This window comes from Bacillus mycoides (genome assembly GCF_001757995.1).
GTDB lineage: Bacteria > Bacillota > Bacilli > Bacillales > Bacillaceae_G > Bacillus_A > Bacillus_A mycoides_B.
Genome location: NZ_LXLV01000065.1, coordinates 1 through 57,671 on the forward strand (window position 1 = coordinate 1; position 57,671 = coordinate 57,671).

The 57,671-nt window shown below is 37.4% G+C and carries 59 protein-coding genes and 2 other annotated features (1 of these 61 running past the window's edge); of the genes, 8 read left to right on the forward strand and 51 right to left on the reverse strand.

The features are described 5' to 3' along the window. The first annotated feature begins 4 nt into the window (after window positions 1–4). The gene (locus tag BWGOE10_RS34085) at window positions 5–88 is read left to right on the forward strand and encodes a hypothetical protein (RefSeq protein ID WP_367890491.1); all 84 of its coding nucleotides are present in this window, start codon (window positions 5–7) and stop codon (window positions 86–88) included. Window positions 89–393: 305 nt separating this feature from the next. Here BWGOE10_RS34085 and BWGOE10_RS21855 read toward each other — a convergent pair whose 3' ends face one another. The 14 genes from BWGOE10_RS21855 to BWGOE10_RS21920 form a co-directional block, all read right to left on the reverse strand. Next, window positions 394–603 carry a glycine zipper domain-containing protein gene (locus tag BWGOE10_RS21855; RefSeq protein WP_000764044.1) on the reverse strand — a complete coding sequence of 70 codons (210 nt, stop codon included), beginning with the start codon at window positions 601–603 and terminating at the stop codon, window positions 394–396. 247 nt (window positions 604–850) lie between these two features. Further along, complete coding sequence (locus BWGOE10_RS21860) at window positions 851–1,228, reverse strand: MaoC/PaaZ C-terminal domain-containing protein (protein ID WP_070144935.1); 378 nt, start codon at window positions 1,226–1,228, stop codon at window positions 851–853. Window positions 1,229–1,339: 111 nt separating this feature from the next. Next, on the reverse strand, window positions 1,340–1,798 hold the full coding sequence (locus BWGOE10_RS21865) for a GNAT family N-acetyltransferase (RefSeq protein WP_070144936.1): 459 nt from the start codon (window positions 1,796–1,798) through the stop codon (window positions 1,340–1,342). Between the two features lie 57 nt (window positions 1,799–1,855). Further along, window positions 1,856–2,383 (reverse strand): GNAT family N-acetyltransferase, encoded by a 528-nt coding sequence (locus tag BWGOE10_RS21870; protein WP_070144937.1) that lies wholly within the window; start codon window positions 2,381–2,383, stop codon window positions 1,856–1,858. 293 nt (window positions 2,384–2,676) lie between these two features. Further along, window positions 2,677–3,072 carry an ankyrin repeat domain-containing protein gene (locus BWGOE10_RS21875; RefSeq protein WP_070144938.1) on the reverse strand — a complete coding sequence of 132 codons (396 nt, stop codon included), beginning with the start codon at window positions 3,070–3,072 and terminating at the stop codon, window positions 2,677–2,679. Next, window positions 3,039–3,857 carry an ABC transporter ATP-binding protein gene (locus tag BWGOE10_RS21880; protein WP_070144939.1) on the reverse strand — a complete coding sequence of 273 codons (819 nt, stop codon included), beginning with the start codon at window positions 3,855–3,857 and terminating at the stop codon, window positions 3,039–3,041. The genes BWGOE10_RS21875 and BWGOE10_RS21880 overlap by 34 nt, the downstream gene beginning before the upstream one ends. Continuing rightward, a complete protein-coding gene (locus BWGOE10_RS21885) occupies window positions 3,844–4,872 on the reverse strand; it encodes a FecCD family ABC transporter permease (protein WP_070144940.1) in 1,029 nt (342 codons plus the stop codon). Before BWGOE10_RS21885 ends, BWGOE10_RS21880 begins: the two co-directional genes overlap by 14 nt. Window positions 4,873–4,877: 5 nt before the next feature. Next, on the reverse strand, window positions 4,878–5,825 hold the full coding sequence (locus BWGOE10_RS21890) for an ABC transporter substrate-binding protein (protein WP_070144941.1): 948 nt from the start codon (window positions 5,823–5,825) through the stop codon (window positions 4,878–4,880). 147 nt (window positions 5,826–5,972) lie between these two features. After that, window positions 5,973–6,209 (reverse strand): YrhC family protein, encoded by a 237-nt coding sequence (locus tag BWGOE10_RS21895; RefSeq protein ID WP_070144942.1) that lies wholly within the window; start codon window positions 6,207–6,209, stop codon window positions 5,973–5,975. A gap of 126 nt (window positions 6,210–6,335) precedes the next feature. Then, window positions 6,336–8,939, reverse strand: coding sequence for a bifunctional acetaldehyde-CoA/alcohol dehydrogenase (gene adhE, locus BWGOE10_RS21900; RefSeq protein ID WP_070144943.1), 2,604 nt, complete (start codon window positions 8,937–8,939; stop codon window positions 6,336–6,338). A 255-nt stretch (window positions 8,940–9,194) separates the two neighbouring features. Then, complete coding sequence (locus BWGOE10_RS21905) at window positions 9,195–10,328, reverse strand: bifunctional cystathionine gamma-lyase/homocysteine desulfhydrase (RefSeq protein WP_070144944.1); 1,134 nt, start codon at window positions 10,326–10,328, stop codon at window positions 9,195–9,197. A gap of 3 nt (window positions 10,329–10,331) precedes the next feature. After that, window positions 10,332–11,255 (reverse strand): O-acetylserine dependent cystathionine beta-synthase, encoded by a 924-nt coding sequence (locus tag BWGOE10_RS21910; RefSeq protein WP_070144945.1) that lies wholly within the window; start codon window positions 11,253–11,255, stop codon window positions 10,332–10,334. A gap of 82 nt (window positions 11,256–11,337) precedes the next feature. Continuing rightward, window positions 11,338–12,033 (reverse strand): 5'-methylthioadenosine/S-adenosylhomocysteine nucleosidase, encoded by a 696-nt coding sequence (mtnN, locus tag BWGOE10_RS21915; protein WP_070144946.1) that lies wholly within the window; start codon window positions 12,031–12,033, stop codon window positions 11,338–11,340. 14 nt (window positions 12,034–12,047) lie between these two features. Further along, window positions 12,048–12,686: a class I SAM-dependent methyltransferase gene (locus tag BWGOE10_RS21920; RefSeq protein WP_070144947.1), complete on the reverse strand. Its 639-nt coding sequence runs from the start codon at window positions 12,684–12,686 to the stop codon at window positions 12,048–12,050. A 136-nt stretch (window positions 12,687–12,822) separates the two neighbouring features. On the opposite strand from BWGOE10_RS21920, the gene BWGOE10_RS21925 reads away from it, so the two are divergent. Beyond that, window positions 12,823–13,038, forward strand: coding sequence for a YrzA family protein (locus BWGOE10_RS21925; RefSeq protein ID WP_016106207.1), 216 nt, complete (start codon window positions 12,823–12,825; stop codon window positions 13,036–13,038). 34 nt (window positions 13,039–13,072) lie between these two features. Here the strand turns inward: BWGOE10_RS21925 and BWGOE10_RS21930 are convergent, their stop codons facing one another. The 12 genes from BWGOE10_RS21930 to alaS form a co-directional block, all read right to left on the reverse strand. Then, entirely contained in the window at window positions 13,073–13,720 is a 648-nt protein-coding gene (locus tag BWGOE10_RS21930; protein WP_070144948.1) for a YrrS family protein, read from the reverse strand. Between the two features lie 116 nt (window positions 13,721–13,836). Further along, window positions 13,837–15,588, reverse strand: coding sequence for a peptidoglycan D,D-transpeptidase FtsI family protein (locus tag BWGOE10_RS21935; RefSeq protein WP_070144949.1), 1,752 nt, complete (start codon window positions 15,586–15,588; stop codon window positions 13,837–13,839). 91 nt (window positions 15,589–15,679) lie between these two features. Then, the gene (gene greA / locus BWGOE10_RS21940; RefSeq protein ID WP_131232081.1) at window positions 15,680–16,156 is read right to left on the reverse strand and encodes a transcription elongation factor GreA; all 477 of its coding nucleotides are present in this window, start codon (window positions 16,154–16,156) and stop codon (window positions 15,680–15,682) included. A gap of 277 nt (window positions 16,157–16,433) precedes the next feature. Then, window positions 16,434–17,072: a uridine kinase gene (gene udk, locus BWGOE10_RS21945; protein ID WP_002145642.1), complete on the reverse strand. Its 639-nt coding sequence runs from the start codon at window positions 17,070–17,072 to the stop codon at window positions 16,434–16,436. Between the two features lie 17 nt (window positions 17,073–17,089). Then, window positions 17,090–18,370 carry a peptidase U32 family protein gene (locus BWGOE10_RS21950; protein ID WP_002111968.1) on the reverse strand — a complete coding sequence of 427 codons (1,281 nt, stop codon included), beginning with the start codon at window positions 18,368–18,370 and terminating at the stop codon, window positions 17,090–17,092. Between the two features lie 18 nt (window positions 18,371–18,388). Beyond that, window positions 18,389–19,318 (reverse strand): peptidase U32 family protein, encoded by a 930-nt coding sequence (locus BWGOE10_RS21955; RefSeq protein WP_070144950.1) that lies wholly within the window; start codon window positions 19,316–19,318, stop codon window positions 18,389–18,391. Window positions 19,319–19,324: 6 nt separating this feature from the next. After that, window positions 19,325–19,966, reverse strand: coding sequence for an O-methyltransferase (locus BWGOE10_RS21960; protein WP_002122686.1), 642 nt, complete (start codon window positions 19,964–19,966; stop codon window positions 19,325–19,327). Between the two features lie 215 nt (window positions 19,967–20,181). Then, window positions 20,182–21,252, reverse strand: a complete 1,071-nt coding sequence (gene mltG, locus BWGOE10_RS21965; RefSeq protein WP_070144951.1) for an endolytic transglycosylase MltG — start codon at window positions 21,250–21,252, stop codon at window positions 20,182–20,184. A 242-nt stretch (window positions 21,253–21,494) separates the two neighbouring features. After that, window positions 21,495–21,773, reverse strand: a complete 279-nt coding sequence (locus BWGOE10_RS21970) for a DUF1292 domain-containing protein (RefSeq protein ID WP_002015279.1) — start codon at window positions 21,771–21,773, stop codon at window positions 21,495–21,497. Between the two features lie 12 nt (window positions 21,774–21,785). After that, a complete protein-coding gene (gene ruvX, locus BWGOE10_RS21975; RefSeq protein WP_001221204.1) occupies window positions 21,786–22,199 on the reverse strand; it encodes a Holliday junction resolvase RuvX in 414 nt (137 codons plus the stop codon). 3 nt (window positions 22,200–22,202) lie between these two features. After that, on the reverse strand, window positions 22,203–22,469 hold the full coding sequence (locus tag BWGOE10_RS21980; RefSeq protein ID WP_000348591.1) for an IreB family regulatory phosphoprotein: 267 nt from the start codon (window positions 22,467–22,469) through the stop codon (window positions 22,203–22,205). 78 nt (window positions 22,470–22,547) lie between these two features. Further along, window positions 22,548–25,190, reverse strand: coding sequence for an alanine--tRNA ligase (gene alaS / locus BWGOE10_RS21985; RefSeq protein WP_070144952.1), 2,643 nt, complete (start codon window positions 25,188–25,190; stop codon window positions 22,548–22,550). 40 nt (window positions 25,191–25,230) lie between these two features. Continuing rightward, window positions 25,231–25,449 (reverse strand) — a binding site (T-box leader). 237 nt (window positions 25,450–25,686) lie between these two features. Between alaS and BWGOE10_RS21990 the strand changes: the two genes are divergently transcribed. Beyond that, entirely contained in the window at window positions 25,687–26,031 is a 345-nt protein-coding gene (locus BWGOE10_RS21990) for a PH domain-containing protein (protein ID WP_070144953.1), read from the forward strand. A 44-nt stretch (window positions 26,032–26,075) separates the two neighbouring features. Here the strand turns inward: BWGOE10_RS21990 and BWGOE10_RS21995 are convergent, their stop codons facing one another. Then, on the reverse strand, window positions 26,076–27,143 hold the full coding sequence (locus tag BWGOE10_RS21995; RefSeq protein WP_070144954.1) for an AI-2E family transporter: 1,068 nt from the start codon (window positions 27,141–27,143) through the stop codon (window positions 26,076–26,078). 175 nt (window positions 27,144–27,318) lie between these two features. On the opposite strand from BWGOE10_RS21995, the gene BWGOE10_RS22000 reads away from it, so the two are divergent. Beyond that, entirely contained in the window at window positions 27,319–27,531 is a 213-nt protein-coding gene (locus BWGOE10_RS22000) for a hypothetical protein (protein WP_070144955.1), read from the forward strand. A gap of 47 nt (window positions 27,532–27,578) precedes the next feature. Here the strand turns inward: BWGOE10_RS22000 and BWGOE10_RS22005 are convergent, their stop codons facing one another. The 7 genes from BWGOE10_RS22005 to cymR form a co-directional block, all read right to left on the reverse strand. Then, entirely contained in the window at window positions 27,579–27,707 is a 129-nt protein-coding gene (locus BWGOE10_RS22005) for a YrzQ family protein (RefSeq protein WP_002015286.1), read from the reverse strand. Between the two features lie 18 nt (window positions 27,708–27,725). Then, window positions 27,726–27,914 carry a hypothetical protein gene (locus tag BWGOE10_RS22010; RefSeq protein WP_002015288.1) on the reverse strand — a complete coding sequence of 63 codons (189 nt, stop codon included), beginning with the start codon at window positions 27,912–27,914 and terminating at the stop codon, window positions 27,726–27,728. 127 nt (window positions 27,915–28,041) lie between these two features. After that, entirely contained in the window at window positions 28,042–30,378 is a 2,337-nt protein-coding gene (locus tag BWGOE10_RS22015) for an ATP-dependent RecD-like DNA helicase (RefSeq protein ID WP_070144956.1), read from the reverse strand. Between the two features lie 107 nt (window positions 30,379–30,485). After that, window positions 30,486–31,145 (reverse strand): tetratricopeptide repeat protein, encoded by a 660-nt coding sequence (locus BWGOE10_RS22020; protein WP_070144957.1) that lies wholly within the window; start codon window positions 31,143–31,145, stop codon window positions 30,486–30,488. 110 nt (window positions 31,146–31,255) lie between these two features. Beyond that, a complete protein-coding gene (gene mnmA, locus BWGOE10_RS22025; protein WP_002160392.1) occupies window positions 31,256–32,371 on the reverse strand; it encodes a tRNA 2-thiouridine(34) synthase MnmA in 1,116 nt (371 codons plus the stop codon). Window positions 32,372–32,387: 16 nt separating this feature from the next. Then, a complete protein-coding gene (locus tag BWGOE10_RS22030) occupies window positions 32,388–33,533 on the reverse strand; it encodes a cysteine desulfurase family protein (protein ID WP_070144958.1) in 1,146 nt (381 codons plus the stop codon). 35 nt (window positions 33,534–33,568) lie between these two features. Continuing rightward, entirely contained in the window at window positions 33,569–33,985 is a 417-nt protein-coding gene (cymR, locus tag BWGOE10_RS22035; protein ID WP_000704117.1) for a cysteine metabolism transcriptional regulator CymR, read from the reverse strand. A gap of 290 nt (window positions 33,986–34,275) precedes the next feature. Here cymR and BWGOE10_RS22040 point away from each other — a divergent pair, with 290 nt between their 5' ends. Continuing rightward, a complete protein-coding gene (locus BWGOE10_RS22040) occupies window positions 34,276–35,562 on the forward strand; it encodes a replication-associated recombination protein A (protein ID WP_070144959.1) in 1,287 nt (428 codons plus the stop codon). Between the two features lie 37 nt (window positions 35,563–35,599). Continuing rightward, window positions 35,600–36,241 (forward strand): RsfA family transcriptional regulator, encoded by a 642-nt coding sequence (locus BWGOE10_RS22045; protein WP_070144960.1) that lies wholly within the window; start codon window positions 35,600–35,602, stop codon window positions 36,239–36,241. Window positions 36,242–36,733: 492 nt separating this feature from the next. Here BWGOE10_RS22045 and BWGOE10_RS22050 read toward each other — a convergent pair whose 3' ends face one another. From BWGOE10_RS22050 to BWGOE10_RS22095, 11 genes are all read right to left on the reverse strand, one after another. Continuing rightward, entirely contained in the window at window positions 36,734–37,501 is a 768-nt protein-coding gene (locus tag BWGOE10_RS22050) for a ThiF family adenylyltransferase (RefSeq protein ID WP_000903181.1), read from the reverse strand. A 194-nt stretch (window positions 37,502–37,695) separates the two neighbouring features. After that, window positions 37,696–39,471: an aspartate--tRNA ligase gene (gene aspS / locus BWGOE10_RS22055; RefSeq protein ID WP_070144961.1), complete on the reverse strand. Its 1,776-nt coding sequence runs from the start codon at window positions 39,469–39,471 to the stop codon at window positions 37,696–37,698. A gap of 12 nt (window positions 39,472–39,483) precedes the next feature. Continuing rightward, window positions 39,484–40,755 (reverse strand): histidine--tRNA ligase, encoded by a 1,272-nt coding sequence (hisS, locus tag BWGOE10_RS22060; protein WP_070144962.1) that lies wholly within the window; start codon window positions 40,753–40,755, stop codon window positions 39,484–39,486. A 69-nt stretch (window positions 40,756–40,824) separates the two neighbouring features. Then, window positions 40,825–41,055 (reverse strand) — a binding site (T-box leader). Between the two features lie 54 nt (window positions 41,056–41,109). After that, window positions 41,110–41,286, reverse strand: a complete 177-nt coding sequence (locus BWGOE10_RS32975; protein ID WP_002015300.1) for a hypothetical protein — start codon at window positions 41,284–41,286, stop codon at window positions 41,110–41,112. Window positions 41,287–41,452: 166 nt separating this feature from the next. Then, window positions 41,453–41,893 (reverse strand): D-tyrosyl-tRNA(Tyr) deacylase, encoded by a 441-nt coding sequence (locus BWGOE10_RS22065; RefSeq protein ID WP_070144963.1) that lies wholly within the window; start codon window positions 41,891–41,893, stop codon window positions 41,453–41,455. A gap of 17 nt (window positions 41,894–41,910) precedes the next feature. Beyond that, a complete protein-coding gene (gene relA / locus BWGOE10_RS22070; RefSeq protein ID WP_070144964.1) occupies window positions 41,911–44,094 on the reverse strand; it encodes a GTP diphosphokinase in 2,184 nt (727 codons plus the stop codon). A 211-nt stretch (window positions 44,095–44,305) separates the two neighbouring features. After that, the gene (locus BWGOE10_RS22075) at window positions 44,306–44,818 is read right to left on the reverse strand and encodes an adenine phosphoribosyltransferase (RefSeq protein ID WP_000346222.1); all 513 of its coding nucleotides are present in this window, start codon (window positions 44,816–44,818) and stop codon (window positions 44,306–44,308) included. 65 nt (window positions 44,819–44,883) lie between these two features. Beyond that, window positions 44,884–47,205, reverse strand: a complete 2,322-nt coding sequence (gene recJ, locus BWGOE10_RS22080; RefSeq protein ID WP_070144965.1) for a single-stranded-DNA-specific exonuclease RecJ — start codon at window positions 47,203–47,205, stop codon at window positions 44,884–44,886. 101 nt (window positions 47,206–47,306) lie between these two features. Next, a complete protein-coding gene (locus BWGOE10_RS22085) occupies window positions 47,307–48,200 on the reverse strand; it encodes a cation diffusion facilitator family transporter (protein WP_070144966.1) in 894 nt (297 codons plus the stop codon). Window positions 48,201–48,354: 154 nt separating this feature from the next. Then, a complete protein-coding gene (secDF, locus tag BWGOE10_RS22090; protein ID WP_070144967.1) occupies window positions 48,355–50,619 on the reverse strand; it encodes a protein translocase subunit SecDF in 2,265 nt (754 codons plus the stop codon). A 281-nt stretch (window positions 50,620–50,900) separates the two neighbouring features. Then, window positions 50,901–51,185 (reverse strand): post-transcriptional regulator, encoded by a 285-nt coding sequence (locus tag BWGOE10_RS22095; RefSeq protein ID WP_002112000.1) that lies wholly within the window; start codon window positions 51,183–51,185, stop codon window positions 50,901–50,903. Window positions 51,186–51,371: 186 nt separating this feature from the next. Here BWGOE10_RS22095 and spoVB point away from each other — a divergent pair, with 186 nt between their 5' ends. Continuing rightward, a complete protein-coding gene (gene spoVB, locus BWGOE10_RS22100) occupies window positions 51,372–52,931 on the forward strand; it encodes a stage V sporulation protein B (RefSeq protein ID WP_070144968.1) in 1,560 nt (519 codons plus the stop codon). Window positions 52,932–52,960: 29 nt separating this feature from the next. On the opposite strand, the gene BWGOE10_RS22105 is transcribed toward spoVB, so the two are convergent. Beyond that, a complete protein-coding gene (locus BWGOE10_RS22105; protein ID WP_070144969.1) occupies window positions 52,961–53,617 on the reverse strand; it encodes a DUF421 domain-containing protein in 657 nt (218 codons plus the stop codon). 103 nt (window positions 53,618–53,720) lie between these two features. On the opposite strand from BWGOE10_RS22105, the gene BWGOE10_RS22110 reads away from it, so the two are divergent. Then, complete coding sequence (locus BWGOE10_RS22110) at window positions 53,721–54,104, forward strand: TIGR04086 family membrane protein (protein WP_070144970.1); 384 nt, start codon at window positions 53,721–53,723, stop codon at window positions 54,102–54,104. A 37-nt stretch (window positions 54,105–54,141) separates the two neighbouring features. Here BWGOE10_RS22110 and yajC read toward each other — a convergent pair whose 3' ends face one another. The 5 genes in view from yajC to ruvB are tightly spaced (at most 27 nt apart) and all read right to left on the reverse strand, a layout consistent with a single transcriptional unit that may run on beyond the window. Continuing rightward, on the reverse strand, window positions 54,142–54,402 hold the full coding sequence (gene yajC / locus BWGOE10_RS22115; RefSeq protein ID WP_070144971.1) for a preprotein translocase subunit YajC: 261 nt from the start codon (window positions 54,400–54,402) through the stop codon (window positions 54,142–54,144). A gap of 27 nt (window positions 54,403–54,429) precedes the next feature. Next, on the reverse strand, window positions 54,430–55,569 hold the full coding sequence (gene tgt / locus BWGOE10_RS22120; protein ID WP_000125368.1) for a tRNA guanosine(34) transglycosylase Tgt: 1,140 nt from the start codon (window positions 55,567–55,569) through the stop codon (window positions 54,430–54,432). 12 nt (window positions 55,570–55,581) lie between these two features. Then, the gene (gene queA, locus BWGOE10_RS22125) at window positions 55,582–56,634 is read right to left on the reverse strand and encodes a tRNA preQ1(34) S-adenosylmethionine ribosyltransferase-isomerase QueA (protein WP_070144972.1); all 1,053 of its coding nucleotides are present in this window, start codon (window positions 56,632–56,634) and stop codon (window positions 55,582–55,584) included. A 19-nt stretch (window positions 56,635–56,653) separates the two neighbouring features. Continuing rightward, window positions 56,654–56,854: a DUF2905 domain-containing protein gene (locus BWGOE10_RS22130; protein WP_000138161.1), complete on the reverse strand. Its 201-nt coding sequence runs from the start codon at window positions 56,852–56,854 to the stop codon at window positions 56,654–56,656. Next, window positions 56,851–57,671 carry the 3' portion of a Holliday junction branch migration DNA helicase RuvB gene (gene ruvB, locus BWGOE10_RS22135; protein WP_000344470.1) on the reverse strand. It continues 181 nt past the right edge of the window, so only the last 821 of its 1,002 coding nucleotides appear in the window; the start codon falls outside the window, past its right edge; its stop codon occupies window positions 56,851–56,853. Before ruvB ends, BWGOE10_RS22130 begins: the two co-directional genes overlap by 4 nt.

The window sequence follows — 57,671 nt, forward strand, 5'->3', positions numbered from 1 at the left end:
ATACATCTATCATTATAACTACAAACGATTCCAAAAACGACTCAATCATCGAGCTCCGATCGAATATCGAATTTCGATGGCTGCATAGTCTTTTTTACAGTTGTCTACTTGACGGGGATAAGTCCAACCAGTCTGTCCAAAATCAGGAAGAATTCATCCATCAATTGTTTGGACTTGCACCATAAGATACGATTCCGTTAGGGATATATGCGCTTTATTCTCTTTTATTTTATTTTTGCACCAGAACCGCTTGTTGAACTAACGCACCCGTTATTTTAAGTGAATTGATTCACAATCTTACTGGGAATTTACCTAAAAAAGCTGAATTAGCTTAATAAAAAAAGGACTCCCTTTTTGGGAATCCAATTCATTCAGTGTCACTTTGGTTAAAGTCTAATCTTCTCGGTTCGCAACACTGTCATTAGCCTCATCGGCACCTTCGCCGACTTTGTTACCCATCGCTCCTCCTGCAACAGCTCCTGCAACGGTACCAAGTGGACCAAGAACAGAACCCAAAGCAGCTCCAGCGACAGCACCGACACCAGTTCCTACCGCTTCGCCAGCATCATTATCGACACGGTTACGTTCGTTTTTATCAGCCACTCATCTCACTCCTTATTTAGAATAGGCAAGTGCTTTCCAGCACAATACCTTACATATTTTGCCCTATAAGGACAGATTTATGCGAAGTGTTAGAATCCTGAGAATTTAGCAAACCGGCGCTTTATATGGCGATACCCCTATAATAAAAAGGTAGGAACATTTTGTACATATCAAATATGTTCCTACCTTTGATTTTATTGAGTTTAACATCTATGACCTAAATGTGAAATTTTAACAGGCTTCTTTTTTATTCCCTTATAATTCCATAACTCGTCCCAACTAGTACGGTCTTTTCATGTTGATTGCGATAAACGGACTCAATTGAAACTTTTTTATATCCTTCCATTTGCTCAATATTTGTTAATGTTAATTCACAAGTAATCGTATCACCTGTAAAAACCGGCCTAATAAATTCACTTACTAATTCCCTCGCTATGTAATGTAACTCTTCTCCTACTTTCGTACCAATGCTAGCAGTCAATAGACCATGAACCATTAATCGCCCATTCTCATCATATTCCATATGATGTCTACCTTTATCGCCTGTAATATTTGCAAATTCAAAAACTTCTTCCTCCGTAAACCTTCTTTCGTATTTAAATACATCCCCGACTTTTATATTCATTTTTATCCCCCGTTTAATAAACTGAATTTTCTTTTATTTTATCACAAAATAAGTCTCAGTTCAGTTTATATTATTAAAATAGCGATCCTTTTTCTTCACTGCCTTATATTTTTATCGATGCCCATCCTTTTTTGCCACTTGATACCCGTAGTACGCACATGTTCCATTTCTTGATAACTCTCTTACTTCAAAACCACAACTTCTATAAAAATCAAAATTGTTAGCGGATGTATGCGCAAACCAATCACCATGCGGCAGCTTTTGTAAACAAAGAGCTACAAGTTTCTTACCTAACCCTTTTCCCCTATACTCACACTTCACAACTAAATTTACTATGTTAGCAACCATGATTTGATCAGAAATCACTCTAACCATCGCGACCATTTCTTCTTCATCCCAAATTGTGAAAGCCCATGTGGAATTTTCAAATGCTATCGTAAATTTTTCAATTTGCCAAGAAGGGATATTTTCATTACTCCAACCGGCATCTTCAAATAATGTCTTAATCGCATATGCTGGCACTCCATTCGTTCCTTCACGAATAATAAGTCCATTATGATAAATATACATGTAATCCCCCCTTTATTTTTTATATACCATTCTCCAAAAGATGCAATTCACCTTTTTTCATCCAACCCGCTTAATAGCATAAACGAGAACATCCATCTCATGAAATGAAGTTGTTTTCTCATAACTAAGCCCTGTTTTTCTAGCAACAAATATTGAAGCTGGGTGATTCGGATTAATAAGTGAAATTAATTTATTCATTTGTAATGCTTGAAAACCATAGTCTCGAAATGCTGCCGCAGCCTCTTTCGCATACCCCTTCCCCCAATACTTAGGAAGTAGCCAATAGCCAATCTCAATTTCCTCTTTTCCATCTACCTTCTGCTTGACAAGCCCTGCATGACCAATTCGTATCCCTGTTTCCTTTTCAATCATTACAAATAAACCGAGACCATTTTTATAATTTGGAAGTACCCGCTCCTCCAAACTTTTTTTACATTGCATATATGTTTTTAACGTTCCATTTCCAATATAGCGCATTACCTTCTCATCCCCCCATAAAGAAGCATAAAACGGTAAATCATCCATTGTATATTTGCGAAATTGTAAACGATTTGTATGAAACACTCTTTTATTCACTCCCATCATTTTGAACCTCATTACATAACTATATATTTCAAACTACTTAAGTGTTAAATAATTTTTATCAAGAAAGTTGAAAAAAGAAAGAAAATTCAGTCTTATAAAAATGTATTATATCAAAAAAAAGCAGTAGACAAAAGAGTGTCTACTGCATCCATATCATAACTAGTATAAAGAAAACTACAATTGAGGGGGTGTAGGATTTTCATATATACTAGATACTTATCCCGTTCTAACGGGCGGTAAACCTTCCAATCTTTTGAGTGGAAAGTTTACCGCACATAAGAACTTTGCGGTCGTTAAGAAAGCACTGTTAAGTACTCAAATACACGCTGAGCTTTTTCTCCACCCATTCGTGCATGTTGAAGTAGCGAGATACCATGCGGACCAGGTGCAAATAATGCTTCTGGTTGTACTACTAAAATAACTTGTACGACTTCAAGTTCCCCAAGCATAGCCGCTGCAAAAATATCCATCCGAGCTCCTTTTTCCAGTAAATAAAGAGCAATATCTTTACGACCTACATGTGCAGCTGCTCCTAAAGCACTTTCCCAATCTGAGCCACCCCAATTATAGGCGGCATGAAGTAAGCTTGGCGATTCAGCTAACAGTTCCTGTACTTTTTCTAGATCTCCGTGAGCTGCCATAACAAATTCTCTTACTAATTCAGTGGTAATACGCTCTTCTGTTTGCATCTCGCTTCTCCTTTTTTAGAAATTCGTTTCGGTGTAAAAAATGGCTTGTCGCTTCCTTGAAAAATATCTACTTCTATGCCAAATACACGCTGAAACATTTGATGACATAATACTTCTTCTGGTACCCCGTCATACTGAATCTTTCCTCGCTTTAATACGAGTAAACGATCGCTATATTGAGCCGCTTGATTAATATCATGTAAAACCATTACAATCGTCATACCAAACTCTTCGTTTAATCGTTTAACAAGTTCCATTACTTCTAACTGGTGGACGATATCTAAAAAGGTTGTTGGTTCATCTAATAGTAAGACATTTGTGCGTTGTGCAAGCGTCATTGCAATCCAAGCACGTTGCCTTTCTCCTCCTGATAAGGATTGTAAAAGACGATATTCATATCCTTCAAGATTTGTAACAGACAATGCCCAATCAACAATTTCTTCATCTTCTTTATTTAAGCGACTACTCCATGATTTATGAGGACCTCTTCCGAACTCTATTAGTTCTTTCACTGTTAAATCTAATTGATGATCGTGCATTTGTGGTAACATTGCTAATTGCTTCGCTACATCTGCACTCTTCATCATATGAATATTTTCCCCATCTAAAATGATGTCTCCTTCGCTTTGTTTAAGTAGCCGTGCTATTAAACGAAGCAAAGTAGATTTCCCCGATCCATTCGGACCGATTAAACTAACGATTTCTCCAGCTTTAATATGTATATTCATATTTTGCATTTGAAATCTTTCAGAATGTGCGTAAAACACTTTGTTAACGGAAATCACGTTGTTTTCCTCCTCTATGGATTAAATATAAGAAGAACGGACCACCTAAGAAGGACAATAAAATACCAACAGGCAATTCGATTGGATCGAACCAACTTCGAGCTATCACATCCGCAAAAACAAGTAATATCCCACCACCAAGGCATGATAATGGCAGTAAATATTTATAGTCATTTCCAACTAATAAACGTAACATATGCGGTACAACAAGACCGACAAATCCAATAAGTCCGGAAACACTAACCGCAATTCCAGCTAATAATGTACTTACTACTATTAAATAAAACCGGCTTCTTTCCACGTTATGCCCTAATAATTTCGCCATTTCATCTCCGAGCATTAATACTCGAATGTGTTTAATACCGAAGAAAGCTAATATAATAGCGAATATTGCATAGTAAATAATCATATTTAAATGAGCCCAGCTCACACCACCAATACCGCCAGCTAACCACGGTAACACGGATTGTACTTTATCACTATGTAATAACATTAATGCTGACGTTGCTGCACCAATTAATGCATTGATTGACACACCTACTAAGACGATTCTTGAAGGCGGTGCCCCTTTTTGCCATGATAAAGCATAAATGACCATCGCTGTTATGAAAGCTCCTAAAAAAGCTCCTAGCGGTAAGAAAGCCATATGCTGTGGAAATAAAATCATGATTATTATTGCTACAAGGCCTGCTCCTGATGAAACTCCAATAATTCCAGGGTCTGCAAGAGGGTTTCTCATAACCCCTTGCAGTAATGCTCCAGATGTAGCTAAACATGTTCCTACTATAAACCCAACGAGCACTCTCGGTATGCGAAGATCCCACACAATTCGATGAACTGTTGACCCTTCATCTTGTATACCCTCTATAATGTCTCGTAAAGAAAAAGATAAGCTCCCTGCGAAAAGACCGTAAAAAAGACCTAGAAATGTTAATACGACTAAAGTAACTGTTATTATCCATCTTTTTCTCGCAAAAGGATGTTCCTTTTCTCTTACTATTTCACTACTCTCCATACTTATCATTTCCTTACATCTTGTATACTTTTATACATAAAGTCCATCGCTTCTGTTACTTTTGTCCCAGGATTTGATCCAAATAAATCTGGTGGTAAAATAACAACACGATTTTGTTTTACTGCATCTAAATTTTTCCACGCTTCATTTTTCATCATTTCGCCTTCAAATGCTTTTTTCACACTATTGGGATCTCCATGTGTAATTAAATAAATCACATCTGGATTTGCTTCAATAATACGTTCTACACTTAGCTGTGCATATTGCGGATACTCTTTCATTTCTGGAAAACCAGCTGCGATATTTTTCCCGCCCGTTTTTTCTAAAATATCCCCTGATAGAGATGTTGGTAATGCTGCTAAATAAGTGCCTGGTGCTCCATAAACTAGCAATGCTTTAATATCGCTCTTTTTCTCATATTTCTTCATTTGATCATTAATTTTTTGGTTAAGCTCTTTTGCTTTATCTTCTTTCTTCATTACTGTTCCATACATTTCAATACTCTTTTGAATATCTTTTACAGAGTTTGCTGAAGAAATGATTACTTTTGTTCCTTGTCCTTCAACCGTTGGAATATTTTTTTGGAACCCATTATTAGCAATAAGTACGTCTGGCTTTATACTAGCAATTTGTTCAAAGTTTGGCTGATGTGCATTTCCAATTACTTGTGTTTTTTGCAAATCTTCTGGAAGGGGAATTTTTGCATCTGGACGACCGACGATTTTCCCTCCTAAAGCATGGATAATATTCATATCCCCCATACTTAACGTCGCAAAACTTTCAGGAACTTTATTGAATGTTATCTTTCTGTCTGAGAGATCGGTAATTTCGATTTTGTCTGTTCCTTTGTCTGTTTTTGTTGCGGATGCTTTTTCGTTTTCTTTTGCACTGCAGCCTATTAATAAGAAAAAAATAGATAAGATCGCTGTGAACAGCGTAATGGATTTTTTCATACTTTCACCCCTAAGTGATAATGATAATCATTAACTACTACTCTACTTTAATTGATAAGGATTATCATTGTCAATATGAAACGCATACATTTTCTACAAAAATGAAAAAACGCTACAAAAAGATTTCTTCTTTTCGTAGCGCCCTATTTAACAATTTTCTTCATATTCGCTCTCCTCTAATTGGTCACGCATCATTCTAACACGCTTAAAGAAGAAAAAAGCAAGAACTAAAAATACAATAATACTCCCCATCATAACAAAAGACTGCACCATATCTTTGACTCCACTTGGAATTAATAAACCGATCATTAAAAATGTACTTATAGATAAAAGTACTTGTCCGAAACGGGTATAATCTGCTATTTTTTCTTGTAATTCTTTCATCTCTTTATCACTCCCATCCTCACTTTATCACATTCTATCAAGCTTAAAGACAAGTAAATAGAACCAAACTGGGAGATGTTTTCCAAAGTAAAAAAGAGCCGCTTAAATGCGGCTCTTTTTTATCTATTATACGCCTTTATACGCTTCCATATAGACTTCTTTTAGCTCTGAAATGAGCGGTAATTTTGGATTAGCTGTTGTACACTGATCTTCAAACGCTCTTTCTGCTAACATTCCAACAACCGCTTCAAATTGTTCTTTAGCGACTCCTTGTCCTGCAATACTCATATTAATATTCAATTTTTCTCCAAGCGCAATAATTGATTGGATAAGTGATTCCACACCTTCTTCTGTTGAACTCGCTGGAAGCCCCAGCATTCTTGCAATATGTGCATAGCGTTCATCTGCCACAAAATGCTCGTATTTTGGGAACAATGCGTGTTTCCTTGGCTTAATAGCGTTATAGCGAACTACATGCGGCATAAGAATTGCATTTGCACGTCCGTGTGGAATATGGAATTCTGGTCCAAGTTTATGTGCTAAACTGTGATTAATACCAAGGAAAGCATTAGCAAATGCCATCCCCGCAATCGCAGAAGCGTTATGCATTTTTTCTCGCGCCTCTTCATCATTTCCATCTTTATATGCTCTCGGTAAATATTTAAATACGAGATCAATTGCTTTTAACGCTAAACCGTCCGTATAGTCATTTGCCATAACAGACACATATGCCTCAATTGCATGCGTTAATACGTCCATGCCGGTATCTGCTGTTACATGAGGTGGTACTGTCATTACAAATTGCGGATCAACAATTGCTACATCTGGTGTTAATTCATAATCCGCAAGCGGATATTTTATATTATTTTTCTTATCTGTAATAACCGCAAATGGCGTCACTTCTGATCCCGTCCCTGATGTTGTTGGAATGGCAACAAATTGCGCTTTATTTCCCAAGTTCGGATACTTACATGTACGTTTTCTTATATCTAAAAACTTCTGTTTAATTCCATAGAATGTTGTTTCGGGGTGCTCATAGAAAAGCCACATCCCTTTTGCTGCATCCATAGCTGAACCGCCACCAAGTGCGATGATTACATCTGGCTTAAAGCTTCTCATCATTTCCGCACCTTTAAAAACAGTTTCATCTGATGGATCTGGCTCAACCTCGAAGAAAACCTCGACTTTCACATCATTTGCATGTTTACGTAAATAGTGCGTGACCGTATCTACATATCCATGCTCAACCATTCCTGGATCCGTTACAATAAATGCACGTGAAATATTAGGCATGTTCGCTAAATATGCTGTAGCATGTTTTTCAAAATAAATTTTTGGTGGTAATTTGAACCACTGCATATTCTTTTTTCTATTTGCCAACCTTTTTATATTTAGTAAATGAGTAGCTGTTACATTTTGGGAAACTGAGTTTTTTCCGTAGGAACCACATCCAAGCGTAAGTGATGGAATAAATCCGTTATATATATCACCAATTCCCCCTTGTGATGAAGGCGCATTTACAATGAGACGGCAAGCTTTCATACGCATTCCAAATTGTTTTTGTAATTCTTTATTTGTAGAATGGATGACTGCTGAATGCCCTAAACCGCCAAGGTCTAGCATTTCTTCGCAATATGTAAATCCTTCTTCTAATGAATTTGCTTTTACACAAGCTAATACTGGACTCAGTTTTTCACGAGATAGTGGATACGCCGATCCAATCCCTTTAATTTCAGCTACAAGCATTTTTGTATCTTCAGGCACAGTAATCCCTACTAATTCGGCAATATACTGTGCTGATTTCCCAACAATATCACTATTTACTGCACATGTATTTTCATTAATAACAAGCTTTTCTAAGTTTTTTCTCTCTTCTTCTGTTACAAAATAACAATTATTTGCAATCATTTCTGTTTTAACATCATTATAGATTTCCTTATCTACAATGATAGCTTGTTCTGACGCACAAATCATACCGTTATCAAATGTTTTCGATAAAATCAAATCATTAACAGCACGTTTTACATGTGCCGATTTCTCTATATAACAGGGTACATTACCTGGACCTACACCTAACGCTGGTTTGCCAGTAGAATACGCCGATTTCACCATACCAGCTCCTCCAGTTGCTAGAACGAGCGCAACACCTTCATGATTCATTAATTGTTTCGTTGCTTCAACAGAAGGTCTGTCAATCCATTGAATGCAGTGCTTTGGTGCACCAGCCTTCAATGCAGCATCGTATACTGTTTTCGCTGCTGCAATAGAACATTTTTGTGCAGAAGGATGGAAAGCGAAAATAATTGGATTTCTCGTTTTTATCGCGATTAATGCTTTAAACATCGTTGTCGACGTTGGGTTGGTTACTGGCGTTACTCCAGCTACTACACCAACCGGTTCCGCAATTTCTATTATTTCTTCATGAGGATCTTCATGAATAATTCCTACCGTCTTGTCTTTCTTTATAGTATGCCAAATATATTCAGTGGCAAAAATATTTTTAATGCATTTATCTTCATATACACCACGACCCGTTTCTTCAACAGCCAACTTCGCAAGTGGCATATGTTGATCAACACCTGCAAGCGCCATTTCATGAACAATGTTGTCAATTTGCTCTTGTGTAAAACCTTCTAATGCTTGTAAAGCTTTTTGACCGTTATCTACTAACGTATCAATCATCTCTTTTACCTCTTGCATTTCATTTACAACTTTCTCTTTGACTACCATGTAAATTTCCTCCTATTCTGCTATCTTGGACTTTATAAGTCTCTACAGGCTATAAAAAGTCCCGATTAGCGTAAAAAAATAGAGTTACCTTCCTACATGAATCTCATTGTTTGTGAAGTTTTTCACAAGATTGTTCGTGAGTAATATTTCATGACTTCACTATACATGAAATCATTTTATTTGTGTATGTCCATTTTGTGAAATTTTTCACAAAAAAATTTTAAAAAGTACTGCTCTATAAGCAGTACTTTCTCATTATGCTAACGCTTGTGCTAAATCTTCAATCAAATCTTCACCATCTTCAATACCGACAGAAATACGAATTAGTGTATCTGTAATCCCTAATTCTTTACGGCGATCAGCCGGAATAGACGCGTGTGTCATTTGTGACGGAATAGAAATTAAACTTTCTACTGCTCCTAAGCTTTCAGCAAGTGTGAAGTATTGTAACTTCTCAAGTACTCTATTTAATGTTTCCTCACTATCTACATCGAATGAGATGATTGCACCAAATCCATTCGCCTGTTCTGTTGCTAATTCGTGATTTTGATGTGATTCAAGACCTGGATAATATACTTTATTTACTTTCGGATGGTTATTTAAAAACTCAGCAATTGCGCGTGAATTTATTTCATGCTCTTCCATACGAATTCCTAATGTTTTTAAACCGCGAAGTAGTAAGAAGCTATCTTGTGGTCCAAGAATACCTCCTGTTGAGTTTTGTACGAAATGAAGGTCTTCTGCTAGTTGCGGGCTATTTACAACTACTAGGCCTGCAACTACATCACTATGCCCACCTAAATATTTCGTTGCACTATGAAGTACAATGTCTGCTCCTAAAGAAATTGGCGACTGCCAATATGGCGTCATGAATGTGTTATCAATAATTGTTAATAAATCGTTTTCTTTAGCAAGAGTGGATATTTTCTTAATATCAGTAATTTTCAGTAATGGATTCGTTGGTGTTTCCACATAAATCGCTTTCGTATTTGGGCGAATTGCTTCTACAACTTCCTCTAGGTTTGTTGTATCTACAAATGTATGCTCAATGCCGAAACGGTTTAGTACTTTTGTAATAACGCGGTACGTCCCGCCATAAACATCATCTGTTAAAATGACGTGATCTCCTTTTGAGAATAGCATAATAGTTGCTGTAATAGCTGCCATTCCTGAACCAAATGCAAATCCTGCATGACCATTTTCTAACACTGCAATCATTTCTTCTAAAGCTGAACGAGTTGGATTACCAGTTCTAGAATATTCATATCCTTGGTGCTTACCAACTGCTTCTTGTTTGTACGTACTCGTTTGATATATCGGCACGTTTACAGATCCAGTTGAAGGTTCTCCTATGCGAATACCATGAATTAACTTTGTCTTTGCTCTCATTTTTTATTCCCACCCTTTGTATATGTCTTTACTTAAATAGCGTTCACTACTATCAGGAAAAATCGTTACAATATTTGTACCTGGTGCTGCTTTCTCTGCCTCAAGTAAGCTTGCATGAAATGCTGCTCCTGAAGAGCTCCCAACTAAAAGGCCTTCTTTTTGTGCTAATTCTTTTACTCGTAAAAATGCATTTCGATCAGAAATCGTATGAATTTCATCAAAATAAGATGTTTTTAAAAATGGTGGAATGAATTCAAGACCAATGCCTTCTGTTTCATGTGAACCAGCTTTACCACCATTTAAAATAGATCCTTCTGGTTCTACAATAACCGTCTTAATATCAATATTTTTTTCTTTTAAATAAGACGCAGTTCCCATAAACGTACCGCCAGTTCCTGCACCCGCAACAAATATGTTAATCTCTCCATTCAGTGCGTCCCAAAGTTCAGGACCTAGTGTTTTGAAATAAGCACGAGGGTTTGCTTCATTAGCAAACTGACTTGGAGAGTATGAATTTGGTATTTCCTTTACTAGTTCTTTTGCCTTTGCAATTGCGCCGGTCATTCCTTGCTCAGTCGGTGTATGCACGACCTTGGCACCTAGCGCTTTCATTAATTCTTGTTTTTCAATACTAAATTTCTCTGGTACACAAACAATGACGCGTAAATCATGTTCTAACGCTGCAAGTGCCAGTCCAATGCCGGTATTTCCAGCCGTCGGTTCAATGATTGTTCCGCCCTCTGCAACAAGCCCTTTTTCTAACGCATCTTCGATTAATTCTCTTCCTAAACGATCCTTAACGCTTCCGCCTGGGTTGTAAAATTCAAGCTTTGCAAATAAACGGACTCCTTTCGGAAGTGAAAAACGAGTAATTTCCACGATTGGTGTATGGCCAATCAACTCATGAACTCCACGATATACATTCATCGTGTTCTCCCCCTTATTTGCCAATAAAGAAAAGGCAACTGTATGTATTTTCTTTATATGAGAAAGTTGCCTTTTTGTTACATTACTTTAACTCTGCTAGTACTTTTACGATAAAGTTTGTAGAATGAAGAGCTGCTTGATCTAAAAATTGATCAAATGAAACATTTGATTCTTTACCAGCAATATCAGAAAGTGCACGAATAATAACAAACGGAACTTCATATTGGTGGCATACTTGCGCAACAGCTGCTGCTTCCATTTCTACTGCATAAAGATCTTCAAATTTATCACGAATTGCTGCAACACGGTTCGGATCACTCATAAATGAATCACCTGTTGCAATCATACCTTTTACAACTTGAATATTTTCTTCTGCCTGCATACATTTCTCAGCTAATGCAACTAATGTCTCATCAGCTTTAAATCCAGGTGGCATTCCTGGCACTTGACCATATTCGTAGTTAAATGCTGTTACATCTACGTCATGGTGACGAACTTCTGTTGAAATAACTACATCACCAACATTTAGAGAGTGGTGGAATCCACCAGCTGAACCAGTATTAATTACTTTTTCAGGCTTATATTTTTCTAATAAAATTGTCGTTGACATCGCTGCATTTACTTTACCAATACCAGACTTTAGCAAGATTACTTCATGTCCTGCCAATAGCCCTTTCGTAAATTCACAACCTGCAACAGTTTCTGTTTCTGCTTGTTCTAGTTTGTCACGTAAAATACGTACTTCTTCTTCCATTGCTCCAATTACAGCAATTCTCAATCTAATCCCTCTTTCTATTGCTTAGTTGCCTCCATTACCCAAACGAAATGATTTAATCTCGTAAACGTTACGTGGAAGCCATTGTTTTCAAAAATAGATTGCATGATCGGAATACGTGTATAGTATTCTGTTTGCAAATCGTTTGCTAACTGATGAAAACCTCTTTGTTTTGCTACTTCGACAGTTTTATCATATGCATCTTGATCTGCAAATATCGTATCAGCAAACACTATTTTACCACCTTTGTTTAGCAATTGACTATACTTCGCAATTGCTACGTCTTTTTCTTCATCTGTTAAATGATGAAATGCATAGGTGCTCACAATAGTATCAATTGAATTTGGAACTTCAAATGAAAGAAAATCACCTTCTGTAATTGAAAACTCTTTTGGTAATTTCTCTTTAGCAATAGTACGCATTTCGCGTGACGGTTCTATACCGTAAACTGTATGGCCGGCAAGTAATAATTTATTTGTTAAATTGCCAGTACCAACACCAAATTCTAATACGTTGCCAAATGACTTGTTAACTACATCCTCTAAAATGTCCTCATAACGGGCGAAAACTTCTTTATATTGTATATCTTCGCCTTGTACAAATGAGTCGTACGTATGAGCCCATTCATCAAATAAACCATTAAATTCTGTTCCCATAAAAATTCCCCTTTTTCTTATCGGTTTTATCAGTATGATATTCCCTCTTTCTAAAAATGTCAATTGAAATGTACGTAGTATTTCCTTCTTTTCTTTGTTACACTATAGGTGATTACATAGGAGAGGGGTCGTCTTCGTGTCATTTACCTTTGAAATGTTAGAAGATAAAGTAGAGTTTTTTGAAGCGGCGGACTTAGCTTCTTTAGAAAAAAAAATTAGTGAGCAAATTGATAATAATAAAGCACTTATGCTCGAAGTACATCACATCTCACATCAAATGGTTATGGATCCTGAAAGCAAAAGACCTTATTATAGTGCGGTTGTTCATTTTAAATTAAAGAAATTACGCTAACTAAAAAAGAGAGGCTCATAAGAGCCTCTCTTTTTTAGTTTAGAGTTTGAACAAGCACTGGTTTCCAGCCCTCATTTTCTACCCAATCAATATTTACATAATATTTTTTACCTGATTGCTTATCTTGTACGTTACCGTAAGCTTTATTCTTACCATTATTTCCGATTCTATGAATAACTAATTGCTCTACCGGAACGTCAATTGCAGCGGAAATCGCTTTATTCATCTCATTCCAATCTGCTGTACCTTTGTTAAACGTCATCGCAGGTGTTGCACCTTGCTCTGTGCCTACTGGCTTCCAAGAGGATTTCGTATACGCATCTGTTGCCTTTGGCTGTGTTTTTTCAGCTGTTACTTTCTCGTTAGCTTTCGCTTCCTCTTCAGCTTTTTTCTTTTCTTCTTCAGCCTTTAGCTTCTCTTCTTCCTTCTTCTTAGCCTCTGCTTTCTCTTGCTCGTTCTTCTTCGTCTCTTCTTTACCTTTAGCTTTCTCAGCTTTATTCTCTTTTGTTGTTTGCTGAGTTACTTTTTTATCACTAGAAGACGCTTGCTCTTTTCTTTCAGGAACAAACAATTGATATGATACAATAACTACTAATATTAATACAATTGCGATTGCAATATTTAAAACACCGTTTTGACGACGTTTTTGTTGTTTCTGTTGGAATCTAGATCCTCCTGCCATTCTTCAAACCTCCATGCAGTTTTTCATACTTGCTATTGTAACATTAAATCTAGAAAGGTTGAACATTTACAATAATATTTTCACGAAATGAAAACATTTCATAAATAATTGCAAGATTACTTTTCAATTTCTAATTGATGAATTGCTTCTACCATTTCTGCAAAAGCTGGTGTAACTACATTTACGTTATCTGTTTCTATATCAACTACAACTAAAGCATATCTTGGGTTTTCATATGGAAAATAACCTGCAAACCAGCGATTCACCGTCTCTCCTTTTCCTGTTTGTGCCGTCCCAGATTTTCCAGCGACAGTTAGTGGCAACGAACGGAATGCGATTCCCGTTCCTTTCTCCATCGTTACAACGCCTCTTAACAACTGTTGTAATTTTTTCATCGTTTCATAAGAAAGCTGTTTCCCATTTAATTTATGATTTTCAAATGTAAAAAAGTCGGTTCCATTTTTATACACTATTTTTTTCACAGCTTTCACTTCCATCTTCTCTCCACCTCTAGCAATTGTCGCCATCATATTCGCTATAGCTAGAGGTGACACACGTACATCTTTTTGTCCGACCATCGTTTGAGCAATCGCTTTTCTACTATCTTTATTTTCTTCGCTCCCCCAAATAATAGCACTCTTTTCTTCTGGTAATTGCTCAAATTCTGGTGTATGAAATACCGAACCTTTCCACCCTACCTTCTTACTTGCTCCTAAGGCCTCTAAATACGTCTCTAATACTTCCCTATCCTTTTGCATTAGTTCATCACCTAACACGGCAAACGTTCGATTACAGCTTCTAGCAAAGCTTTCCTTAAAGTTTAATGATCCCATCATAACTTGCGGAAGATTTTCACCGTATAAATCCGTATTACAGTTAAATGTACGATTAAACCGCACCAAATTCTCATCAATTCCTGCTGCTGCAACTACTGTTTTAAAAACAGACCCCGGAAAATGAGGAGTTAACATTTGATTTTCAAGTGTAGCTTTATATATCCTCCTATCATTCATCTGTAAAGAAGGCTTACTTACCATTGCTAAAACTTCACTATTCTTTATGTCTAGTAATACTAACCCACCTTTTTTTATTTTGTTTTCATCTATAATCTTCTCTGCTCGTCGTTGCAACGTTTTATGTATTGTTGTTTGAATAGTAACTGGATAAAACGGATTTCCTGGTGAAGTGTATTTCGCCTGCTTCCCAAAAATCGGTTCTCCCTGTCGATCCACTTGATATAGTACTTTCGCTTCTCCATCAGTCAGTAAAAATTCATCAAATGATTGTTGCAATCCCGAAATACCAATTGGCGTTTGTTTCGAAGTTTTTTTCATTTCTCCATAACGCTTTTGAAACTCCTGTTCATTCTCTCCCACATCACCCATTAAATGATTTGCCTCTCCCGTTTGCTTCAGTCGAACTTCTGCTGCTACAATACCTAAAATATCTAATTGATTTACCTTCTCCATTTGCTCGAGCGTTAATTGAAATGGGATATTCCCCCTTCGTAATATAAATGCTTGATTCTTATTTTTCATTTGCAGTCTTATCTCTGGCCTCGACACACCAATGATATGCGCAATTTTCTCTAACATGTCATTTTTTATTTGTAAAAATGGAAAAACAATTAAGACTGGATATTTCTCTTCACCAATTTCCTTACCATTTCGATCTGTAAAATGCCCTCTTCCATTATCTACTGTAAGTGATTGTGTTCGTTGCGTAACACTTTTTTCAATCAAATTGATATTTCGATTTGTAAAGGATTCCGTATCTATAATCTGTATTTGGATTAAACGACAAAGTAATAAAAAAATCACACACATAAAACAAATTAAAACAATTATAATTCTCCGTTTCATTTTCATAAAAAACACCTCGTCTATTGTAGTTTAGACGAGGTGTTTCACCTTTTATACAAATAAAAAATCACTCGTTTTCACACGAGTGATTTTTACGTTATTTTACAGAGATAATCTCTACTTGCATTTCTCCGCCCGGTGTTTGGATTGCTACCTTCTCACCAATTTGCTTACCTAATAAGCTTTTTGCGATTGGAGAATCGTTAGAAATTCTTCCTTCAAATGGATCAGCTTCTGCGCTACCTACGATTGTGTACGCTTCTTCGTCTCCACCTGGTAACTCTTTAAATGTTACTGTTTTACCTAATGTTACAACTGTAGACTCTTCACCATTATCTTGAATGATAACTGCGTTACGAATCATATTTTCTAGTTGTGTAATACGCCCTTCAACGAATGCTTGCTCATCTTTCGCTGCATCGTACTCAGAGTTCTCAGAAAGATCTCCGAAGCTACGTGCGATTTTAATACGCTCTACAACTTCTTTACGTCTTACTGTTTTTAATTGTTCAACTTCGTTCTCTAGTTTTTGCTTACCCTCTTGCGTCATAGGGTATGTTTTTTCTGTTGCCATGTTTTCCACTCCTTTTATATACCAATCCCCTGAAAAAAAGAGGAGTTCCATATGAAAACTCCTCCGCTTATATATAGCGGAGGTTTCTAGCACACGTGCACTAGTGGAGTTGTCACATACAACCCCTTATTCTCCAATTCTTCCTTATGTAAAGAAGGTATGTATGGAAAGTTGATATAAATATGCCCTCACCTATTGGTAGGTGAGGTTTCATGTTTCATTGTATTCGATAAGAAGGGAAAAAATCCCTTCCTATCGTATATCTTTTACTATGCTATTACAAATTTACTTTTTGTTCAAGAATTGTTGCAATTTTTGTAACCATAATATCAATTGCAACATGGTTTTGTCCACCTTCAGGTATAATAATATCCGCAAATTTCTTAGAAGGCTCAATAAATTGATTATGCATTGGTCGTACAACGTTTACGTATTGGTCAATAACTGAATCCATTGTACGACCGCGCTCTTCAATATCGCGCTGCATGCGGCGTAAAATACGAAGGTCCGCATCTGTATCAACGAACACCTTAATATCCATTAACTCACAAAGACGTGGGTCTTCTAAAATAAGAATTCCTTCTAAAATAATTACATCTTTCGGCTCAACTGGAATAATTTTTTCTGAACGCGTATGCACTGTATAGTCATATATAGGCTTTTCCACTTGCTCATATGCAAGCAACTGCTGCAAATGGTCAATTAACAAATCATTATCAAACGCTAACGGATGATCGTAATTTGTTTTTAAACGTTCTTCCATTGGTAAATGGCTTTGATCTTTGTAATAATAATCTTGCTCCAAGATTAAAATGGAATGACCTTTAAAATGGTCAAAAATCGCTTTCGTTACACTTGTTTTTCCTGATCCTGAACCACCAGCGATTCCAATTACAACAGGCTTATTCGTCCCCATTCGACTACCACTCTTTCTTATTGAAGTATGTTTTTGCGCATCATATTATTCACATACACTGGTTGATCCACTTTGAATTTCACGATTTGCAACGGATGTCTCGCTGCATCTAATTCGTTTCCATCCTCATCCCAAATTTTCTCCACCGTCTGCGTAAAGTTTTCTATTTCTGGCCCAAAGAACTCCACTTCATGTCCTGGTTTGAAGTGATTACGTTGCTCAAGCGTTACGATTCCCGTTTCTTCATTATAATCTAACACTAAACCAGCAAAATCATACGTTGTTTTCTTACTATGATTTCCAAACATTTGCTCTTGATGTCCTGGAACCCCTTCAAAGAATGCAGGAGCTGTATCACGATTTGCACATTTATCAAGCTCATCTAACCATTCTTGTTTAAACTCAAAGTTATCCGGATCCGCACAATACGCATCAATTACTTTACGATATACAGTTGCTACAGTCGCTACGTAATGGATAGATTTCATACGTCCTTCAACTTTTAAGCTATCAATTCCAATTTCAATCATTTTCGGAATGGATAAGATTAAATTTAAATCTTTTGGGCTCATCGCAAAGTGAGCATCTTCTTCTTGGAATAGAGGAAGCTCTTTTGCATCTTTATGTTGTGATACCGTTTGAACTAAATCATAATCCCAGCGGCAAGATTGACAACAACCACCACGGTTAGAGTCACGCGCTGTCATATGGTTACTTAATGTACATCTCCCTGAATACGCGATACACATTGCACCATGGACGAATGCTTCAATTTCAATATCAACTTTTTCTTTAATTTCTTTCATTTCTTCATAGCTTGCTTCACGAGCTAATACAAGACGATGTAAACCTTCTTCTTTCCAATACTGTGCTGCTTTCCAGTTGGATAGTGATTGTTGTGTACTTAAATGCACCTCAACAGAAGGCGCTACACGTTTACATGTCTCAATAATAAGCGGATCGGCAACGATAATTCCCGTTACGCCAGCTTTTTCAATCCCTTTTAAATATTCCTCTAGCCCATCCATATTTTCATTATGTGCAAAAATATTTGTTGTTACGTATATTTTTGCTCCATATTTCTTTGCAAATTCAACGCCTTCTGCCATGTCTTCCAGCGTAAAGTTACCTGCATTAGAACGAAGACCAAATTCTTGTCCACCTAAATATACAGCATCTGCCCCATAATGGATAGCTACTTTTAATTTTTCTAAGTTACCCGCAGGGATTAACAGTTCAGGTTTTTTCACAATAACGCGTTTGCCATCGATCACTCGTGAAATTTCTTGTACAGTCATTTCCTACACCCTCCTCGTTTAGTAAACCGTTTCTTTAAAGAAGAATCCTGTATCTAACGGACGATTTACCGGTTGTATTTCTTCTATCTCTTTAAATAAATCATCTTTCACGTCATAATACGCATCACGATCTTCTACACACAAATCAATCGCCTTACGATATTTCTTCGTTACCTCAATAATGTATTCAGAACTCTTTAGGACACCATCAATTTTTAAGCTATCGACTTCAGCATCGATTAGTTCCTCTAACTCATCGATGAAACAAATATCATTCGGACTCATAATGTGAGTACCATTTTCATCTTCATAAATTGGATATTTGTTATTACGTTCTGGGTCGTATAAGAACATATTCTCTTCATACTTTTTCTTTTCGATGTCGAGATTACGCCCTTGATACTCAAAGTAGTTTCCTACTAGTGAACGCTTCGATTGGAACATGCAAGTCATACCGTGAATTTGTACTTCAAGTTCCACTTCAGCATTTTCTTTTAATTCAGCAATCTCATCTAAGCTAAGCTCACGAGCTAATACAGCGCGTTTCGCGCCTCTTTGCCCCCAATAGTTACAAGTAAACCAGTTTGTTGCTGTCGTTTCTGTATTCCAGTGCAGTTGCATATTTGGTGCAACTTCACGAACAGCCATTAATACCGCTGGATCTCCGAAAACAATCGCATCTACATTTATCTCATTTAAAAAGGCAACGTAGTCCGTTAATTCTTCCACTTTATCATTGTGGAACATTGCATTCATTGCAACGTATACTTTCACACCATTTTCATGCGCAATGTTTACAGCTTGTTTCACATCTTCACGTGAAAACTCTCCTGCCAAACGTAAACCAAACTTTTGTTCACCAACCATTACTGCATCTGCCCCTGCTTTCACAAGAGGTTCAATATCCGCCACCGCTCTAGGCGTTACTAACAATTCAGGTTTCTTCATACTTTGTCACCCTCTCTTTTTACTTACAGCCACTCCATCGCCAATTGGGAAAATCGTTGTATCATATCCTTCATGGTTCATAAGCCATTCATTGTACGTCTTAATACGACGAATCAAACCACGCGTACGTCTATTTTCAATTTTCTCTTTTGTCGTCACAAGACCATGGTACATAACGTTATCTGAAATAATAACGCCACCTGGATTTAATAACGGTTCGTATAAGTCAAAAAAGCGACGATACTGCCCTTTCGCTGCATCAATAAAAATAACATCAAATGTTCCATGTTCTTTCACTTGTTCGCCCGTTTCTAAAGCATCACCGTAAATAACAGAAATACGGTCTGTTACCGGGGAACATTCTATATATTCAAGTGCCTTTTCATATCGTTCACGATTGCGCTCTACTGTCACAATGCGAGAGTTCGGAATAGCTTGCATCATACGAATACTAGAATAACCGATTGCTGTTCCAAGTTCTAAAATACTTTCCGGTCCAATTAAACGTAAAAATTGCAGCATAAATTCCATTCCAAGTCGATCCATAATCGGCACATGGTTTTCAGTTGCATACTCTTCCATTTCAAGAATTAATTTATCTTTTGGATCAATAAATGATAATAGGTACTCGTTAACTGCATCCTCCATAATTGGTCCTCCTTATTTACATGGAGAAGTGCCTCTATGACGCGTCAACATTTGTCTTTTCACACATAGAATGCAATAAAAATACAAGCCAGTTTCACCCTTAGCTTGTACGTCCCGTTTTGATATTAAAAACGATTCTTCTGCCAGTTTTTAACCCGATATATTTTACCACAAAAAAGAGGGATGTGCGACCTTTTTCGCTACCCCTCCCCATTTCACTGTTTTTTCGTAATGTATTTTTGCTTTAATGCATTATGTTCTTCTAATGTTTTCGCATAATACACTTCACCACTTGGTGCAGCTAAGAAATAATAATAATCTGTTTGCGCAGGATCTAACGCTGCTTCCACTGAATGTTTACCAGAGTTTGCAATCGGTCCAACTGGCAATCCTTTCACAACATACGTATTGTACGGTGAGTTTACTTTCAAGTCTTCGTATAATACACGTTGTTTATGCTTTCCAAGCGCGTATAATACCGTCGGATCCGTTTGAAGCGGCATACCTTTCGCTAAACGATTATAGAAAACACTAGAGATTTTCTGGCGATCAGTAAAGCCAGTGGCCTCTTCTTCAATAAGTGAAGACAACGTGAGAAGTTGATGCACATCCCAGTTCTTCGCTTTCATTTTCGCCTCATTTTGAACAATAATTGCATTTGTTTTCTCAAGCATCGGGATTACAATTTCTTCTAACTTTGTATCCTTTTTATAGAAAGAATACGTTGCTGGATATAAGTATCCTTCTAGTGGATATTTAATGTTACTATCAAAAATTTTATCCGTTAATAGCTTCGGATACTTTTGCTGCATTTTTTGAATAAATGCTTTATCGTTTAATTGACGCACAACATCATCTTTATTCCACTTTAATTCTGCCGCAATCACTTCAGCGATTTCAGTTACTTGCGCCCCTTCTTTAATCGTCACTTTATAAAGAGCCGGACGATGTACGTTGCCAGATGACATTTGCTCAATAACATCGTTAGCACTCATCGAAGGATTTAATAAATATGTACCTGCTTGTAAGCTTTTTGACTTAAATTTCGTATAAAAACTAAAAACTGTACCGCTTTTCACAGCACCTTTTTCTTCTAAAATCTCACCGATTTCACTTGTAGATGACCCCTTTGGAATCTCTACCTCAATCTCTTTTTTATTTCCACTATCAACTGGCCCTAATGCAGATGAAATATACGCATAGACTGATCCACAAACTAAAAGCAGTGCGATAATCGAAATTAAAAAAATGCGTCTACGCTTCTTCTTCACTTGATTCTCTACCAAAATTCTTCCTCCTTATTCAATTGTAGACCATATACACTTCCTCTATACAATGCCCTACAAACATAAAGCAAAACCAATCATTTCTAAATAATTGGTGACAGCTGCTCATTTAAAGCCTTTTTTTCATACAACCCGTCTTATTATACTATAAACAATTAAGTAGTTTCGACAAAAAATCTGTCATTTTGCATATGAATACAAAAAAGGCGAACTGTGTACACAGTTCGCCTTTTTATCCATTACTATTCTTCTTCTTGCTCATCAGCAAGAGTGTTAAACATTTCTTGTACCATTTCCCACTCTTCTTCAGATTCAATTGAAAGTAATGTTCCGCCCTCGTCTTCACTTTGCTCGTATGCCATTGCATCGAAGATTTGGTCTCCATCTTCGTCTACTTCACCGATTGGAGAGAAGACTACGTAAGATTTTTTGCCGAATTTTTCAGCATCAAAAGTGAAAATAATTTCACATAAATGTTCGTTTCCTTTTTCGTCTACAATTGTAATTTGATTTTCTTCCATTTTGGTCACCTCTTATTTACTATCTAAAAATCCTTGTAAGATCACGACTGCAGCCATCTTATCGATTACCTGTTTTCGCTTCTTACGGCTCACATCAGCTGAAATGAGCAGACGTTCCGCTGCCATCGTCGACAAACGCTCGTCCCACATTACAACTTCTAATTGTAACAGATTTCGCAGGTTTTCTGCAAATTGCTGGCACGCTTCACCACGAGGGCCGATTGTACCATTCATATTTTTAGGTAAACCTACTACTATTTTGTCCACATTGTACTGTTTTACCAACTCAGAAATACGATCAAAACCAAAGTGGCCTCGTTCTTCGTTAATCCTGATTGTTTCCAGCCCTTGTGCTGTCCAGCCCATTTCATCGCTCATTGCAACACCGACTGTTTTAGTACCAACATCTAAACCTAATATCCGCATAAACTACTCCTCACGATGATGTTTCAAGTAAGACTTCACAAGCTCTTCAATTATCTCATCACGTTCAAGCTTGCGAACGATGCTTCGTGCATCTTTATGGCGAGGTATGTATGCTGGATCTCCACTTAATAAATAACCGACGATTTGGTTAATCGGATTATAACCTTTTTCTTGAAGTGCATCATACACAGTTAAAAGTACATCATTTACATGGACACTCTGTTTTTCATCTTGAATGCTAAACTTCATTGTTTTATCAAAACCGTCCATTTCAAGCACCTCACTTGTAAGTAGTAAGTATAGGGAGAAGAACTTCTCCTCTCCCTACCATTGTACACTACTATCTCTTTATTTTGAAACAGATTTAACGTACTCTTGTACAAATGCTAAAGCTTCCTCTACTTGCGCTGGGTTTTTACCACCTGCTTGAGCCATGTCAGGACGGCCACCACCGCCTCCTCCACAACGAGAAGCTACTTCTTTCACAAGTTTACCTGCATGGTAACCTTGACTAATTAAATCTTTCGTTACGCCAGCTAAAATATTTACTTTATCGTCATTTACAGACGCTAATACAACAACTACAGACTCTAATTTATTTTTAAGGTCGTCCATCATTGTACGTAAGTTGTTCATATCTGCAACATTTACTTTCGCCGCTAATACGTTCACGCCATCAACTGTCATTACTGAATCAGTTAAGTTTCCAGCTTCGATATTGCTTAATTTCGCAGCAAGAGATTCATTTTCTTTTTGAAGTTGTTTCACTTCAGCAAATAAACCATCTACTCTCGTTAAAATATCTTTCGGATTTGTTTTCATTTTTCCTGCTGCTTCTTTTAATAAACCTACTTGATCGTTCATTAATTCGTATGCAGACTTACCAGTTACCGCCTCAATACGACGAGTTCCTGCACCGATACCAGACTCAGCAACGATTTTGAAAATACCGATAGAAGCTGTGTTATCAACGTGACAACCACCGCAAAGTTCTAAGCTGTAATCGCCTACTTGTACAACGCGTACAACATCACCGTATTTTTCACCGAATAATGCCATTGCGCCCATTTCTTTCGCTTCTTCGATTGCTTTTTGAGAAATCGCAACATCAATACTTTCCCAAATTTTTTCGTTTACGATACGCTCAATTTTTTCTAATTCGTCAGCTTGTACTTGACCGAAGTGAGAGAAGTCAAAACGTAAACGTTCAGATGTTACAAGAGAACCCGCTTGGTTAACATGCGTTCCAAGTACATCTTTTAACGCTTGGTGTAGTAAGTGAGTTGCTGTATGGTTTTTCACAACGCTACTACGGTTTTTCGTATCGATAAGAGCTTTTACAGCCGCATCTTTCGTTAATGTACCTTCTTCCACAACTACTTTGTGTAAGTTTTGACCATTTGGTGCTTTTTGTACATCTTTTACAACAACTTTCACGCCGTCAGCAAGAAGGTAACCACGGTCTGCAATTTGCCCACCGCTCTCAGCGTAGAATGGCGTTACATCAAGCATTAATTGTCCTTCTTCACCTGCTTGTAGGCTATCTGTGTACTCACCATTTTTCACAAGTGCAACAACGTTACTTTCTGTTGCAACTGTACCGTAACCAACGAATTCGCTCACTACTTTAACTTCACCAAGTACACCGCCTTGAACTTGCATAGAGTCAACGTCTTGACGAGCAGCACGTGCACGCTCACGTTGTTTCTCCATTTCATTTTCAAAGCCTGCTTGATCAACTGTCATACCAGCTTCTTCTGCATATTCTTCTGTTAATTCAATCGGGAAACCGTACGTGTCGTATAGACGGAACGCATCTACGCCAGAAATAACAGTTGTTTTTTCTTCTTTCGCTTTTGCAATTACTTCAGCTAAAATTGATTCACCATCATGAAGTGTTTCATGGAAACGCTCTTCTTCATTCTTCACAACTTTTGCGATGAAATCTTTCTTTTCAAGTACTTCTGGATAGAAGTCTTTCATTACTTCTCCAACAACCGGTACTAATTCAAACATGAATGGACGGTTGATATTTAATTTCTTAGAATAACGAACAGCACGGCGTAATAAACGACGTAATACATAACCACGGCCTTCGTTAGATGGAAGAGCACCGTCACCAACAGCGAATGTTACTGTACGGATATGGTCAGCAATTACTTTAAACGCCATATCTTTTTCTAAATCGCCATTACGATACTTCTCACCAGAAATTGATTCTGTTGCACCAATCATCGGCATGAATAGGTCTGTATCAAAGTTCGTAGGCACATCTTGAACGATAGATGTCATACGCTCTAGACCCATCCCTGTATCGATATTTTTCTTAGGAAGCGGCGTATATGAACCGTCTGGGTTATGGTTAAATTGAGAGAATACAAGGTTCCATACTTCTAAGTAACGCTCGTTTTCTCCGCCCGGATATAATTCTGGATCACTAAAGTCATTACCGTAAGCTTCACCGCGGTCATAGAAAATTTCTGTATTCGGTCCACTTGGTCCTTCACCGATATCCCAGAAGTTTTCTTCTAAACGGATGATGCGTTCTTTTGGAACACCCATTTTCTCATTCCAAATTGTGAATGCTTCTTCATCTTCCGGATGAATTGTAACAGATAGTAATTCTTTATCGAATCCGATCCATTTGTCGCTCGTTAGAAATTCCCAAGCCCAAGTAATTGCTTCTTCTTTGAAGTAATCACCGATTGAGAAGTTCCCTAACATTTCAAAGAATGTATGGTGACGAGCTGTTTTCCCTACGTTTTCAATATCGTTTGTACGAATTGATTTTTGAGCATTTGTAATACGTGGATTTTGCGGAATTACGCGTCCATCAAAATATTTTTTTAATGTTGCTACACCACTGTTAATCCATAGAAGAGATGGATCTTCATGTGGAACTAGTGATGCACTAGGTTCTACTGCATGTCCTTTTTCTTGGAAAAAGTCTAAAAACATTTGACGAATTTGTGCGCCTGTTAGTTGTTTCATTGTATTTTCCTCCTTAAATATAAAAAACTCCCGTCCCTATAAAAGGGACGAGAGTTAACTCGCGATACCACCCTAATTATGAATTGATTATTATAACAATCAATTCATCACCTCATGGTGCCGTAACGTGGCAAGACGGCAGTGATTAGCTGCTCTCAGGATTAGCTTTCTGTTACCCTTCATTTAAAGCTTCTTTCAGCCAGTGGAAGCTTCTCTCTACAAATGGACTGTAACGTACTTGTTCCGTCATTGATTTAATGTATTATATGACTAAATATAATAGAATTCTCTTAAGTTTGTCAATGTAGATAATCATTTATATTGTATCAATTGCTTATTAATCATAGCTATTCTACTATTCATTCTTAACAGCCTTTAAATATATTATGCATTTATTACTAAATAGGAATCTCCTCATAAAAAACACCTTATAAAAATTTCTGAACATTACATTTCTTGTTATAATTAAATTATTAATAATGAAGGAGCGATCACAATGACAACCTTATTGAACAAAGCTAAAAACATGTTAACTACGGACGAAACTATATTGTTTTACGCAGCATGCTCATTAGATATATTTATATATCGTTCCGTTGCAAGGCCAGGACTGTTAATCTTAACGAACAAAAGGCTCTTCTTTTACGGACCAGATTTAAGCAAAAACCCAATATTTGAAGAGTACTCTTTCGCAAAAATTTCTAATCTAAAAGAACAGAAACGACTTTTCAGTAATCAAATTGTATTTATGTATGATGATGAATGGAAAAAAATAAAACATATTCAAACAAATGATGTGAGCGGGATTATTCAACAAATAAAAGAACAACTCTCTAAATAACCATATTATTAGCCCTCTATCTCTATAGATAGAGGGCTTTCACATTAAATATCTTCTCTTTTCCAAAGAGGCCTCACATGAACGACCACTGTACGAATAACAGCTAAAATTGGAACCGATATTAGCAATCCTACAATCCCCGCTATCTCTCCTCCAACTAGTAATGCGAGCATAATAATAACGGGATGCATACGAAGCGACTTACCAACGATGTAAGGAGATAAAATGTTACTTTCCAAAAATTGCAAAATAGCAATCGTAATCCCCGCCTTAATGAGTAAACTCGTTGATACCGTTGCCGCAATCATCAACGTGGGAATCGCCCCTAAAATAGGACCAAAGTACGGGATTATATCCGTTACCCCAATAATAATGCCGAGTAATAACGGATATTTCATACCGATAAACCAAAAAGAAAGAACAGATACTCCCCCTAATACTAAGCAAACAAATAACTGTCCTCGAATATAACTTCCGAGTGACTTATCAATTTCTTTCGCAAGCATTTGACCCGTACTACGCCACTTACTCGGAACTAGTTTCCAAAAAATATGATAAAACTCACCGTAATCTTTTAATATGTAAAATACAATGAACGGAATTAAGAAAATAATGAGCAATGAATCTAATACACCACGGGCTGTGCTCATAACTTTATTTAAAAGCGTTTGTATCTTCATTTCTACACCAACGAAAATTTGCTTTACCTTTTCATGAATAAATGATGGGAAATTCGCTGTTTGTTCTGTAACTCCATCCATCCAAGAATCGTACATTTTTGTAAACTGCGGAAATTGTTCATTAATTTCTTGTAACTGCTTAATAACAACTGGCGTTCCTTTATAAATTCCATAGCCAATTCCGCCAAAGAAAAGAATATAAATGAGCAAAATAGCAAGTGTGCGTGGCATTCCTTCCTTATGGATTTTTTCAATTAAAGGGTGCAATAAATAAGCAATAAAACAAGCAATAAGAAACGGTGTGATCGCCACTTTAAATACAAAAACAATCGGTGCCCATAGTGGCTTAATTTTTAAAAAGACGAGCAAACAAAGAAAAATAAGTAACAATAATCCTAAACGATATATCCAAATGATTTTAAGATTCTTCACACGAAAAACCTCCTCCACCTTTATTTTGAAAATAAATAGGTTAGGTTATGTGCAAAAGTTTTAAAATCTTTTATACAGACCATACTGTTTTTTAAAGACGTACATATATTTAACATAATAAGGACAACCACCCCTGAAAATACAAAGCGTCAAAATATAATCAGGAGGGCTAATTATGGTTTTATTTATGCTCGTATTATCAGCACTTTTTATGATTCTTGAATGGATTTGTATCGGGTTTGGTATTTGGAAAGGTTTCTTTATTCGTTCCTCGCGAAAAGAAAGAGCGAAGCAATTATGGCGTTACGGAATACTTGGAGTTGGATGTTATGGCCTCTCTTATGTTTTCTCGGAAATCGGACTTTTATATTTGCATATGAACGTGTAAAAAAACTCCCTCATCAATAAGGGAGTTTTTCACTTTAATCGAAATTATTATAAATAAGACTTAATCATCTTACGTGCTTTTTTCACATTGCGTTTTGAGAATACATCTTGTTTGCGAGCATATTGATATGCTGCAGCTCCAACACCTAATGCGATTAATGAATTGCGTAGATTCAAAGTAAATCCCCCTTTTCGTTATCCGATCGTTCTTTCATTATCATCAAATAAATCATCAAGAGAGCTTAATGAACCATCTTCCTCTACTTGATGTGTATGGATCTTCCCCTTTGAAACCGATAATTCGATATAACAATTCCAGCAATAAAATTGGTTGACACCTATTTTTCCGATGTCTTTCCCTTTGCAATTTGGACAACTGAACATATGGCTTTCATCTCCTTACAGTCTCCCAGATTCTATTCGCCATTATGTCCAAACTGCATTCATTTATACATTGCTAGAGCCTTTCAACGTTATACGTTTGAAAGTTTCACTATATAATTTCACCTTGTTACATGAAATCATACGGTGAAATGTTTTCCACGTCCATTTCTTCACCATTAACCGTCACCATCTGCACTTCTCCTTGTGATTCTTGCAATCGACCAGCTAAAGTCGTTTGACGCATTGCATCATCAAGGCGATTTACACCGGATTGAAAAGCTGCTTCCTCCCCGCAAATAATAAGGAATTTCTTACTCCTTGTAATACCCGTGTAAATTAAATTACGACGTAACATACGGTAGTAGCTCTTTACAATCGGCATAATAACAATCGGAAATTCACTACCTTGTGATTTATGAATCGAACAGCAATATGCATGTGTAATTTGATTTAAATCTGGCTTTGTATACGTTACTTCAATCCCATCAAATGAAACGATAATCATATCTTGTTGCTCAACGTTTTCTTTCGCATAAAACACCGAAACAATTTCTCCAATATCACCATTAAACACTTGACTTTCCGGCTGATTGACTAGTTGAAGTACTTTATCACCTCTGCGGTATACAACATCACCGTAGGCAATTTCTTTACTCTTTTCTCTTTTCGGGTTAAACACTTCTTGCAATGCTTCATTTAACACATTAATACCTGCTGGTCCGCGGTACATAGGTGCCAATACTTGTACATCTCTTGCGCTAAACCCTTTCGTCTTCGCGTTTTCACATACTTTTTTTACAACTTCAACAATTTGAGCCCCTGCACAGCTGATAAATGAACGATCTTTTTTATTTTGCGCTAAATCTGGCGGGAGCGTCCCGTCTTTTATCGCATGGGCGAGCTGAATAACAGACGAACCTTCTGCCTGACGATAAATTTCTGTAAGTTTTACCGTTGGGATGGCACCTGCATTTAATAAATCTTTTAACACTTGTCCAGGTCCTACAGATGGTAATTGGTCTTCATCGCCTACAACGATTACTTGAATATTCGTTGGCAAGGATTTAAACAATTGATTTGCCAGCCAAATATCTACCATCGAAAACTCATCAATAATAAGGAGCTTCCCTTGAACCGGATCAGTTTCATTACGCTGGAAAGACCCTTCTGGCGTCCAACCAAGCAAGCGATGAATTGTGCAAGCTGGAAGTCCTGTTGATTCACTCATTCGCTTCGCTGCTCTTCCTGTTGGAGCCGTTAATAGTATTGGAAATGGATTGTCATCACTATATTCATTTAGATTTAATGATAATCCGTGAAGTGACGCATACATTTCAACAATTCCTTTAATAACTGTTGTTTTCCCTGTTCCTGGTCCACCTGTTAATAGCATCATCGGCTTATGAAGGGCAGTTTGAACTGCTTCTTGCTGGAGCGGTGCATACTGTACCTTCAGCTGTTCTTCAATTTCCCCTAATGTTTTTAACACTTCTGCTTCAGGGAATGCAGGGGTTTCTTCTTGATTCATAAGACGCCGAATTGACTTTACAACGCCTTTTTCAGAGTAGAATAAAGAAGCTAAATACACTCGCTCTTCTTCTATAATGACTTTCCCTTCACCTTGCATCATCTCAACGCAACCTACAATATCTTCCTCAGTCACTCTGCCTTCTTGATTATTTAAAAGTGACATCGTTTCCCTCACAAGTTGTCCTTTTTCCATATAAACGTGACCCAATTGTAATGAAATATTCTCTAACGTATAAAAACACCCTGCACGTACACGGTCGTCGTGATTGCCCGTTATTCCTATTGCACGCCCTATATCATCTGCTCTTCCAAATCCAATTCCGTCCACTTCTTCAATAAGCTTATATGGATTATTACGAATCACTTCTAATGTCATCTCTTTATATTGCTGATAAATTTTAATAGAAAGTTTTGTTCCAAAACCGTAGCCATTTAAAAAGCTCATCACTTTCTCTAGCCCTTGATGCTCAATAATCGTTTCATATATTTCCTGCGCTTTTTGCTTGTTTACAACACCATTTAATGCATCAGGATCATCCATAATTTTAGAAATCGCATGCTCACCAAGATGGTCAACGATTTTTTCGGCTGTACGCTTTCCAATCCCTTTAAATAAATCACTCGCTAAATATTGCACCATACCTGCTTTTGTTTGTGGCAATTCTTTTTTAAACGTTTCAACTAAATATTGTTTCCCATACTTTGGGTGGTCTTTAAAATGACCTGTTAATGTAAACACTTCATCTTCATGCATACGGGGAAAATGACCGTTTATCATTACTTTTTTTTCGTCGTATGTTTCATTCGTTTCAATGACTTTCATACTGACAACGGAATAGAGGTTTTCTTCGTTGTGGAAAATGGTATGAAGAACTTGCGCTTTTATAAATTTTTTCTCTTCCTCAAACAAATCCATTGCATGTTGATTTCCCATCTTTCCTCTCCTTCCCGAGTTCTTTTCACTTTAATGAGCAGTACATCCCCCACCTCTTTCACAATCTTTAGATGAGGGGTAACTGCGCATTAAACTATAATTTCACTTTATTCAGCTTCTTGCTCTAATAAACGAATACCATTACCAGCTAAAAAGTGGTCTGGCTGAATTTCAGTTGCTTTCTTAAATAAAGTAAGAGCTTTCTCGTTATTTTCTTCAAATACGTACGCAACACCTAAATTATAATACGCATCTGCATGCTCTTCATCCATTTCTAATACCTTTTCAAAATAAGGTTTTGCCTCTTGAATATGTTCTAGTCGCGCGAAGCAAAGTCCGCATTGGAAAACAGCTTCTACATCGTCTTCATCTAATTCCGTCGCTCTTTGTAAAAATGGCAGCGCAAGACGATCATTTCCAAGTTGCACATGTGTGATACCTAACATAAATGTTACATCAGCTGATTGTAATCCCGCTTGCATCGCTTGTTCAAATACAGCCTTTGCCTCTGCAAATTGCTCTTGACCGTAATATACGTTTCCTAAACCATAATAGGCAGCTGCAGATTTATCATCTAATTCTAATGCACGTTTATAAAATAAAATTGCTCGCTCACTATCACCTAATACATCTAATAAATTCGCAAAGTTAATGTATCCAAGCGCATCTTTCGGATTTTCTTCGATTGCTTCTGTGAAATTTTTAGCTGCTTCTTCCCAGTTTCCTTCTTGCATATATTTAATACCTGTTTCAAGTTTGTTTGACATGTCCTTCACCTCTACAACAAATTATAACAAAGAATGTATTTTCCAAGCGAACGAAAATTCTCTTTATGTAAAAGAAACCTCTAACCGCTAATCGGCAGAGGCTTCTCGTGTTATCCTAAATAATCTAATTTCTTACCACTATGATATACTTCATCAATTGTAGCGCCGCCTAAGCACTCATCTCCATCATAGAAAACAACTGCTTGGCCTGGCGTAATCGCACGAATTGGCTCATCACAAAGAATACGAACTGTATTTTCATCAACGATTTGAACTGTTACTTTATTGTCTGCTTGACGATAACGGAATTTCGCTGTACACGTAAATTCTTTTTCCTTCGCTTTATTACTTACCCAGCCAACATTCGTAGCAATAACTTCATCACCATATAGGAGTTCGTTATGGAATCCTTGGTCAACATATAAAATGTTTTCTTTTAAGTTTTTCCCAACAGCAAACCATGGATCACCATTACCACCAATACCAAGACCATGACGTTGTCCAATTGTATAGTACATTAAACCATCATGTTTCCCTTTCACTTCACCAGATAATGTTTGCATCACACCTGGTTGCGCCGGTAAATAGTTACTTAAGAAATCTTTAAAGTTACGCTCACCGATGAAGCAAATACCAGTACTATCTTTCTTCGCCGCTGTCGCTAAACCAGCTTCTGTCGCCATTTCGCGAATTTGCGGTTTCTTTAATTCACCTAATGGGAACATTGTTTTTGATAATTGCTCTTGGCTTAATTGATTTAAGAAATATGTTTGGTCTTTATTATCATCAACGCCGCGAAGCATTTTATATTCGCCGTCCATATAAGCAACGCGTGCATAATGCCCTGTTGCTACATAATCAGCACCAAGTGCAATTGCATGCTCTAAAAATGCTTTAAATTTAATTTCTTTGTTACACATTACATCTGGGTTTGGTGTACGACCAGCTCGGTATTCATCTAAAAAGTACGTAAATACTTTATCCCAGTATTGTTTTTCAAAGTTTACTGCATAATACGGAATGCCGATTTGGTTACACACTTCAATTACATCATTGTAATCTTCTGTTGCTGTGCAGACACCATTCGCATCTGTATCATCCCAGTTTTTCATAAAAATTCCGATTACATCATAACCCTGCTCTTTTAATAAAAGAGCTGCTACAGATGAATCAACGCCACCGGACATCCCGATGACAACGCGTGTTTCGTGAGGTAGTTTGTTCATCATGTCACCTCCCATGCTAATTTTGTGTTAATCGCTTCACGATTTTCACTGTTTCGTACGCCGCTTTTTCAATTTGCTCTTTCGTATTTCCAAGTCCGAAACTAAAGCGTACGGATGAACGTATTTGATCGGAGTCTTTTCCGAACATCGCCACTAATACATGTGATGGATCAATCGAACCAGCTGTACAAGCAGAACCACTTGATACTGCAATACCAGCTAAGTCTAAGTTTACAAGAAACGGTTCAATATTCATTCCTGTAAAACTTATATTCAACACATGGGGTAAGCGATATTCCAAGTTTCCGTTTACCTCGAAAGTAATGTCCTCATTTTTGAAGACAGATACCATTATATCTTTAAACTCTTCATATTGGGCATTTTTTTGCTCACGAGTTTTTTCAGCTAGCAAAATCGCTTGCTGAAGTCCGGCAATACTAGGTACATTTTCAGTACCAGCACGGCGTTTTCTTTCTTGCTCTCCGCCTATTAATAACGGTTCAAATTTCACATTTGCACCAGCATATAGGAACCCGACACCTTTTGGTCCGTTAATTTTATGAGCTGAAATCGATAATAAATCAATACCAAACTCTTTCACATCTATTTCTATTAAACCGTAAGCTTGTACAGCATCTGTGTGGAAATAAGCTTGATGCTCTTTTAACAGCTTACCTATTTCCACAATTGGTTGTATTGTCCCTACTTCATTATTCCCGAACATAATAGATACAAGAATCGTCTCTTCCGTTAGTGCCTTTTGTATGTCAGAAACTTGAACACGCCCTGTTTCATCAACAGGTAAATACGTCACTTCAAATCCTTCACGCTCTAATAATTCACACGTATGCAAAATCGCATGATGTTCAATTTGCGTTGTAATAATGTGGTTACCTTTATGACGATTCGCGCGCGCTACACCTATAAGTGCTAAATTATCAGCTTCTGTACCACCGCTCGTGAATATAATTTCATTTGGACTTGCGTGAATGCTACGTGCACACACACGTCTTGCCTCATCTACCGCATGGCGCGTTTGACGCCCATAAAAGTGAATACTAGACGGGTTTCCAAATGTTTCTGTCATATATGGAATCATCTTTTCGACCACTTCTGGGTGAGTCGGAGATGTCGCAGCATGATCTAAGTAAATGCGTTCCATTAAATCTCCTTCTTTCCAAATCGTTTCACAAGGAATTAAATGTAAAACATATAGCCCCCGTGATTTTCTTCCTCATAACGTACTAAATCTTCTAAAGTTGTACTATCTAATACTTCTTGCACCGCATCACGAACACGCATCCATAATTGGCGTTGTGCTGGTTCTTCTTCTTCTATCATTTCTACAACACTAATTGGCCCCTCTAGTACACGGATTACATCTCCAGCTGTAATGTTGACTGGCTGATCAGATAATACATATCCGCCATATGCCCCGCGCGTACTCTTTACAAGACGAGCGTTACGAAGTGGTGAAATTAATTGCTCTAAATAATGCTCAGATAGGTCATGTGCCTGCGCAATTGATTTTAATGAAATTGGACCTTCACCAAACTTTTTTGCAAGGTCGATCATAATTGTTAAGCCGTAGCGGCCTTTCGTTGAAATCTTCATCTATTTGCACCTCATTTCAAATTTTCACTTCTATTGGTTATATCTTATTTATAAAAGAACACAATTTAAAATCCTATGAAATTATAGCATAATATAGTATTATAAGAAATTTCAACTTGTGTATCAAAATGATAACATAAAATCACATTGAAAAACTCGGAAATTATTACAATTGAAAGAAAAATGAAAATATTCATCTTCATTTTTCCCAAAAAACAGCATCCTATTTCAAATTTCATCAAAAAAAATGATACGATAGAATGAGATTATACATTAAGGGAGAGGGTCAAATGAAACAACCACTCGCACATCGAATGCGCCCTACAAATATTCAAGAAATTATCGGACAACAGCATTTAGTTGGTGAAGGCAAGATTTTATGGCGAATGGTCCAAGCAAATCATTTTCAATCAATGATTTTATATGGTCCTCCAGGAACAGGAAAAACATCAATCGCCAGCGCAATTGCAGGAAGTACTGGAACCCCGTTTCGCCTCTTAAACGCGGTTACTCATAATAAAAAAGATATGGAAGTTGTCGTACAAGAAGCGAAGATGCATCGACACCTCGTTTTAATTTTAGATGAAGTGCACCGTCTAGATAAAGCAAAGCAGGACTTTCTATTACCTCATTTAGAAAGTGGACTCCTTACTTTAATCGGTGCAACGACGAGTAATCCATTTCATGCTATTAATTCTGCTATTCGAAGTCGTTGTCAAATCTTCGAATTACACGCATTAACAGAAGATGATATTTTAATCGGCTTAAAACGAGCGCTTGAAGATAAAGAAAAAGGGCTTGGGGAATACGTTGTAACTGTTACGCCTGAAGCATTACATCACTTGGCAAATGCTTCAGGCGGAGATATGCGTTCAGCTTATAATGCACTTGAACTAGCTGTTTTATCTAGCTTTACAACTGACGACAAGGCAGCGGAAATTACACTTGAAATCGCAGAAGAATGCTTACAAAAAAAGAGCTTCGTTCACGACAAAGGTGGCGATGCTCACTATGACGTTTTATCTGCTTTTCAAAAATCAGTACGCGGAAGTGATGTGAACGCTGCACTTCATTATTTAGCACGTCTTATTGAAGCTGGTGACTTACAAAGCATTGGTAGACGTCTGCTTATTATGGCATATGAAGATATCGGACTTGCTAGTCCGCAAGCAGGACCACGTACACTTGCAGCGATCGAATCAGCTGAACGGGTCGGTTTCCCAGAGGCACGCATACCGCTTGCAAATGCTGTTATTGAACTTTGCCTATCACCGAAATCAAATTCGGCCTATAAAGCACTCGATGCCGCACTACACGATTTACGTAATGGCCAAACAGGCGATATTCCAAGTCATTTAAAAGATAGTCATTATAAAGGAGCCGAATCGTTAGGAAGAGGCATCGGATACTTATATCCACACGATCACCCAAACGGGTGGGTACAGCAACAATATTTACCTGATAAAATTAAAAACAAGCAATATTATAAACCGAAAACGACAGGAAAATTTGAACAAGCACTTTCTACTGTTTATGAAAGATTACAGAGTTCGCATAAAACGAAGAATAAAGGGTAATATAAGCGAAAACGTCACCATTATGGAGGCTTCGCTTATGAAAACACGTCAAGATGCATGGACAAAAGAAGACGATCTCCTTTTAGCAGAAACTGTTTTACGACATATTCGCAGCGGAAGTACACAAATAAAAGCATTCGATGAAGTTGGTGATACATTAAACCGAACTTCAGCAGCTTGTGGCTTTAGATGGAATGCTGAAGTAAGACCACATTATGAAGATGCGGTGCAAATTGCAAAAAAACAACGTAAAGAATTAAAGCGTTCGGAAGCTAAAATAGAAAAAGAGCAGTTCACACAAACTCGGCAACTCGTAATCGATGCCGAGTTTTCAGAAGATATTGCCTCAAATAAACAAAATCTTACAATGCAAAATGTCATCTCATTTTTGCAAAACTTGGAGCACAATAACCCTTCACTCGCAAAGTTGCAAACTGAAAATGACGTATTACAAGATCAGCTCACTTCCTTGAAAAAAACAAATAATGAACTTGAAGCAAAATTAGCTGTTCTCACAAAAAAACAACAAGCAATCGAAGAAGATTATGCAATGCTTGTTAGAATTATGGATCGTGCTCGAAAACTTGTTTCAGTCGAAGAACAAGAAGAGCAAATTGCTCCGATTTTCAAGACTGATCAAAATGGAAATTTAGATATTATATATTCAGCAGAGAATTAAAAAACAGGGATGTCACTTGTTCGCCTAAGTGACACCCCTGTTTTTTAATTCGGCGAACAATGTATAGGTAAATGAAATTATATTAACGATTTTTCAAATATATCTATCACAACTCGAAATATATCAACGATTCGACATAGAATATCGATTCACCGACAAAAATTCACATGAACCCTCCCGTTAAAATAAGAGAAAACTCCCGGAAATAAATTGGATATTTTTAACTTAAATGTTACTATAAGCATATATGTTTGAAGGGAGATGATCGCTATTTCATTTATAATCTTCAAAATAACACTCGGTGTTCTCGTCCTAACGTTAGGTCTTTTTACAATTCATAGTTTAAAAAAGACCTCCGCCTATAAGTCGGACAAATACGATTATTCTTTATTAGGATTACTTACATTTGAATTATTAGTATTGCAAATATCTGCAATACTTTAAAACATAATAGAAAAAGCATATACCCTAGGCGGATATATGCTTTCTTTTTTATTCTTGCCCTACACGCTTCACTTCTACGTTTTTAATACGTTCACGTACAACGTGACTTGCCATAATTAAGCCTGCCACAGATGGTACGAATGCATTTGAAGAAGGTGGTAATTTCGCTTTACGAATTTTTGCATTTTCATCCGGTACGATTTCTTTACGTACTTCTTCACGAATTACGATTGGGTTTTCGTCAGAGAAGACAACTTTTACACCTTTTTTAATACCATCTTTACGAAGCTTCGTACGAATTACTTTCGCAATTGGATCTGTATGTGTTTTAGAAATGTCCGCAATACGGAAACGAGTTGGGTCCATTTTATTTGCCGCACCCATACATGAGATAATTTTAATTTTACGACGTAAACATTGTTTAATTAAATGAATTTTGAACGTAATCGTATCAGATGCATCCACTACGAAATCTAAACCGTGTTTAAAGAACTCTTCATATGTTTCATCTGTATAAAACATCTCTAGTCCAATTACTTCACACTCTGGATTAATGTCTGCAATACGCTCTTTCATTAATTCTACTTTTGAACGTCCTACAGTAGATACTAACGCGTGAATTTGACGGTTTACGTTTGTAATATCTACAACATCTTTGTCAACTAATACAAGACGTCCTACGCCAGAACGTGCTAACGCTTCTGCCGAAAATGACCCTACTCCGCCAATTCCTAAAATACCGACTGTACTATTTTTTAATATTTCAAGGCCTTCTTTTCCAAAGGCTAATTCATTACGTGAAAATTGATGTAACATTCAGCTCTACACTCCTATTACAAAAATGGTCTACCATGTATTCTAGCGTTTTTCCGACTATTTGTATAGAAAAAGTTATAGAATTCCTAAAAATACATATTCAAACAAGGAAAACATAATGTAAACCGGACTTTTTAAACTTCCTCTCAAAAAAAAGTCTAGATGGGGTTAGTATAACCATCTAGACTTCATTCTTACTTCTCTTCTTTCACGCTCAATTTTAAGCTTAGCTCTTCAAGCTGAGCTTCTGCAACTGGGCTTGGCGCTTCTGTTAATAAGCAGCTTGCGCTTGCTGTTTTCGGGAATGCAATTGTATCACGAAGGTTCGTACGACCCGCAAGTAACATAACAAGACGGTCTAAACCTAATGCGATTCCGCCGTGTGGTGGTGTACCGTATTCGAATGCTTCTAATAAGAATCCGAATTGTTCTTGTGCTTCTTCTTGTGAGAATCCAAGTGCTTTGAACATTTTTTCTTGTACATCACGCTCGTAAATACGAAGTGATCCACCACCAAGCTCATAACCGTTTAATACAAGGTCATATGCTTGTGCACGCGCTTTTTCTGGTGCTGTTTCTAATAGTTCAACATCTTCACGGAATGGCATTGTGAATGGGTGGTGAGCTGCGAAGTAACGATCTGCATCTTCATCGTACTCAAGAAGTGGCCAATCAGTTACCCATAGGAAGTTAAATTTACTTTCGTCAATTAACTCAAGTTCTTTACCTAGACGTAAACGAAGTGCACCTAAGCTATCTGCAACAACGCTCTTCTTATCTGCTACGAATAGTAATAAGTCGCCAGCATTAGCTTCTAATGTACTCATTAACACGTTTGCATCTTCTTCACCGAAGAATTTCGCAATCGGTCCTTTTAAGCCGTCTTCTTCAACTTTAAGCCAAGCTAGACCTTTTGCACCGTATACTTTTGCGAATTCAGTTAATGCATCGATGTCTTTACGAGAGTATTTGCTCGCTGCACCTTTTGCGTTAATCGCTTTTACTTGTCCGCCGTTTTCTACAGCACTTGTAAATACTTTAAATCCACAACCTACTGCAAATTCAGATAGGTCTTTTAGTTCCATTTCAAAGCGTGTATCCGGCTTATCAGAACCAAAGCGAGCCATTGCATCAGCATATTTCATACGAGGGAATGGTGCACTAACTTCTACACCTTTTGCATCCTTCATGACTTTCGTCATCATACGCTCCATCATTTCTAAAATTTCATCTTGTGTTAAGAATGATGCCTCGATATCGATTTGTGTGAATTCCGGTTGACGGTCCGCACGTAAATCTTCGTCACGGAAACAACGCGCTACTTGATAGTAACGCTCAAATCCACCGACCATAAGAAGCTGTTTAAATAGCTGCGGAGATTGAGGTAATGCATAAAATTCACCATCATGCACACGGCTTGGTACTAAATAGTCGCGAGCTCCTTCTGGCGTGCTCTTCGTTAAAATTGGTGTTTCAACTTCTAAGAACTCTTCTGTATCTAAGAAGTTACGAATTGTTTTCGTTACGTCATGACGCATTTTGAATGTGTTGAACATTGCAGGACGACGTAAGTCTAAGTAACGATATTTTAAACGCACATCTTCTGATGCATCTGTATCATCAGCAATAATGATTGGCGTTGTTTTCGCTGCGTTTAATACGTTTACTTTCGATGCTTGTACTTCAATACGACCAGTTGCCATATTATCATTAATTGCGCCTTCACCACGTTCAACAACTGTACCTTCTACGTGTAATACGTATTCGCTACGAATCGTTTCTGCTACTTCTAACGCTTCTTTTGATGTTTCTGGGTTAAATACAACTTGTACGATACCTGTACGGTCACGTAAGTCGATAAAGATTAATCCACCTAAATCACGGCGTTTTTGTACCCAACCTTTTAATTGAACTGTTTGTCCAACCGCTTCTACTGTTACTTTTCCGCATGCATGTGTTCTTTCAGCCACTTTAAGTTCCCCCTATATTAATTTCTCTGCTACATATGAAGCAAATACATCTAACGACACTTCTTCTTGTCCGCCTGTTGCCATATCTTTTAAGTTAATGATGCCTTTATCTAGCTCATCTTCCCCTAATACAGCTACGTATTTCGCATTTAAACGATCTGCAGATTTAAATTGTGCTTTCATTTTGCGATCTAAATAATCTTTTTCAACTGATAGTCCAGCTTTACGAAGATCGAACGCAACTTTTGCAGCACGGTCTTTCGCTTTTTCACCAAGTGCTACAACGTAACAATCAATACTATGTTCAATTGGTAACTCAATATTTTCAGCCTTCAGCGCCATAATTAAACGCTCAATACTCATCGCAAAACCGATACCTGGCATTTCCGGTCCACCGATTTCTTGTACAAGTCCGTTATAACGGCCACCGCCACTTAATGTTGTGATAGCACCGAAACCTTCTGCCTCACTCATAATTTCAAAAACGGTGTGTTGGTAGTAGTCTAAACCACGTACTAAATTCGGATCTTTCTCAAATGGAACATCCATCATCGTTAATAGCTCTTGTACTTTGTCGTAGTATACTGCTGAATCTTCGTTTAAGTATTCTGTAATAGATGGTGCTGTGCTCATTAATTCATGATTACGGTCCTTCTTACAGTCTAAAATACGAAGAGGGTTCTTTTCTAAGCGAGATTGGCAATCAGAACAGAATTCTCCGATTCGGGGCTCAAAGTGAGCAATTAACGCATCACGGTGTGCTTGACGACTCGCTGCATCACCTAAGCTATTTAATACAACTTTAATATTTTTCAAGCCCATACCACGGTAAAACTCTACAGCAAGTGCAATTACTTCTGCATCAATTGCTGGATCGTTACTACCAATTGCTTCAATACCGAATTGTACGAATTGACGATAGCGACCTGCTTGTGGTCTTTCATAACGGAACATTTGGCCGATATAGTATAATTTCGTTGGTTGTGTTGCATCACCGAACATTTTGTTTTCAACGTAAGAACGTACAACGGGTGCAGTACCTTCTGGACGTAATGTTAAACTACGCTCTCCACGGTCTTGGAATGAATACATTTCTTTTTGTACGATATCTGTTGTATCACCAACACCACGTAAAAATAGCTCTGTATGTTCAAAAATTGGTGTACGAATTTCTTTATAATTGTAACGACGGCAAATGTCGCGCGCTTGCCCTTCGATATACTGCCATAACTCTACACTACCTGGAAGAATATCTTGCGTTCCGCGTGGGATTTGAATAGACATATTCAGTTCCTCCTCAAATTGTTTTAATCTTAATAAAAATAAAAAAACTCCCGCCTCTACTGTTTGAACAGTAGGGACGAGAGTATTATACCCGTGGTGCCACCCTAATTGAAGCACGTATGCTTCCACTTTTTTAATAACGCTTAAATTTGCGTTCATCTCTACTAAGCGTATAAGCCTTTCAAGTTGAAACCTACAGAGTGTCCTTCAATCAGTCATCATGTAGAAATGTTTTCAGCCTAGGACATTTCTTCTCTTTCCATGTGTATCTCATTTACTCTCCTCTATCAACGGCTATATTCATATGTAAATATAAAATTACTATACGTTTGTTGAGTAGGATTGTCAAGTGCTCTAAGAGCGCTCAATTTGCTTCTTTAGGCGCTTTACATCTTGTAGTGAAATCCCGAACTCAGAAGCAAGCTCCATTGAAGTATTGTTTTGTTCTTTTGAAATAAAATCATGTAAATTTACGTTAAACAGTTGATTTGCACCATTTGTAACAGAATGCCCTTTTTCATTCATGCGCATACGTATATCCCTCACATTCAATATGGTTGTTTTACTTTTTATTGTTCCATATTGATGAGATAGTTATACATAGCCGAAACAGCTATTGATTCCAAATAACTAAACAAAACATACCACAATGTATGAAAAAAGAGAGGATTCTATAATCCTCTCTTCTCGGGCAACACTATTTACTTTCTACAATTAAGGTCACCGGACCATCATTGATTAAAGAAACGTCCATCATTGCTCCGAACTTCCCTGTTTCTACATGCAATCCTTGTTTACGAACTTCTTCATTAAAGAAATCGTATAATCGCTCTGCATAGTCAGGTTTCGCAGCACCCATAAAGTTTGGACGTCTTCCCTTGCGGCAATCTCCGTATAATGTAAATTGCGAAATAGATAGAACTTGTCCTTCTACATCAAGTACAGAATGGTTCATCTTTCCGCTCTCATCTTCAAAAATACGCAAGTTTGCAATTTTTTCAGCGATGTAAGTTGCATCTTTTTCTGTATCTTCATGCGTAATGCCAACTAGTAGTGTTAAACCGAATGGAATTTGTCCTACAATCTCACCATCTACTGTGACAGACGCTTCTTTTGATCGTTGTAAAACAACTCTCATCTTTTATACACTCCCTATTAATGCATCATGCGTCGTACCGCATAAATTTCTGGAACACGTTTAATGCGCTCTACTACTTTTTTCAAGTGCTGTAAATTTCGAATGGAAATCGACATGTTAATCGTTGCCATTTTGTTACGGTCACTTCTACCAGAAACAGCTGAAATGTACGTTTTCGTCTCTGTAACAGCTTGTAATACTTCATTTAATAAACCACGGCGATCGTAACCTGAAATTTCAATATCAACGTTATACTCAATTTCTTTTTCAGAGCTACCTTCCCACTCTACTTCTAATAATCGTTCTACAGCTTCTTCTGTATGAACATTTACACAATCACGGCGGTGAATCGATACGCCTCGGCCTTTCGTAATATACCCAACGATATCATCGCCCGGAACTGGGTTACAGCATTTTGATAAACGAATTAATAAATTATCAGCACCGCTTACCTTTACACCAGAATCCCATTTTCGAATTTTCATCGGTTTACGAACTTCTTTAACTTCAACGATTTCTTCTTCTTCGCGTTGTTTGCGGAACTTGTCCGTTAGTCGCGTAACAATTTGCGACGCTGTAATTCCGCTATATCCAACTGCTGCAAACATATCTTCTTCATTTGCAAAGTTAAATTTCTCAGCGACACGTTTTAAGTTATCAGGCGCTAATACTTCTTTCATCTCATACTCTAGACCACGTACTTCCTTTTCAACAAGTTCACGGCCTTTTTCAATATTTTCGTCTCTACGTTGTTTCTTAAAGAATTGACGTATTTTATTTTTCGCATGAGATGTTTGAGCAAGTTTCACCCAATCTTGACTTGGGCCATACGAATGTTTCGATGTTAAAATTTCAATGATGTCACCTGTTTTTAATTTATAATCAAGCGTCACCATTTTCCCATTTACTTTTGCACCAATTGTTTTGTTTCCAATTTCCGAATGGACACGATACGAAAAGTCAATTGGAACAGATCCAAGTGGTAATTCCATTACATCGCCTTTCGGTGTGAAGACGAATACCATGTCAGAGAACAAGTCAATTTTTAATGATTCCATAAACTCTTCTGCATTAGAAGCTTCATTTTGCCATTCTAATATTTGACGGAACCAAGTTAGTTTCTTCTCTAATGTACCAGTTGTTTCTGCTGTTTTCCCTTCTTTATACGCCCAGTGTGCCGCGATACCGAATTCTGCAATTTCGTGCATTTCTTTCGTACGAATTTGCACTTCTAGCGGATCACCTTTCGGTCCAATTACAGTTGTATGAAGAGATTGATATAGATTTGCTTTCGGCATTGCAATATAATCTTTAAAACGACCCGGCATTGGCTTCCAGCACGTATGAATAATTCCAAGCACCGCGTAACAATCTTTAATACTATTTACAACGACACGTACAGCTAATAAATCATAAATTTCATTGAACTGTTTATTTTGCAGTGCCATTTTACGATAAATGCTGTAAATATGTTTTGGTCTTCCAGAAATCTCAGGTTGAATTGAAACCTCTTTTAATTTCTCACGAATGCCAGTCATTACTTCATCTAAATATTCTTCACGTTCTGCACGTTTACGCTTCATTAAATTCACAATACGATAATATTGCTGCGGATTTAAATAGCGAAGTGACGTATCCTCTAGCTCCCATTTAATAGTACTAATTCCGAGTCTATGTGCTAAAGGTGCAAAGATTTCTAACGTTTCATTCGCAATGCGACGCTGCTTCTCTTGAGGCAAATGTTTCAATGTACGCATGTTATGAAGACGATCAGCTAGTTTAATTAAAATAACTCGAATATCTTGAGCCATTGCAATAAACATTTTGCGATGGTTTTCTGCTTGTTGCTGCTCATGGGATTTATATTTAATCTTTCCAAGCTTTGTAACACCATCGACAAGCATAGCGATTTCTTTATTAAATTCCCGTTCAATATCTTCTAATGTAATTTCTGTATCTTCCACTACATCATGTAAGAAACCTGCCGATACTGTAGCCGGATCCATGTGTAAATCAACTAAAATACCTGCAACTTGAATTGGGTGAATAATATATGGTTCACCCGATTTTCTATATTGTTCGCTATGTGCATCACGCGCATATTCATAAGCACGTGCCACTAGCTCAATATCTTCATCCGCTAAATATTGACTTGCTTTCTCGAGTACCTGTTCAGCTGTTAGTACTTGCTCATTTGCCATCGAATCACCTTTTATTGAAAATTGACTTTATCTTTATTGAATAGAATAAATTATATTCTATCATTATAACCCAATGATTGTGAATTGTGAAAAGGAAAAGATTTTACTGACATTTCACCATGTTTTTTTGTGCAATTATACAAAAGTACCCGCTCCTCTCCAAGAGATTCACGGGTACTTTTTTATCACCGTAGTTTCACCTATATAATGATTAGTATTTTTCTAATACTAATACATCGTAACCATCTAACATTTTACGACCATCTAAGTAAGTAAGCTCTACTAAGAATGCAATTCCTGCTACAACTCCGCCAAGTTCTTCAACTAGTTTAATTGTCGCTTCGATTGTTCCGCCCGTAGCTAACAGGTCGTCTGTAATTAATACACGTTGACCTGGCTTAATTGCATCTTTATGGATTGTTAAAACATCTGTTCCATACTCTTTACCGTAGTCAACTGTAATTACTTCACGTGGTAATTTCCCTAATTTACGAACTGGTGCGAACCCTACTTCTAATGCATAAGAAACTGGGCAACCGATAATAAAGCCACGTGCTTCCGGCCCTACTACAACATCAATGTCTCTTTTTTTTGCATACTCAACGATTGCATCTGTTGCTGCTTTATATGCTTTGCCGTCGTTCATTAAAGGTGTAATGTCTTTAAACACAATACCTTCTTTTGGATAATCCGGTACAATTGCGATATGTTGCTTGAAATCCATATTTCTGAATCCTCCTCAGATCTAAAAGGTTTGTAAATACAAATCCTTTACCCTAACTGTTCTACTTATTTATGATTACGAATCGTTTCAAACCATGTATATAGTTGCTGATATGTGCTATAAACCAATTCTTTCTCTAATTGTAAGTGGTTCATTTTCTCACGATATGTGTTCGATTCAATTAAATCACGCTTTTGTTTTTGTTCGGCCATAAAAATGACACCGTCTTTTATTGTAACAAATTCTAACTCAAAAAACACCTGTGTCATGAAATTTACTGTATCTTTCGACCAACCTTTATGACGACACAGTTGTTCCCCATATTGCCTTAAAGAAAATGGTGTTTTTTGGCTTAAGAAAGAATAGTACCATTTAAAGTGTTCCCTCGTTGGGACTGTACTAAATAAATGATTGTTCTCTTGATAAAATAGCGTGTAAATTCGAGATGGAAATCCTACTTTAAATAAATCACGCAATTCATCTGTTCCTTTCGGCAAATCGAGTAACACAATATATTGATCATCTAAATGCGTTACCTCTGATGCATGCAGGAGCTGTTCTTTATAGCCCTCTAAAGAAAACTTATTCAATACCTCTTCAGAAAAATACACCATGGTTATTTTTTCTTTCGGAAGTTCTGCTAAATTTGCTTCTACATTACGCATACTACGCCAGTCAAATAATTGCCATGCCTCTATAGCAATATCTTGCACCATTAATTGCGGCTTTTTAAAGTTATTCCATTCATTAATGGACGCTTCTCCTACTACAGAAACCTTCGCAACTGGAGAGATTTCTTTCGCATAAGTACCAAATCCAAATCCAATCGTGTCCAGTGTTGCTTGTCCATCACGAAGAGCCATTTTTAAATGAGACCCATCAGATCCAATTGCACGGATACTTTCTAAGTCAGCATCTTTCACCGCAATACGCGGTTTCGGATTTCCTACGCCAAATGGCGCTAACTTTTGCATCTCCTCAATCGCGGCAAGCGTTACATCCTCTACTTTACAAAATGCATCCACTGCCGTAATCGGAATAAAATCTTCTTCTGTTAAAATTAAATCTGCTTGCTCATTTAACCTGCGTCTTAATTCATCCACATCATTCATATTAAGCGTCATTCCCGCCGCCATCGGATGACCTCCGAAATGCGGTAACAATTCACGGCAATCTGAAAGGTTTGCAAACAAATCAAATCCTGCAATACTACGAGCCGATCCCTTTGCTGTTTCTTTATGAGGATCAATGCTTAATACAATCGTCGGACGATAAAAACGTTCAACTAACTTAGAAGCGACAATTCCAATTACCCCTGGATTCCAGCCTTCTTTTGCAAGGACTAATACTTTATTTTCTTCTGGCGGGAATTTATTTTCGACTTCAGCGATAGCTTCTTCTGTAATTTGCTTTACAATATCTTTTCGAAGTTTATTCAGCTCATCAATTTCTTCAGCTAGCTCTTTCGCTTCCTCTGGATCTTCTGATAATAGAAGGTGTACAGCAGGTGTTGCATCTTCCAAACGACCAACTGCATTAATACGAGGTGCGAGTGAGAATCCGATGCTTTCTTCTGTAATTTCGCTTTGCGAAACGTTAGCAACTTTAAATAACGCCTTTAAACCGATATTTCGAGTCATTCGCATATGCTTCAGTCCACGCTGTACTAACAATCTATTTTCACCGTGAAGCGATACTAAATCGGCTACCGTACCGATTACTGCAATTTCCAATAAATGCTCTGGTACACGGCCCAAAAGTGCATGTGCAACTTTAAATGCAACACCAACACCCGCTAAATAATGAAACGGATAAACACCGCCTTCTAATTTCGGATGAATAATGGCAAGTGCCTCTGGTAATTCTGGTGGTGGCTCATGATGATCTGTAATAATAAGATCTATTCCAAGTTCCTTCGCTACCTTCGCTTCATGTACCGCTGCGATACCAGTATCGACAGTGATAATTAGTGAGAACCCTGCACTGTGCGCCCAACGAAACGCTTCTTCATTTGGCCCATAACCTTCAGTAAAACGATTTGGAATATAAAACTCTACTTCTGCACCTAATTCTTTGAGAGCAAGGTATAGCACAGTCGTACTACTTACTCCGTCCGCATCATAATCGCCAAATATTAATATTTGTTCTCCATTTTCAATAGCTTTTTTCACACGCTCTACAGTCCGATCCATTCCTTCAAGTAAAAATGGATCATGAAATTCTTGATCTGCTGTATTTAAAAAGTCTACAATCTTATCTTCTGTATTTAAGCCTCTGCCGAGAAATAATGAAGTCACAAGAGGTGATAGTTGCAATTTATTTGCTAATTCACTCACTAGTTCCTCATTATATTCTTTTTCTTTCCAACGCGTCTTCGGTTGTAACACGAAATCACCCCTTAACCTATCCATTATACAAGACAGATTAAGGGGTGACAATATAATGCAAACTACGATTCGATATCTATATAACTAAATATCCATTATGTTTAATTTGGAGAATACGGATTAATATGTACAAAAACATTTTGTACGTTATCTTGTTTCATAAGTGTTTCTTTTACATGTTTTCCAATGCGGTGACCTTCTTCTACAGTGATATATGGATCTACAGATATTTTAATATCAACAATAACATAGTGGCCATGTTCCCTTGCATATAAAGAGCCGATTTTTTTCACACCTTCCACTTGAAAAACTGCCTCCCTAAGCGGAACAACATCTTCTTCATGCAGAACATGATCGAGCGTTGCATGAATAGCTTCTGCTCCAATACTCCACGCCATCTTAGCAACGAGAATCGAAACAAATAATCCCGCAATTGGATCAGCATATACAAGCCAATCTATACCTAACTTACCACCGATAATAGCTGCACAAATGCCGATTAAAGCTGCAATTGAAGAAAACACATCCGAACGATGTTCATATGCATTTGCAATAATTGCATCACTTTTTATCCTCTTCCCTAACCGGAATTTATATTGAAACATTCCTTCTTTCACGACAATAGAAAAAATAACAGCAAAAATCGTAATTCCTTTCGGCGGTTCTAGTTCTTGCGAAAAAGCTTTTATAGACGAAATCGCGATTTCCAATCCAACAATAAATAATAATACCGCAACAATAATTGCTGAAATCGATTCCGCTTTACCATGACCATACGGATGATCCTCATCAGGCGGCTGCTTTGCTGCTCGCAATCCAAAAAGTACAGCTAGCGAACCAATTACATCTGATCCAGAATGCACTGCATCTGCCAATAGCGCTTTACTGTTCCCGATATAACCAATTACCGCTTTTATAATCGCTAATATAATATTACCAACGATCCCGACGATAGCACCAAACTCGGCCTGTTTAAAACGTTCATCTTTTTCCATAATTAAAATCCCTTCTTTTCTTAACCTATCTTTTTATTGTAACAAAAACAACGATAACACCACCACTTTCTTCCATTTTATTCTTTCAAAAGTTGCTATCTTATTGTATCCACAAACGAAAAAAGAGATGCCTCATAATGAGGCATCACCTTTTTTATACTTGCGGTTCAGATACTTCTTTCTCAACCTTCTTCTTGTTTTTGCCCTTTTTCAAACGGCGGTTTTCAAGCATTAACCAAATTTGAGAGGCAACGAAAATAGAAGAGTACGTACCTACAACTAATCCAATTAATAGTGCAAGTGAGAAGTTACGCAGTGATTCACTACCGAAAATAAGTAGTGTAATTACTGGGAACAGCACTGTTAAAACAGTATTAATTGAACGACCAATTGTTTGACGAATACTTGAGTTTACGATTTCTTCTAAATCTTTTAAATCACGAACTCGTTTTTTCTGTTTGTATAACTCACGGTTTCTATCAAACGTAACGATTGAGTCATTGATAGAGTAACCAATAATCGTTAATACCGCAGCGATAAACGTTAAATCTACCTCTATCTGGAAAAGACTAAACACAACAATCATAACGAACGCATCATGTAATAATGCGATTACTGCAGATAATGCATATGTAAAGCGGAAACGAATACTTACGTATAAGATGATAACCAATGAAGCTATCAGAACCGCGATGAATGCATTTCGTGCAATCTCTTTACCGATTGTCGGCGAAACTGTACTTACGTTTGGCTCTGTACCGTATTTATCGTTAAAGAATGTTTTTGTTTTCGCAATTTCATCTTTTGATAGAACACCTAACGTACGAACTGCGAAACCTTTATTATCATTACCAGTCGGTACAATATTTTCTTCTTTCACATCAATCTTCAGTTCGTTGAAGTCTTTATGAACGTCAGACACAGTAAGTGCTTGTTTTGATTGCAAGTCAATACGTGTACCACTTGCAAAGTCAATTCCAAGGTTCATTTTGAAAATCGGTAATATAATTGCCCCAGCAATTACGACTACAACTGAGAATAAGAAGAATTTATGACCGATATTTACGAAGTTAATACGATCAAATTTCGTTGGTGGATGTACTACACCTTTTGTTAATGGAATAATATCCTTTTCCTTAACACCGAAGTAAGATAGTTTTTTATCGAAGTAACGGCTCTTTACAAGTAATCCAAGTAGGAAACGAGTACCAAATACGTTCGTAATGAAACCAACTAAAATACTTACGATTAAACTTGTTGCAAATCCTTTTACAGAGCTATTACCGTAAGCGAATAATACACCAGCTGCTGCAATTGTTGTAATGTTCGCATCTAAAATTGTCGATAATGAACGATGGTTACCAGCACGGAATGCTGACATCAGCGACTTACCAATTTTAAGCTCTTCCTTCAATCTCTCGTACGTAATGATATTCGCATCAACTGCGATACCAACCCCGAGCACTAATGCCGCAATACCTGGTAACGTAAGAACTGCATGCATCCAGTTAAAGACAAGTAATGTAACGAAAATGTATAAACCTAACATAATAACCGCTACAAGTCCTGGTAAACGGTAGAATACAAGCATGAATAAGAAGATAATAGCAATACCGATCGCACTAGCGAAAATCGTTTGCTCTAATGCTTGTTGACCAAATTTCGCTCCAACAGATGTTGAATACATTTCTTTTAAATCAACAGGAAGTGCACCTGCATTTAATAAAGATGAAAGTTCTTTCGCACTTTCAACTGTGAAGTTTCCACCTACGATAGATACTTCAGCTTGGTTAAATACTTGGCTTACTGTTGCTGCTGATAAAAACTTTGGATTCGGTTTTGCAGCTTCTGCTTTATACGAATCTTTTCCTTCTTCAAAATCAAGCCAAATTACCATTAAATTCGTTGGTGGTGGCATTTTTGAAATCTTTTCAGTTACTTCACGGAATTTTTCAGCGCTTTTTAGTGTAAGACCTACGCTCGCACGGCCTTGCTCATCAAATGTTTGCTTCGCTCCGCCGCCTTTTAAATCCGTTCCGTCCATAAGTAGGTTATCATCCACATCACGGAATGTTAGTTTCGCTTGTGTTGATAACATTTCACGTGCTTTTTGCTGATCTTGTACACCAGCAAGCTGTACACGAATTCGATCTTCCCCTTCGATTTGAATGTTCGGCTCACTTACACCAAGAACATTGACACGATTTTCAAGAGCACCTACTGTACTTACAAGTGCATCACGATCGATTTTATCACCTTTTTTGGCTGGTTTTACTTCATACAGAATTTCAAAACCACCGCGAAGGTCTAGTCCTAGACTAATTCCTTTTGCTATGTCTTTTCCTGCCGCACCAATTACTCCACCAATTAATAAAACGATGAGGAAAAAGGCGGCAATTCTTGTACCACGCTTTGCCATATGTACCCTCTTTCTGCTACTAACACTTTCAATAAATCTCTTACGATTCACTTTTGCACGTGTGCATACGCCTAGTTAGTAGACTTACTTTCTATAAAATACATGTATTTTCGCTAGTTCATCACTAGCTGTGTCGGTAAGATTTTCACAATACCTACACTTTCATTATTTATTTTTTCTCTTCACTACCTCCTTTATATATAATCTTAGACATAATTAATTCCTCTTTATCAATACCTATCATTATACTGCAAAAGGAAGAACAAACCAATTACAGTCGGTTATTTATTTTCATATTCATCAAACGACCAAAGTGGTGCTTGATATGCTTCAACAGTTAAATAATTCATATATTCATTAGTACTTACTCTTAATACATCATTTACCAATTCATATAACCTAACATCACTGTCTATCTTTTTCCACTTTTTCGCCTTGAGAAACTTCCAAATATCATTATCTGTCACTCGGTCGTAACCGAACATTTGAAACTCTTCTACTTTACTTTCTAAAACGACTTGTAACTGTCCGCGGTATGATTCTACCAAAGCCTCTTTATCCAACATATATAACATCTCCTTCTTATTTCAGCACGAAAAGTCGCTTTTAATCCCGCTCTAATGGACAGTAATAACTTCTTTCAAGAGTACCATTCACACTTTACTCTCTTAAATGCTTGTCATTCTTGTCTCATACGTGCATATAAATTATTGTAAATCATTCCATTGATTTTGAGAAGGTAGGAGAAGAGTATGACGAGACAAAGCTTTTTAAAAGGTGCATTTATTTTAATGATAGCTGGCTTTATTACAAAAATCCTTGGATTTATTAACCGCATTGTAATGGCACGTATTTTAGGCGAAGAAGGCGTTGGTCTTTATATGATGGCTGTCCCCACCTTCATTTTAGCAATTACACTAACACAAATTGGCCTTCCTGTTGCAATCGCAAAATTTGTAGCAGAAGCGGAAGCGGTGAACGATAAGCAAAGAGTTAAAAAAATATTAACTATCTCGCTAGCCGTTACATCCGTTATTAGTATCATTTTAACAATTGGGATTATGCTACTCACACCTATTTTAGCAAAAACATTATTAACAGATGAAAGAACTTACTATCCATTAATGGCTATTTTACCTGTCGTTCCAGTTATTGCAGTTTCTTCTGTTTTACGTGGTTATTTCCAAGGGAAACAAAATATGAAGCCGAGCGCTTATGCTCAAGTCATAGAACAAGTTGTCCGCATTACAATTATCGCTGTATGCATTCAGTTATTTTTACCTTACGGCGTAGAATATGCTGCAGCCGGTGCCATGCTATCAGCTGTTCTTGGCGAAGTTGCATCTTTATTATTTTTACTTACTTTATTCCAACGCGAAAAACATTTATCTATACGCTCTGGATTTTTCACTACTGTAAAGGAGAGCAAAAATACGTTTTATTCCCTTATGGACATTGCTTTACCAACTACAGGAAGCCGTTTAATTGGTTCCGTTTCTTATTTCTTTGAACCTATCGTCGTTATGCAAAGCTTAGCGATCGCGGGCGTTGCTGCATCTGTCGCAACTCAGCAATACGGTATGTTAAACGGATATGCGTTCCCGCTTCTATCACTGCCAGCCTTTATTACATATGCTCTTTCTACAGCACTCGTCCCATCAATTAGCGAGGCAATGGCAAAGAGACAACACAAATTAGTGGAACACCGATTACAACAAGCACTTCGAATTTCCTTAATAACCGGCGGATGGTCAGTCGTTATATTATATGTATTTGCTTCTCCAGTTTTAACTCTCATGTACGGCTCAGACAACGCGGCGGCGTTCATCCAGCTTCTTGCACCTTGTTTTTTATTTCATTATTTCCAAAGTCCCCTTACATCTGTGTTGCAAGCTTTAAACTTAGCACGCGCTGCTATGATGAACACCTTTATTGGCGCTATCGTAAAATTAATCGTTATTTTTGCACTCGCTTCACGCCCAGAGTTCCAAATGATGGGGGTTGCCCTCGCCATCGCAGCAAATATAGTAACCGTAACATTCCTTCACTACGCCACTGTTTTAAAGAAAATTACATTTACCATTTACGCAAAAGACTATATTTTCGGTGGAATTGCTATCGGGATTGCTGGTACCTTCGGTTTTTATCTTCATAAGCATATCGTTTTTTCTCATTCACTTGGCGTACAAACGTTATGGGAAATCACCTTAACAACAATCGTTTATATCGTTCTCCTCTTCGTTTTTAAACTCATTCGAAAAGAAGAATTAAGTCGTCTCCCTATCATTCGTAAACTTTCATTTTTGAAATAAACGGGCTTGCCATTCAAAATGGTAAGCCTCTAATTTTCTTTCAAATCAACAAAAAATTGTCCATTTTGAAAACTACAATATACAATCTGTTTCACATCTTTATAACCTAGGTTATTCAGTTTCTCAACGAGCCATTCATCTGTATGTTCGATCATCTGCAAATGATTGTATTGAATTTCTCCATCAATAATTAGTGGGAGTGTAAAAATTGGTGTATCATTTTTGCTCTTTTTACTTTTTTGTTTTTGAAAGACAGATAACTTTCCAGATGGTTCTAAAATAGCGTATTCTACATCACGCACATCTCCGATTCCTTGCTCACGTAGTTGCATCAATAAATCATCTATGTTATATCGCTGCTTCCGCATCTTTTTTTCATCAATTTTACCTGCATTCACAAGAATCGCAGGCTCCCCTTCTATTAAATGCCGAAAACGCTGGAACTTTAATGAAATGACCGACAAAATGATTTGTATACACATTAGAAAAATCATTGGAACTAATTGATGCCAAAGTGATTTATCTGTATTTTCAATTGCCACTACAGCCATTTCACCGAGCATAATGAATACAACCAAATCTAATACACTTAATTCTCCAATTTCACGTTTACCCATAAGGCGAAAGATAATTAAAATGATTGTATACAAAAGCATTGTTCGTCCGATTATTGATACCCATTCCATTTCTGCACCCCCTTTTTTTACTTATAGGCTCCCCTACAAAAAAGAAACTAGTCTAACTTAAACAAAATGAAAATATGCTTGTATTAAAAAGGGGGAATGCATAATGGATGGAACGAAAAAATTATCGAGCGCAATCGGCTTCGGTATTATTACCCTATTAATCCTCGCATCTATTACAAGTATGATCATGGCTCTTTTATTAAAATTCACGAATATTAATGAAGGGACATTAGTAATTACTATTTTTATAATAGCCCTTCTATCTATGCTTATGTCTGGGTTTATTGCTGGTAAAAAGGCACAAGGAAAAGGTTGGCTAGTAGGGTTCACAACAGGCCTTACATTCACTCTTCTCGTCTTTCTCGTTAACTATTTAGGCTTCTCTCAAACTTTATCGAACTCACAGTTACTCTACCAATTAGCATTAATGGGTGCGAGTACACTCGGAGGTATTTTCGGTGTAAATATGTCAAAACAAAATAGTTAAAAAAAGGCCCTGCACATTTCATGCAGGGCCTTCATCATTAGTTTTTCACAACTTCACGAATCGCATTGCGATCGAAAGTTAAGTGTGAACCACCAGATTTAACAACGATTTTCGTTTCATCTACTGATTCAATTGTACCGTGTAAGCCACCAATTGTTACGATAGCATCACCTTTTGATAACTCATTTTGCATTTGAGCAACTGCTTTTTGACGCTTTTGTTGCGGGCGAATTAATAAGAAATAGAAAATCGCAAACATCGCAACAATCATAATGATATTCATCATACCTGGATTCATCTTTTGTTCCTCCTTTTAAATTATGTATTAGAAGTTTTTAGCATTCGGTTTATTAAAGCCATACTGTTCAAAGAACTCTTCGCGGAAATCGCCAAGACGGTCTTCACGAATAGCTTGTCTCACCTGCTCCATTAAGTTTAACAGAAAATGCAGGTTGTGATAAGACGTTAAACGAATTCCGAACGTTTCATCACATTTCATCAAGTGACGAATGTACGCACGAGAATAGTTTTTACATGTGTAGCAATCACAGTTCGGATCAAGCGGCCCGAAATCTCTAGCGAATTTCGCGTTTTTCACAACTAGACGGCCTTCACTTGTCATACATGTACCATTTCGAGCGATACGAGTTGGAAGTACACAGTCAAACATATCAACACCGCGAATTGCACCATCAATTAACGAGTCAGGAGAACCTACTCCCATTAAGTAACGTGGTTTATCATCAGGAAGAAGTGGTGTTGTAAACTCAAGAACACGATTCATAATATCCTTCGGTTCACCAACAGATAGACCGCCTATAGCATAGCCAGGGAAGTCCATTGAAACAAGATCTTTCGCACTTTGGCGACGAAGCTCTTCAAACTCTCCGCCCTGTACTATACCGAATAATCCTTGATCCTGTGGACGCTCATGCGCCTTTAAGCAACGTTCTGCCCAGCGGCTCGTACGCTCTACAGACTTTTTCATGTATTCAAAAGTAGCTGGGAACGGTGGACACTCATCAAATGCCATCATGATATCTGAACCTAATGCATTTTGAATTTCCATCGCTTTTTCTGGTGATAAGAATAATTTATCTCCATTTAAGTGGTTACGGAAATGAACACCTTCTTCTTCAATACGGCGGAAGTCACTTAAGCTAAATACTTGGAAACCACCAGAATCCGTTAAAATTGCACGATCCCAGTTCATAAATTTATGCAAACCGCCTGCTTCGCGTACAATTTCATGACCTGGACGTAACCATAAGTGATACGTATTACTTAAAATAATGCCAGAATCCATCGCTTTTAATTCTTCTGGTGACATCGTTTTAACTGTTGCAAGTGTACCAACTGGCATAAATGTTGGTGTATCAAATGAACCGTGTGGCGTATGTACTCGACCTAAACGCGCACCCGTTTGTTTACAAGTTTTAATAAATTCATAACGAATTGCTGTCATAATTTACTCCTTTTATTTGTTTCTCATTTTAGCGTGAGATGCAACGAACATCGCATCACCGAAGCTAAAGAAACGATATTTTTCTTTTACTGCTTCATTATAAGCATGAAGTACACTATCTCTATTTGCAAATGCACTTACAAGCATAATTAATGTTGATTTCGGCAAATGGAAGTTTGTAATTAAACCATCAATTGCTTTAAATTCATATCCTGGGTACATAAAAATATCTGTCCAGCCAGAAGCGGCGCAAAGCTTACCACTATGATCTGTCGCAATCGTTTCTAACGTACGAGTTGATGTCGTACCTACTGTAATAATACGTCCGCCATTCTCTTTCACGCGGTTTAATAACGCAGCTGTCTCTTCAGACATATGGTAATACTCTGCGTGCATATGATGCTCTTCAATCGTATCTGCAGAAACTGGTCTAAATGTTCCAAGTCCTACATGGAGTGTAATGAATGCTAACCCGACACCTTTTTGCTTCAATTTCTCGAGTAACTCTTCTGTAAAGTGAAGTCCAGCCGTCGGTGCTGCTGCTGAACCTATTTCCTTCGCATATACCGTTTGATAACGATCGCGATCTTCTAGCGTCTCTTTAATATATGGAGGAAGTGGCATTTCTCCAAGCTCGTCTAAAATTTCATAAAAGATGCCGTCATATGAAAACTCAAGTTGACGCCCACCTTGATCTGCTGTTCCAATGCAAGTTGCTTTTAACTTTCCTTCACCAAAAGAGATGACAGTTCCTTCTTTTACACGCTTCGCTGGCTTTATAAGCGTTTCCCACTTATCGCCTTCTTCTTGTTTCAAAAGAAGCACTTCAATGTGTGCACCTGTATCTTCTTTCACACCGTGCAAGCGAGCAGGCATAACTTTCGTTTCATTTAAAACTAAGCAATCCCCCTCATGTAAGTAAGAAAGAATGTCCGTAAAATGTTTATGCTCAATATCTCCTGTTTCACGGTCTAACATCATCAATCTTGATGTTTCACGCTCTTCAAGCGGAATTTGTGCAATGAGCTCTTCTGGTAAATGAAAATCAAACAGATTAATATCCATAACTGTATCCACCTATTTCTTATTTGAATCGATTTATTATATACATAATAAAAGATAATGCAATACTTAACACAATACATGTAATGATAGGAAAATAAAAGGTAACGTTACCTTTTTTCACAAAAATATCGCCTGGAAGCCTTCCAATGAACTTCCAAGCTAATCCAACAACAATGAGCAAAATACCAGCTGTAATAAGCAGCTTTGGCATCTCCGTCATACTTTTGGCATCTCCATTCCGAAATGCTCATATGCGAGCGGCGTTACGATCCGGCCTCTTGGCGTTCTTTGTAAAAAGCCAATTTGTAATAAATACGGCTCATACACATCTTCAATCGTATGCGATTCTTCCCCAATCGTTGCTGAAACAGTTTCTAATCCAACTGGACCACCGCGGAACTTTTCAATAATACCAAGCAGTAATTTATGATCGATATGATCAAGTCCTAATTTATCTACTTGCAATAGTTCTAACGCCATTTGTGTAATTTCCATCGCAATCGTTCCGTCACTGCGAACTTGTGCGAAGTCACGTACACGTCGTAATAGACGATTCGCAATACGAGGTGTACCACGGGCACGTCTTGCAATTTCTAATGCAGCTAACGAATCTATTTCAACTTCAAACACTTCTGCTGTACGTTCTACAATCGCAGAAAGCTGATCTACTGTATAGTACTCTAATCGTGAAAGTACACCAAAACGGTCACGAAGTGGTGCTGATAATGCACCTGCACGCGTCGTTGCCCCAACTAGCGTAAATGGAGGTAAATCTAGACGTACAGAGCGAGCTGACGGTCCTTTCCCAATAACGATATCAAGGCAAAAGTCTTCCATCGCTGGGTATAACACTTCTTCAATAGATCTATGCAAACGATGAATTTCATCAATAAATAATACATCCCCAGGCTGAAGTGCTGTTAATACAGCCGCTAAATCTCCTGGTCTTTCAATTGCAGGACCTGACGTTGTTCGAATGTTAACACCCATTTCATTGGCAATAATATTCGCAAGCGTCGTTTTACCAAGTCCAGGTG

Bases quoted from the DNA above. Each gene is read 5' to 3' on its own strand.
- BWGOE10_RS22030 (WP_070144958.1), bottom strand. From the start codon at position 33,533: ATGGAACGCATTTACTTAGATCATGCTGCGACATCTCCGACTCACCCA.
- spoVB (WP_070144968.1), top strand. From the start codon at position 51,372: ATGACGAGACAAAGCTTTTTAAAAGGTGCATTTATTTTAATGATAGCT.
- yajC (WP_070144971.1), bottom strand. From the start codon at position 54,402: ATGAATCCAGGTATGATGAATATCATTATGATTGTTGCGATGTTTGCG.
- BWGOE10_RS22050 (WP_000903181.1), bottom strand. From the start codon at position 37,501: ATGTTACATCAATTTTCACGTAATGAATTAGCCTTTGGAAAAGAAGGC.
- BWGOE10_RS22105 (WP_070144969.1), bottom strand. From the start codon at position 53,617: ATGGAATGGGTATCAATAATCGGACGAACAATGCTTTTGTATACAATC.
- BWGOE10_RS22110 (WP_070144970.1), top strand. From the start codon at position 53,721: ATGGATGGAACGAAAAAATTATCGAGCGCAATCGGCTTCGGTATTATT.
- BWGOE10_RS21980 (WP_000348591.1), bottom strand. From the start codon at position 22,469: ATGGACGGTTTTGATAAAACAATGAAGTTTAGCATTCAAGATGAAAAA.
- BWGOE10_RS21905 (WP_070144944.1), bottom strand. From the start codon at position 10,328: ATGAGAGCAAAGACAAAGTTAATTCATGGTATTCGCATAGGAGAACCT.
- tgt (WP_000125368.1), bottom strand. From the start codon at position 55,569: ATGACAGCAATTCGTTATGAATTTATTAAAACTTGTAAACAAACGGGT.
- mnmA (WP_002160392.1), bottom strand. From the start codon at position 32,371: ATGAACAAACTACCTCACGAAACACGCGTTGTCATCGGGATGTCCGGT.
- adhE (WP_070144943.1), bottom strand. From the start codon at position 8,939: ATGGTAGTCAAAGAGAAAGTTGTAAATGAAATGCAAGAGGTAAAAGAG.
- BWGOE10_RS22020 (WP_070144957.1), bottom strand. From the start codon at position 31,145: ATGTCAAACAAACTTGAAACAGGTATTAAATATATGCAAGAAGGAAAC.
- greA (WP_131232081.1), bottom strand. From the start codon at position 16,156: ATGGCAACAGAAAAAACATACCCTATGACGCAAGAGGGTAAGCAAAAA.
- relA (WP_070144964.1), bottom strand. From the start codon at position 44,094: ATGGCAAATGAGCAAGTACTAACAGCTGAACAGGTACTCGAGAAAGCA.
- BWGOE10_RS21890 (WP_070144941.1), bottom strand. From the start codon at position 5,825: ATGAAAAAATCCATTACGCTGTTCACAGCGATCTTATCTATTTTTTTC.
- cymR (WP_000704117.1), bottom strand. From the start codon at position 33,985: ATGAAGATTTCAACGAAAGGCCGCTACGGCTTAACAATTATGATCGAC.
- BWGOE10_RS21895 (WP_070144942.1), bottom strand. From the start codon at position 6,209: ATGAAAGAATTACAAGAAAAAATAGCAGATTATACCCGTTTCGGACAA.
- BWGOE10_RS22085 (WP_070144966.1), bottom strand. From the start codon at position 48,200: ATGGAAAAAGATGAACGTTTTAAACAGGCCGAGTTTGGTGCTATCGTC.
- BWGOE10_RS21860 (WP_070144935.1), bottom strand. From the start codon at position 1,228: ATGAATATAAAAGTCGGGGATGTATTTAAATACGAAAGAAGGTTTACG.
- BWGOE10_RS22075 (WP_000346222.1), bottom strand. From the start codon at position 44,818: ATGGATTTCAAGCAACATATCGCAATTGTACCGGATTATCCAAAAGAA.
- BWGOE10_RS22130 (WP_000138161.1), bottom strand. From the start codon at position 56,854: ATGACGGAGATGCCAAAGCTGCTTATTACAGCTGGTATTTTGCTCATT.
- BWGOE10_RS21865 (WP_070144936.1), bottom strand. From the start codon at position 1,798: ATGTATATTTATCATAATGGACTTATTATTCGTGAAGGAACGAATGGA.
- BWGOE10_RS22015 (WP_070144956.1), bottom strand. From the start codon at position 30,378: ATGGGAAATCAACATGCAATGGATTTGTTTGAGGAAGAGAAAAAATTT.
- BWGOE10_RS22065 (WP_070144963.1), bottom strand. From the start codon at position 41,893: ATGAGAGTTGTTTTACAACGATCAAAAGAAGCGTCTGTCACAGTAGAT.
- queA (WP_070144972.1), bottom strand. From the start codon at position 56,634: ATGGATATTAATCTGTTTGATTTTCATTTACCAGAAGAGCTCATTGCA.
- BWGOE10_RS21960 (WP_002122686.1), bottom strand. From the start codon at position 19,966: ATGGAGGATGCAGTTAACGAGTACCTATTATCATTTATTGATCCAAAA.
- udk (WP_002145642.1), bottom strand. From the start codon at position 17,072: ATGGGGACGAATAAGCCTGTTGTAATTGGAATCGCTGGTGGTTCAGGA.
- ruvX (WP_001221204.1), bottom strand. From the start codon at position 22,199: ATGCGGATATTAGGTTTAGATGTTGGTACTAAAACAGTCGGTGTTGCA.
- BWGOE10_RS22040 (WP_070144959.1), top strand. From the start codon at position 34,276: ATGAAACAACCACTCGCACATCGAATGCGCCCTACAAATATTCAAGAA.
- secDF (WP_070144967.1), bottom strand. From the start codon at position 50,619: ATGGCAAAGCGTGGTACAAGAATTGCCGCCTTTTTCCTCATCGTTTTA.
- hisS (WP_070144962.1), bottom strand. From the start codon at position 40,755: ATGTCTATTCAAATCCCACGCGGAACGCAAGATATTCTTCCAGGTAGT.
- BWGOE10_RS21870 (WP_070144937.1), bottom strand. From the start codon at position 2,383: ATGATGGGAGTGAATAAAAGAGTGTTTCATACAAATCGTTTACAATTT.
- BWGOE10_RS22000 (WP_070144955.1), top strand. From the start codon at position 27,319: ATGGTTTTATTTATGCTCGTATTATCAGCACTTTTTATGATTCTTGAA.
- BWGOE10_RS22010 (WP_002015288.1), bottom strand. From the start codon at position 27,914: ATGTTCAGTTGTCCAAATTGCAAAGGGAAAGACATCGGAAAAATAGGT.
- alaS (WP_070144952.1), bottom strand. From the start codon at position 25,190: ATGAAACAACTAACAGGCGCACAAATTCGTCAAATGTTTTTAGACTTT.
- BWGOE10_RS21875 (WP_070144938.1), bottom strand. From the start codon at position 3,072: ATGCAAACAGAAGAGCGTATTACCACTGAATTAGTAAGAGAATTTGTT.
- BWGOE10_RS22095 (WP_002112000.1), bottom strand. From the start codon at position 51,185: ATGTTGGATAAAGAGGCTTTGGTAGAATCATACCGCGGACAGTTACAA.
- BWGOE10_RS21990 (WP_070144953.1), top strand. From the start codon at position 25,687: ATGACAACCTTATTGAACAAAGCTAAAAACATGTTAACTACGGACGAA.
- BWGOE10_RS21950 (WP_002111968.1), bottom strand. From the start codon at position 18,370: ATGACTGTACAAGAAATTTCACGAGTGATCGATGGCAAACGCGTTATT.
- BWGOE10_RS21970 (WP_002015279.1), bottom strand. From the start codon at position 21,773: ATGGAAGAAAATCAAATTACAATTGTAGACGAAAAAGGAAACGAACAT.
- BWGOE10_RS21910 (WP_070144945.1), bottom strand. From the start codon at position 11,255: ATGAATGTATATCGTGGAGTTCATGAGTTGATTGGCCATACACCAATC.
- BWGOE10_RS21955 (WP_070144950.1), bottom strand. From the start codon at position 19,318: ATGAAGAAACCTGAATTGTTAGTAACGCCTAGAGCGGTGGCGGATATT.
- BWGOE10_RS21885 (WP_070144940.1), bottom strand. From the start codon at position 4,872: ATGGAGAGTAGTGAAATAGTAAGAGAAAAGGAACATCCTTTTGCGAGA.
- BWGOE10_RS22045 (WP_070144960.1), top strand. From the start codon at position 35,600: ATGAAAACACGTCAAGATGCATGGACAAAAGAAGACGATCTCCTTTTA.
- BWGOE10_RS21935 (WP_070144949.1), bottom strand. From the start codon at position 15,588: ATGAAAATGAAACGGAGAATTATAATTGTTTTAATTTGTTTTATGTGT.
- BWGOE10_RS21930 (WP_070144948.1), bottom strand. From the start codon at position 13,720: ATGGCAGGAGGATCTAGATTCCAACAGAAACAACAAAAACGTCGTCAA.
- BWGOE10_RS21920 (WP_070144947.1), bottom strand. From the start codon at position 12,686: ATGGGAACAGAATTTAATGGTTTATTTGATGAATGGGCTCATACGTAC.
- BWGOE10_RS32975 (WP_002015300.1), bottom strand. From the start codon at position 41,286: ATGCGCATGAATGAAAAAGGGCATTCTGTTACAAATGGTGCAAATCAA.